Source organism: Bacillus sp. AF62 (genome assembly GCF_050312695.1).
Classification (GTDB): Bacteria; Bacillota; Bacilli; order Bacillales; family Bacillaceae_G; genus Bacillus_A; species Bacillus_A cereus.
The window spans coordinates 1-57,671 of the sequence record NZ_JBNPJZ010000046.1 but is presented as its reverse complement, the minus strand read 5'-3'; the positions used below and the strand labels follow the sequence as shown (position 1 = coordinate 57,671).

Genomic DNA, 57,671 nt, shown 5'->3' with positions numbered 1-57,671 from the left:
TTGAAAAGAAACCATATACAACTCCGCCAATAATCGGTCCTAAAATATTTGATAAAGAAGCCGCCGTTTGATTTAAAGCACTCGCTTTTTGAATACGTCCTTCATCTACTAAACTCGGAATAGACGAAGTTAATGCAACAGAATAAAAACTTGCACAAATTGATAATAATGCTGCTGAAATATAAATAAAAAGAAGTGATGGCCCAAATATAATAGCAAGAATAAACATACTAAGCATCGTTAAACTACTTAATAAATCAGTACCAATGACAAGCCATTTTCGATTCACACGGTCTGCTACAGCACCAGCAATTGGGCCACAGATCATCCTTGGAAGTGATCCGCAAACGAGCGTAATTGCAAAACCCATCCCTGAACCAGTAGTCTTTAATACATATAACCCCATTGCGAACGTATAAATACCTGCGCCTAATAAAGACGTCATTTTTCCAATCATCATTAAAATGATATTTCTAGTTGCAATCTTCATTCTTGAATCATGTTTTCCTATACTTATATCTCCCATTTTTGACTCTCTCCCCTTAAAAGTTAAATTGTGTTAAACTTATTATATAATCAACTTTCAAATTTTCACAACAAAAAGTTAAATACAATTAAACTTTTTAAATATAAAGGAGCAATAATATGGCAACTCTCGGTGAAAAAATTAAAGCATTACGAAAAGATAAAAAGCTTACGCAAACAGCACTGGCAGGTTCGGAACTGACAAAAAGTATGCTTAGTCAAATTGAAAATGGAAAAGCTACACCTTCTATGAAAACATTACAATATATTGCGGAAAAACTTGAATGTGAAACTAGCTTTTTATTAGAAGAAGATGAAGAAGAAATTGTGGAACTCATTCAAAAAATGGAGCCATTAATAAAATCAAATAAATGCGATGAAGTATACAAGACTTTACTACCTATCGTTCAAAAAGAACTACCCCTTACTTTAAACACAGCACGTTTATATAAACAGTTCATAACTGGAGCGGCCATTATGAACGATTATAATATTGAATATTACGTTGAAACAGCTGTTTCTATATTTGAAAAATATACTTTGTATCGTGAAAGTACTGAAACGAAACTACTGTTTTACTATATGCTCTACAAACGGAAAAAATATAAAGAATGTTTACAGTTGATTACCAAAATTCGCGATGAATATAAAACGAAGAATTTAGAAATGGATCTTATTACACATATACAATTATATTTAAAAGAAGCAATTATTTTACTCGCATATGGTAATTATGAAAAATGTGAAAAAATCATTTTAGATGCACTTGCATTTTCAAAAAAACATCAAGTGTATTATAAAACAGATGAATTTTACCGTATTTTATCTTATCAAAAAATCATTACAACCGATAAAGAACGATATTTATATTACATAAAAAAATCGGAGCAATTTGCCATTTTTACAGAAGATACTTTATCCGCTGCAAATATAGATATATTAAAAGCTTATTACTACAATACCGTTACAAACGAATATACAATTGCATTAGAACATTTAGAACAATTCCGAGAAAAACTAAAAGATGTACCGATTTTTCAAGAAGATGGATTGTATTATCTTGAAAAAGGAAAATCTCTGTATGGTTTAAAACGTTACGAGGAAGCTTTGGAAACATTAAAACGTGCTAATATTCCAGATTATATGAGTCATCCACTTGATCAGTCATGGTTATTAACAGCTGGCTCATATCGTGCCCTGTGTCATATAGAACTTCAAGATAAACCAGCTGCTCTGAAAGAAGCAAAAGAAGCAGTTCAAACGATAGATGGTTATCCTGATTCCATCTTTTCTTCATTTATTAAAGAAACATTACAAATAATACAAAAACTTTAAGAATGTCTCTAAATGGTATATTATTCCTCTTTTTTAGCAAAGATAATAATGATGGGAGGAATATAAATGAATATACAACGTGCAATAGAGCTTTCTGTGTCAGCGGAACAAGCCAATGTCAGTTTTCAAGGCATGCCTGTTATGATTCAACACGTCGATGAAAGCAATGAAACCGCCCGCATATATGAAGTAAAAAACCCAGAACGCGAATTAACTGTTCCAGTTAATAGCTTAGAGGAAATATAAGAAATGCCACTTCTCTTTTGAAGTGGCATTTTTCTTATGAATCAAAAATACAACTATTATTTCTTCTAATTTTTTAAGCTTATAATAAGAAAATGTAAAATTTATACTCTAAACCTATATTTTGTGATAATGTTTGACTTGGAAATAACTAAATCTTTATAGATGAATAATATAAAGTTTTTTCCTATTTCCCACTCTATTCATAAAGGAGGAATTGTATGAGCCTTTCTATATACGAAGGTTTAGGTATTATTTTTTTCGTAATCATTATGACTTACGCCCTTGCACACAAATATTTATGGTCAAAAAAATTACTTATTATTCTATTTCTCATTTGTAATGCTATTTATCTTATTTGGCGAACTTTTTATTCGTTACCAACTATTAATCTCATAAGTATTATCGCTGGTATTATATTGTTAATTACAGAATGGGCTGGTTACTTACAATCTATCGTTTTCAGCATTGTTTCATGGAAGCCATATAAACGGAAAGAAGTACCATTATCCACTTTCGAAAAACTACCTACTGTCGACATATTTATTGCAACTTACAATGAACCGATCGATTTGTTAAAACGTACTATAGCTGGTTGTACGTTGATTACTTATCCGAAAGAGTTACTAAACATTTATATTTGTGACGACGGGCGCCGTGAAAGTGTAAAGCAACTTGCGGCAGAGTTTTCTGTTCATCACATAACTCGCACCGAAAATAAGCATGCAAAAGCTGGAAATTTAAATCATGCGATGCCTCATTCAAAAGGTGATATTATCGTAACAATGGATGCTGATATGATACCACGAGCTAACTTTTTAGAGCGAACGATTGGTTATTTTTCTAAAAATAATATTGTATTCGTTCAAGCACCACAAGTTTTTTACAATGCTGATCCTTTCCAATATAATTTGTTTTTTGAAGATAACATCGCCAATGAACAAGATTTCTTTATGCGCCAGTTAGAAGAAGGAAAAGATCGCTTTAATGCTACGATGTATGTTGGTAGTAACGCTCTATTTCGCCGCACCGCTCTTGAAGAAATTGGAGGATTTGCGACTGGAGTTATTACTGAGGATATGGCAACTGGTATGCTACTACAAGCTAACAAATGGGAAACTATATTTGTCAATGAAACACTTGCTGTTGGATTATCCCCAGAAACATTTAGTGATTTATTAAAACAACGGGACCGCTGGTGTAGAGGGAATATTCAAGTCGTAAAAAAGTGGAATCCTTTCACTATAAAAGGATTATCTTTTATGCAGCGTCTTTTATATGCAGATGGAATTCATTATTGGTTTTTCGGTGTTTATAAAATGATATTTTTACTAGCACCGCTATTGTTTTTAATATTTGATATTTATAGTTTAGAAATTAATTTTATGCACTTATTTATGTTCTGGGCACCTGCTTTTTTAACATCACAGCTTATTTTCAAAGCTGTTTCTAATAAAAAACGAACAACTACGTGGAGTCATGTGTACGAAGTTGCTATGGCTCCTTATATGGGATTTGCTATTTTATCAGAAACTTTCTTACGTAAAAAATTTCAATTTCATGTGACAAGAAAGGGAGTTCAAAATAATACAAGGCATTTTTTATGGATTGCAAGCGTCCCTCACCTCGTATTACTCATTTTAACAATTATTGCACTGATTCGGGCAACACTTATGCTCTTATATCCTGAGCAATATCATATTGAAAGAGAGAGCTTATATATTAATATTTTCTGGGTACTATACAACGGGATAGCTATTGTCACTTCACTATTTGTAGCATTTGAAAGACCGCGTTTTCGAAATTCAGAACGTTTCGTAGTAAATTTACCAGGTACTTTATATGCCGAAGATATGATCATTTCTTGCCATGTCCTTGATATTAGTGAAACGGGGGCACGTTTTGAATTAGATCCCTCCATTCCATTTGAAACTTTATCAAGTCTATCTTCCTATACGCTATCTTTTGGCGAGGTAGAAAAGATTCATAGTACAAAAAAATGGATTCGGAGACAAGAAAATTCTGTACAAGTTGGTGTATCATTTGATGATGTATCCCATGAGCAATATTGTAAACTCATTCTTCATCTATTTAGTAAACCGGTTAATGACCGGGTGGAAAAGGTGTACGATAAAGCATTTCTTACACTAGCAATTGCATCTTTCATAAAAAACACCAAAAAAGCACCAAGACAATTTCGCAGGCAACATATACGTGAGCAACTGATGTCTTCTGGAACATTGCATATGAATGGGATGCCGATTGAAGCGACCATTGTCGACTATAGTACAGGTGGGTGCCAAGTACAAACGAACATCCCTCTTGTGATTGACCAAATTATACAAGTAACAATGGAAGAACGTAATATTCAAAAGAGAAATGCACAAGTATGTTGGATTCAAAAAAAGGGTCGTAAAATATATGCTGGATTAAAATTCACAGCGTAAAAAAAGAAAAGAAGCGTACTGCTTCTTTTCTTTTTTACATGCTAAAATACTTATTAAAGGGGGAATTTATATGGAAAATGCTTCACAAAAGGCGAATCATTATTATGCGGTGATATTCACTTCTAATTTATCAAATGATACAACAGACTATAATACCGTTGCCGGAAAAATGGAGGAACTTGCAAAGCAACAACCTGGATTTTTAAGTGTAGAAAGTGCACGAGGTAATTCTGGACTCGGAATAACAATTTCTTATTGGGAATCACTTGATGCGATTGAAAATTGGAAAAAGAACGCCTTACATAAAGAAGCGAAAAAAAGAGGTCGTGAGCAATGGTATGAAAACTTCCACCTGCGTATCTGCCTTGTTGAGAAAGAATTTAAGTTTCAAAGAGGCACAATATAACTATGAAGAAAAAAGTAGCTCTCGTTATTGTTCATGAAATATATGGTGTGAACGACCATATGCATCACGTTACCAACCACTTTACTTCATCTCATATAGACGTATTCTGTCCTAACCTTCTACAATCGCAACATGCATTTCATTATAGTGATGAAGAAAAAGCATATGAACATTTTGTAAATCATATTGGATTTGATTATGGAAAAAAGCAAATTGAAGAATTCATTTCTCATCTTTCTAGTAGTTATACACATATTGGACTTATCGGCTTTAGTGTTGGAGCTACCATCTCATGGCTATGTAGTAACAATCCGGAAATAGATTTTATTATCGGATGTTACGGTTCTCGTATACGTGACTATGTTCACATAAAGCCTACATGCGCTACACTACTTATATTTCCTGAAAAAGAAGCTAGTTTTTCAGTATCCTCTTTAATTCAAACATTGCAGCAACAAAATAATCCTTTATTAGAAATAAAACAACTACACGGTGAACATGGATTTCTAAATCCGTACACTAAAAAATATAACGGGCACTCTACAAAGCAAGCATACCATTTAATAGATTCATTTCTTGTAAAGTGAAACTTCAATCAGTTGGGGGTGTTCATCCCCACCTAATCTCTTTTCTTACGTTGAGTTTTAAGATGTGGGTCTTACTGCCCATGCGTGATAAAAACAATCTTATAAAGGAGACTCAAAATGACGCTGACATTACTCTTACTTGTTTTCATACTCATTGCCTTTATCTCAGCGCTAACTATCATTTTTAAAACCGTAAAAAAAGGATATTTTTCAACCGCCCCTACTTACAATCTATTATCATTTACATTTTATTTTTTACAAATTGGATTTTATATGTAACAACTTTTTATTCGTTACTCCCCGAGAAAGTTAGCGAGTTCATATTCCTGCCCATTTGGTTTTTCCTTTGTATTTTAGGATTTATCGCTTTTTGGCACGAATGGAGAAATAATCGTGTGTTCTCGATATGTATTGGTTTTCTTTCCTTTATTAGTTTTATATTTGGGCTGTTGTTGTTAGTTCTTTCGGGGATGTAATAGAAGAAGGAAGAAAAGCCAACTTTCAACTTTTCTTCCTTCTATGTTTACCTTTAGCTTTCACTGTCACTGATTCACAAGGTGTATAATATATTTGAGGCGTCGCCTTATCAACAAACATCATAAATGTAATAAAACCGAGAATAAAGAAAATAAACAACGTTAACAAAATTGCTCCTATCGTTAAAAGTATCATAACACCACCCCTATATTTTTCATGTTATTACACTTTTCGCTATTATATGAGCGTAATCCTTTTTAGAAAAAGAAACGTAACAAAATAATCACAACCACTCCCGTTAATACTGTACCTAATAAACTACGAGTATATATTGCTACAAGAAATGTTGGAATTGCTGCAATAAGATAATCCCACTGCATCGTCTCATGCATAAATAAAACTTGTGCTAAAAGCGCTGCTAATATCGCAATTGGTATGTAATTTAACCATTTTAAACCCCAGTCAGGAATTTGTAGTTTGCTAAATACGAGTAGAGGTAAAATACGTGGCACGAGTGTAACAGCTCCTGCTGCTAGTAAAAGTAATAATACATCTAATCTCATTTCCATTTTTCAATCACCACTCCAATCGTCGCAGCTAGTAATGTTGCAATAATAACCGCTATACTATCTGGCATAAATAGGTATGAAACGTATGCGATAATAATCGATACAATTGCAACACTTAAATGAATTACTAGTGTTGGTTTACTACTTATGAGCTGAAGAACAAATAATCCGATAAACATCGCTGGTAATGCATAATCCATCCCGTATGTATGTGGATCTGGTATCCACTCACCAAACAGCCCACCAATAATAGTAGCAAGAATCCAATTTAAATACGCTGTTACGTTAAGCCCAATCATCCACCTTTCACCTAAATATCCTTTTTGCGCTGCATGCTGCACTGCAACGCCGAAAGTTTCATCTGTAATTTGAGAACCGATAATGACGTTTTTTAATAGAGGTAGTTTCGTAAAGTACGGTGCGAGGGCAGCACTCATTAATAAATGGCGTAAATTAACAAAAAATACAGTAAAAATAATTGCGGAAGCAGGAGCACCGGCTGCATACATACCAGCTAATATAAATTGGGCAGAACCTGCATAAATTAAAGTGGACATAAATGCAATTTCAATGATAGAAAAACCTGCTGTTTTTGCAATTACACCAGCTGCTATACCGATGCTCAAGTAACCAAATACAGTTGGTAAACAATCTTTTACTCCTTGCTGAAATGTATCATCGCTCTGCAAAGCTACATGTGCCTCAGCTTTACTCATCTCTATCATCCTCCATTCCTTCTAAAGTTCGTTTTCCTGTTACGACATGAACTAAATCTATATTTTCACGCCATAACGTATCTAACTTATCAGCTCCAAATTCCTTTGTGATTTCTTCAACCATAATATCGTGCCGCACATACTCTGTCGCAACGAGAACTAGCGCTGGGTCATACGTTGTAACGGCCCATGAAGTGCTATCATTTGAGAAGTTCGCAATTAATACTTCCTCTCCATCACGAGCAATAACAGTTAAATGACCACCCATTCTCTTTTCAACAACGTGGGGCGTCATATAATTATGATGAAACGTGGCTCCTATTTTTGTTTCTGGAGCTCCAAATAAGATTGAAAATATATGTACGCCTTCCTCTTCCTTTTGATGAATGTATGGCTCAATTTCATGCACTTGATCTTCCCATACAGAAATCCATAATTCTTCCTTTGCCCTATTAATTATATTGCATATTTCTTTTAAAACACGATCATTTGAGCGAATATGCGAAATTACATCTATTTGTCGCTCTTGTTCTAAACAATTTAGTTTCTCATCTAAAAATTCAAAGGACTTTTCAAAGTCTTTTCGCATTCGATTCATTAATTCGGTAGCTGGTACTGGTACATATTTAACTGGTTCAGAAGGTACAATATGCACCGCTCCTTTATCCATTAACTTACCGAGTACCTCGTAAATCATAGAACGAGGTACTCCTGTTTGTTTACTCACTTCATAGCCTGTTACTGGGGAGTGTTTTAACAATCCAATATACGCTTTACATTCATACTGGGAAAATCCTAACTTTTGTAATTCCTTTATAATTTCATCCATCGGTAACCCCTCACAATCTAAATCGCCCTTACTTCAAAACGACGATTTTGCTTCCCTTTACTTTTTACTTTATCAATAACAAGTGTTCCTATTTCACTCGTATTTTTCACATGTGTGCCTCCACAAGCTTGTTCGTCTAAATTTTCAATTGTAACAATGCGGATTTCTTGGATAGTAGTTGGCAGGAGATTTATTGCTGTTTTAATCATTCCTACAGCATTTTCTGCTTCTTCGCGGCTCATATAGCGAGTGGAAATTTCTTTATTTTGCTCAATAAGTTTATTCACTTCCTCAACAATTTCTTCTACTTCCACGCTCGATAACTCTTGTAACTCATTAAAATCGATACGGGCTTTATCAGGATAAATTTGGTTTCCGGTGCATAGTGCTCCATACTTTTCATAAACAACAGCTCCGATAAGATGCAGTAAAGAGTGATGACGCATTAAATTATGACGTCTTTCCCAATTAATCTCTAATTTAACTGGACCTAATTTTACTTGAGCTTCATCTTTTATATAGTGAACTATTTCTCCCTGCTCCCTCTTTACTTTTTCAACTTCAAATACAGATCCGTCTTGTACAATGACACCCGTATCACATTCCTGCCCTCCACCAGTTGGATAAAAAACTGTTTCTTTTAGAAATACTTTATTCCCTTCTACTTTTATCACTTCTGTTTCGCAACTCGTTTTGTATGCATCTTCTAAATATAATGCCGTTGTCATACTCTCACCTCTTTAGTAGTTATAGTTATACCTACTAATATAAAAAATAACATTCATACAGTCAACTTATATTTCAGAATTTTTAATTTTAAACAAAAAAAGCCTTTTACAATAAGGCTTTTTTCTACATGCTATTATTTTAACTGTAAAGTATTTAATATGTTCCCCGCCAAATGCTCCCGTAAAGTAGAACCTGTATACTCTTCCCTAAATACACCCGCCTTCACAAATAAAGGGATGACTTCACTAAAGAATAGATTTAGTGACTTTGGAGGTCCTCCTGGAATAGCAATAAATCCATCTAACGCCCCTGCCTCAAACCTATCCATAATTTGCTTCGCAACGTCCTGTGGTGTACCAACCGCAACCCAATGAGCCGATCCAACAACTTCTGGTCGTTCTAGTATTTGTTCAACTGTTGGTTCATTTTTAATAATGAAGTTCCGTAATAACTCGGCATGAGTTTTACTACGTACAGTTTGATCCCGACTTGGCAGCATCTCTTCCGTAATTTTACTTTCTAGCGGAATCCCTCTCGCATCTAATCCGAGAACCATTTCAAGTAACGCATATCTCTTCTCTTTTGTGAGATGTTGATGAGCTTGCCTATGCATTTCTAACGCTTCTTCATATGTATCACCTATAAAGAAATATAATCCAGGTAATACGCGTATAACATCTTGCTTTCGGCCATGCTGTTCTGCTCTTCTTCTTAAATCTTGACGAACTTCAATTCCTGACTCTACATCTGGCGTTGCGGCAAAAATTGCATCAGCAACAGAAGCAGCAAAATTCCGACCAGACTCTGAAGCACCAGCTTGAAACAATGGCATTTCTCCTGATATATGCTGCGGAATATTAAGTGGACCTTTTACCTTAAAGTACTCACCATTATGCTCAATAGGCTTTACCATCTCTCTAATAACATCAGGATTATCTACTTTCAATACTTCATTAGGGTGACTCCTCCAAAGTTTTCTTACTAACTCTGTACATTCTGCCGCTTTCGCGTATCGTTCCTCAGATGATGGCATCCCTTCCTCACCAAAGTTTTCAGCACCGTCAATGGATGTAACAATATTCCACCCTACTCGGCCGTTACTAATCCAGTGTAACGATTGTAATTGCCTTGCTAATATATATGGTGGATAAAACGAAGTTGAAGCGGTCGTAACGACTCCAATTTTTTCTGTCGCATAAGCAATAGCAGTAAACAGTAACGTCGGGTCTAAAATGACATTCCCTTTATTACGAGCAATTAAATCTGGGTGCGCCACTAAATAATCGGCTTTAAAAACAAAATCTAACTTAGCCTTTTCTGCCTGTAGTGCCAACTCTACTTGTTCATCAATTCCGGAATTAAACTCATTTTCTTGTTCTTTCTTTCTAGAAATTAAACATAATCCAATGCAAAGTTGATTCTTTGTAGACATATATATACCATCCCCTTGTTTTTAATTCACTTAGTTAAACAAATGTTGCTGTCATTATGAAATTCTATTCTTATGAAAATAGATAAAATGATATTGATAATCATTATCATTTTATGATGTAACTGTAATAAAAGCAATAACAAAAAAGACTCCCACTTTTGGAAGTCCTTTATCTCAATATTTCATTCGCTTCTTTTTCATAAATTTTATCAAATGACGTCATAACGCGCTGTGATGCTTGAATCATCTTTTGATCTGTCATAAGATCTGCCATCTCTTTCGTCATATCTACATTTGAATTTTCTAGCATATGATTTTTTACTATTCCTGTTCCGTTCGGTAAATTAGCAATGTTTCCTTCTGCTAGTGTAAAGCTTTTATTTTCACGTTGCACGAGTCGAGCATTCGTTTCTGCATCTACTGTTTTTGTTTGTAAACGAGCAATATTATTTTGTGTTACTTCATCATATAATGTACCGTCTGCTTGTACAGCAACCTTTGCTCCTTCTGGAATACGAATACGCTCATTATTCTCTCCCATTACGAAAGCACCTGAAGAAGTTTGTAAATAACGATCACTATTTAATGTGAAACTACCATCTCTCGTTAAAAACGTTTCATCATTTTTAGAAGTAACGAAAAATGATGTTGTGCCGGCTGCGCCGTCATCTAAAAAGAAATCTGTAGCGCTATTTGTCATTTGTATATTTCCTTGTACTAAATTCACATGTGTTGCGGCTGGTACTACAGCATAATCGACCGAACCGATATTTGTTACCGCCCCATCTCCGCGGCGATATGTGTCTTGTACATCAAATACTTTAGACGTCATATTTTCTGCTTTAAATCCTGTCGTTTGAGCATTTGCAACGTTATTCGAATGAACATTAATTCGCTGCATGTAGTTCATCATACCCATAGAACCTATATAAAGACCGTTCATATTCGTTTGAATAAGGCAAGCGCCTTATTCTTCACCTCTTTTCTACGATGTTTGTAACATTTGTTTCGCTAAATGTTCAGCTGTAGCGATATGTATATTTTTCCTTATGTCTTGGCCGTCTGTCATTAATACGATAGGAGCTGATGATACTGCTGGAATTTTCAACAATTCACCACTACTTGCTGTTTCATCAAATTTTGTAAACACAATACCATCTATATGAATATCTTTAAAGTTTGTAATGATCTCAATCATATCTTTACTTTTCATCGAAGCTGATAACGTTAAACAAATATAATCTGGTTCTACTTGTCCCATCGTTTCAATCATTTCTTCCACTGTTTCTGTCGTACGATAATTTTTTCCGGCTGTATCAATTAAAATATAATCGACGCGCGCTTCTTCTTTAAAATACGTAAGCGCTCTTGTCATTGCAGCTTCATCACGCACAGCAATTACTTCCGATCCAATTGTCTTTACGTTATCTTGCAATTGCTGCACTGTCCCTATGCGTGAATGATCTGTCGTTATAAAACCAACTGTTTTGTTCTTACCGTGAAATTGCCATGCCATTTTTGCAAGCGTCGTCGTTTTACCAACGCCAGTTGGACCGATTAATGCAATTGTTTGTACTTCTTTTTCAAAGACGTTTTCCGTATTGAAATGAGATTTCATATCTTCCAATATGTACCTAATAACTTCTTCTTCCGTAATCATCGTTGCATTTTCAAACTTTATTTTTAACTTTTCAGCATATGCATAAATGAAATATTGTTCCACATCGTTTTGTTCTAGCATCCGAATTACCTTTTGAATAATAAACGGTACAGATTCTTGACTTTCTTTCTTTGGAACTACTTCTTCTTTCTTTACCGGAACGACTTGTTTCACAACTTTTTTCTTTTTCGGTACTTCCGTTTCTTTCGTCTGTTTCACCACGACAATTCCTTTTTCAAACAGCTTTAATAGTTTTTCTTTTTTTCTTGCCCATTCTTCACTATTTCCTGTTTGCATTGCCGCGTATGACATAGAAGTCGTTACGTTTTCTAAATTGTGCAGTACTGATTGAATTCCATTCGCCTTCACAATTTGTTCTGAAGGATCATTCACAACATCCATTAACTGTTCATGAAATTGAGCTGTACCTTCATTCACTTCTTCCTGTTTTTCTTCTGGAAAAGCAACTAACATTTCATAATCCTTTTTCCAGAAAAACGGTATATTTCGTTTTACACTTTCATCGACAACGTAATAATAATCTGTACCATATTGGTCAAATAACTTTCGATACAATTCATTTTTCGAAGCTGCTTTTATTCGCATTAACGCTTCTTTCTTTTCTGTACTTTCCATTACTTCACCCCCTACTATTCAATATAGGCAATTTGATCCACAACAATTTCTGGTGCTAATTCGCTAATACAAAGTACTTGTGCTTCCACTTGATAACGTTCTAGCAGTCTTACAATCGCAAATCTAAAATCTTTTCTACGTGTTAATAACACTGGTTCTCTTCCCATTAAACGTGCTTGCTTAAAGACGCGTTGCACTTGCTCAACGACACGTGTTTCTAAATCTAAATCCCAGTTTAATAAGTAACCTTGATATGAATTATTCACAACATCCGCATCTAACTCAATTGAATCAGAGAAGAGCGCTGCATATATTTTTCCGTCCGGATTTTTCGCATTTTCACAAATAACTTTTGAAATACATTCACGAACAAATGATGTCACACCATCAACGTGATTTTGATACACTTCTTTTCCGTCAATAATACCTTCAATAATTGTTGGTAAATCACGAATAGAAATACCTTCTTTTAGAAGTTGTTTAATAACATTTTGAACGAGTGATAAATCAATTTCTTTCTTCTTAATCTCTTCTAATAGAACGCCATTATCATTTTCAAGCGAGTTAATTAAGTCTTTTACATGTTGACGCTGAATTAATTCATGAAGATTACGTCTAACGATAACATCTAAATGTGTAATTAATATGCTAAGTGGCTCTAACACTTGATAGCCTTTCATTTGTGCATCTTGCACCATATGCTCTAATATCCAATATCCATCTTCACCGAAAATTGGATCTTTCGCTGGCTCTGCATCTAAATCAGCCATTACGTTCGGTGTTTTCAGTGCTAATAAATAACCTGATTTTAAAACACCTTCAGCCGCCTTCGCACCTTTAATACGAATAATGTAACGACCACGTGGTCTAAAACTCGTATTATCTTTAAAGTTAATTCCAGGAACGTTAATACCGAGGTCAGTAATAATTGACTTCCTCATAAGAACAACTTTATCACGAGCTGTTTCCCCGTTAATTTTCTGCTTTACAAGTGCTGCTAAATCTAAACCAAGCTCTACTATAATTGGATATTTATCCGTAAATACTCCGAATGAATCTTCCACTTGTTGTAATTGCTCATCTTCGCCTTGAATCATTTCTAATTCTTTTTGGAGCTCGTCTTCTTTTTCTTTCTTTATTCGATTTTTATTACGAATGCCTAAGAAGATAATCGTTCCACCAACGAGTGCGAATGGTAGAAACGGTAGCGGAGTAAAAATACCCATTGCGATAAATAAACCACCTAGTGCATATACAACGACTTCATGCGCTAATAACTCTTTAAAGATACCTTCTGTTACTGTATCCGGTGAGCCGTCAAATACACGCGTTACGATAATACCTGTTGAAATTGCAAGCATTAATGAACCGATTTGGTTTACGATTCCGTCACCGACAGTTAACTGTGTATAATGAAGAGCTGCATCTGCAAAGCTCATTCCTTGCTGCATCATTCCGACAATTAAACCGAAAATAATGTTTACGAATAAAATGACAATCCCGAAAATAACGTCCCCTTTAATGAACTTCCCGGCACCATCCATCGCTCCGTAAAACTCTGTTTCCATATTTAATTTTTTACGTTTTGCCTGTGCATCTTTTTCTGAAATAATACGCTGGTTTAAATCAGCATCGATAGACATTTGTTTCCCCGGTAAAGAATCAAGTGTAAAACGAGCTGCTACTTCAGCTGTACGAGATGCACCGTTTGCAACGATAAACTGGAATATGATTAATACTGTAAAAATAACGATACCAATTAATAAGTTTCCGCCAATTACGAACTGGCCGAACTCTTCAATAACATGACCGGCATTTCCGTCTGTCAAAATCGCTCGCGTCGTCGAAACGTTAATCGATACGCGGAAAATCCCGATTAATAACAACATCGTCGGAAATGACTTTAATTCATCCCACTCGTTAATACTTGTCGCTCGCATATAAATAAGTACTGACATACTTAGTAGAAAAACGATAATGATATCAAGTATAAATGGTGGAAGTGGAATTAAGAGCGCCACTACGAATGACGCTGCTAAAAAGATAGAAAAATAGGTTCTTGCAGAATCTATCTTAAACAAAGAGATCTCCTCCAAACGCGCTATTATACTTCAAGTTCATTCGTCTGAATTAAATAGCGCATAACTTCAATTACAGCTACATATAAATCTTCTGGAATCGTCTCATCTTCCTCGACTTGATAATATAAAGAACGAGCAAGCGGACGGTTTTCCACCATTGGTATTTCTTGTTCACGGGCAAGCGTTCGTATATATAATGCGAGCTCATCTTCCCCTTTTGCAACGACAATTGGTGCTGCATCAACGTGTTTATTGTACCTGAGTACAACTGAAATATGGGTCGGGTTGTTTACAATAAACGTTGCGCCATCCATCTTCTTCGCAATTGTTCCTTGCAAGATTGCATGCATAAAGTTTTTTCGTTTCCCTTTTACTTGGGGGTCCCCTTCATTATCTTTATGCTCCCTTTTTACTTCTTCTTTTTTCATCTTAATATCTTGTTCGTACTCCCATTTTTGATAAATGAAATCAATAATAGAAAGAATGATTAAAATAATTAAAATGGCTAAAAAGATAAATTTAATTTGGCTAATAATTTCAGTAAGTGACGCTGTCCAGTTAAATCCAATCATACTAACAATCTTCTCTAAATTCTTTTTAAAGAGAACGTACGAAACGTAACCGATTAATCCCATGTAAAACAGTGATTTCAAAATATCTACTAAACTTTTACGACTAAACAGTCTCGTAAAATAGTTTTTCGGATTAATACGTGACGCTTTCGGTTTAATGACTTTAGAAGAAAATAGGAAGCCGACTTGAATCATATAATTGAATAAATGAAAAGCATATACGAGTATTAATATCGGAGCCGATACTTTTAGTAATAAAATCCCCATTAAATAAAAATACTCGGTTGAATCTGTATTTTTCCCAATTTGATCAAACAGCACCGCTACGGAATTTGCAATCTCATAACCTAGCCAATCTCCGAAGAAATAAACGACAACTGCTAATACGAGAATGGAAAATAAATTATTTAAATCTTTACTCCGGGCAATATTCCCTTCTTCACGCGATTTTTTACGCTTCTGCGGGGTGGCCTTTTCTGTTTTATTATCCTTTGCCATGCGCGTCCCCCTACTTCGTTAAGAAAAAGTTAAATAGTTTCGTATATTCTTCAAGTAATACATCCGTCATATTTTTAAACACATAACCGAGCATCGGTACACTCATCGCAATAAACAAAATACCACATGTAATTTTAATTACGTATGCATTCATAAAAACGTTTAATTGCGGAGCGTTTTTTGCAATTAAAATTAGAACAAAATTAATGATGAATAAACTTCCCATAAGCGGCAGAGCAATTTCAACCGCTGATGTGATCGCAAATAATAGCGTTGCGAGTAGACTATCTAAAAAACTAGTCGTCAACAATTTTGAAATCGCCTCTGTATATTGAAACGACTTTAAAATCGTGGCACCGAAATAGTTAATGCCGCCCAGTGAAATAAAAATAATAAGAAAAAATATATCAAAAATTGTTGATAGCAAAGTGGACTGTGACCCTGCATTTACATCAAACAAACTTGCTTGTGATAAACCGATATCAAAGTCTAAAATATGCCCTGCCATTTTCGGAATGTTCCACAGCATTTCTACAATTTTTGAAAGTGATAATCCAATTACAATTTGCGTTCCTGCATAAGCTGCAACGTCCCAAACTGTCTTGATGTGAGAGACATCCACTTGATCGGCCACTGTAATTGAAAGAGCAAGTCCAAATGTAACCTTTGCCATCGCTGGAATGGATCGACCTGAGAAAAACGGTAAAAAATATAAAAATGAAGTAATGCGACAAAACGCAAAAAACGTCGCCGCCCATAATTCCATATTCATTTCAGTTCACCTATCTTAGTACGAACGCAATAGCGATGGGATTTTATCAAATAAATCTAAAATAAGCATCGTTAACTCTTGGAACATCCACGGACCTAAAATGATAATAACGAGCACAATACTCGCCATTTTCGGTAAAAACGTCAGCGTTTGCTCTTGAATTTGCATCATTGCCATAATAACCGCGATAATAATAACGACAATCAGACTTACAACGGCAATCGGCATTAAAATCATAACCCCTTTATAAAAAAAGGTTTGGAAAATATCTATAATTGGTGACGTATTCATTTATATGACTCCTATCACATAGCATCAAGCGCTTCAGGCGACCGTCTTAAACATAATATCGACGATTTTTGTATATCCACCTAAATATACGAAAACGAGTATTTTAAACGGTAAACTTAAAATCATCGGCGGTACCATCATCATCCCGAGGTACATTAAAAGTGTACTAATAATCAAATCTATAAATACAAACGCTAAATAAATGAACATCCCTGTTAGTAAACCTTTTTGAATTTGCGTTAACGTAAAGGATGGTACGAGTGTAAATAAGGAAAGATCTTTCAAATCTTTCGGCAACTCTTCTCCGCGTACTTTCAGCATCATTTTCAAATCATGCTTATACGTATGCTTTGACATATATTCTTTCATAATAGGAGCTGTCGTTTCCGCAGCTTGGCTTACTGTTATTTTCTCTTTCGTCATCGGATCCCACACATCGCTCTTCAGTTGCCCGAGTACAGGCTGCATCGTAAAGAGTGATAAAAATAATGCAAGTCCAACAAGCACTTGGTTTGGTGGTAAATTCATTACCCCAAGTCCTTGACGTGTAATCCCAAGAACGATCATAAAATAAGTAAAATGTGTAAATAATAGAACGATAGAAGAAGATAATGATAAAAGGGTAACGAGCGCAAATAGTTGTACACTTGAATTACTCGTAAACTCTTTTCCATTTTCGAAATTAATAAAACCGTTCGGGGCCGCATACGCTGGATTTACAAAAATAATTGAAAAAACGATAGAAAATACGAAAATAACGGCTAATAATGATAACTGTTTCTTTATTCTCATGATGGATCCTCTACTTTTTTCGTTTCAGTCTTCACCGCGTCTTCTAGTGCTTGTTGAAACTGATTTCCTGTTCCGGTTAATTGCACAGACTGCACACCGTTATTACTAATAACAGTGAACACTTGCTTTCCGTCCACTTCAAATAAAAAGGCACTCGTTTGATGATTTAAATACACGCCGTCTTTTACTTGAATATGGCCATTTTCACCCTGCTTAAAAAACTGCTGTTTGCGCGTCTTTTTCGTCATATAATATGCACCGTAACCGAGCGCACCAAACAGTAAAACGACTTGAAATAAGGTCGTCATATACGACATATGACTCCTCCTCTACTCTTTATCTTGCATTTGACTTTGCGCTTTCATAAGCGCCGCTTGTTTCTTATCAGCTTCAATTTCAGAAATGATAATACCGAATTTCTCGTCCATTACAATTGCTTCACCGATGCCGACTTTCATATTACTTAAATACACATCTACTTTATGTCCTAAGTTTTTCTCTACTTCCAGAACATCGCCAACTTTTAACTGCTTTACATCACCGAGCGTAATAGATGACTTTCCAAGCTTTACACCAAGTTCAATCGAAATATCTGAAACAGTATCAATATGTGCTTTACCTGCTTCATTTCGCTTTCCTGCAAAATCTTCTAATCCCATTAATGACACAGGAGATACTTCATGCTTCATATGGATCCTCCTACTCTACAAAACTTTTAAATAGGAGCGCCTTACGCGTTCCATCTTTTCCAATAAAACAATTAAATTTATGCTTTCCATCTACATAACCAAGTAATTCATCCGAAACTTTCGTATGAAGCGGAATAATATCGCCTTCTTCAATTTGTTCAATCTCACTCATTGTCATTTTCTGCTCACCAATCGCAACGTGAACAGGTTTGTACACTTGATTTACTTTCACTTCCACTTCAGACGTATACTTCCTACGTTTGTCCGAAGAATGTTCGACAATATTTTCAGACGTTAACTTATCCATAATTTCTTCAACAGATAAGAACGGAATCCCGATACGCACCGTCGTATTCCAAAAATCTGTTTTCATATTTACGTTAAGTAATGAAATGATATCGCTCGCTGTCGTAATCTTTAATGCATTCGGATCTGTTTCCGTCGTTACAAATTTTGGTTCAATCGCAACAACACTTTCAAATGATTGCTCTAAATTTTTACAAAGAAGCAAGAATATATTATCAAGCGTTAAAAACTCAAATGCTGTTAACGGTCTACGCATCGTAAAGTTACGCTTACTATCTCCGCCAAGCCAACATTCATGAATATAAATAACGAATGCTAAATCAATCTCAATAACAATTTCTCCAAGCTCTGGTAAACCGAGATCAATCACGCAATATAAATAATAATCTTTCGGCATTTTCTCCACATACTCACTCGTAAATGGAACTTGCTCAACTGTCGAAGGCTCTAGTTCAATTGGAATACGCATACGCGCTGATAACGTCTGTGACGTCTGTTTTCCAAACGTAGAAGCAATCGCTTGCAAACTACGTAAATGCTCAACACCGAACTTCTCTGGTCTATTAAAATCATACTCTTGAAATTTCTCTTGCTTTCCTGCTTCTTGTGCGAAAGCTGGCATTTCCTCGCCTTCATTTACCGCCTTCAGCAGGGCATCAATTTGCTCTTGGCTTAATTTTTCGCCACTCATGACAATCCCCTTCCCTACCTTTTCAATTCAACGATTTCAACGTACATCTTTCCATTCTTCGTCAAAATCTTTCCGGTTCCAATCTCTTCATTCTCAAGCATAAGACGCACCGTATTTTTCGTTGAATTTTCAAGACGATACAATGTACCTTTCGTAATATGAAGCAGATCTTCAATTTTCTTTTTCGTATTTCCGATTTCAAAATAAATTGTTAACGGAATATCATCTTGTAATTTCAAATCTAGCCAACTCCCATATCATGTTCACGAAAATTTCATGTTCTCTCTATATATGAAACTTCTTATTTTGAAACGTCGATATTTAATATTTTTTTAATATATCCTTGCGTTTCTTTAAATGGCGGTACGCCTCCGTACTTTCTCACATTACCAGGACCAGCATTGTAAGAAGCAAGTGCCAATACTAAGTCGCCGTTATTTTTCTTTAAATAACCGCTTAACTCTTTCACGCCACCTTCAATACTTTCAGCTGGTGAAAAGGGATTCTTCACACCCATCTCCTTCACATTCGCTGGCATAAGCTGCATAAGACCCATCGCACCTGCATGTGACACCGTTTTCGGATTAAAATTAGACTCTACTTCAATCATTTTTTGAATTAACGTTTTCGGAATTCCGTATGTACGACTTACGCGATCAATAATATCCTCATACTTCCCTTCATTGGAAGAACGTATTTTTTGAATATTATACTTCTTCGTTAATCCCCACGTATCAGCGGCCTCATTTTTCGTTTCTGGGAAACGTCGTTCAAACTCTTTTTGCGCAACTTGCACTTCATCTGCTTTCTTCGTTTCAGCCTTTTCTTCAGACTTACTCGCTTCCTCTACTTTATTAATAGTTTCTACCGGCTTATTAACAACCGCTTCTATTTTCGTAGATTGTACCGGCTGACTCATATCTTCTACTTTTGCCGGCTGCGTAGTTTCTTTCGTCTCCTTCGCAGGCTCACTCTGCAACTTCTCTTGAAAACGACTACTAACGAATGCTTGTGGACTACTTAGCTTTTGCTGAATTTGTCCTTTTTTATATGCAAGCACTTCTTTTACTATATTTCCAACTATCATAATATCACCTTTTCGGTAAACAAAGATAATCTAATATTAGAGTTTTTTTTTAAAGTTTGCAATAATCCTTTTAATAATTATGTAATAAAAAAATGAATATATTGTTAAACTGTTATTTTTTTATATTTATTAATTCGAATTTTTAGTTGACACCCGTTGTAGCAAGGATTACAATAAATCTCGAAATTGATTTTTTCGCATATTACCGTTTTTCAATTTGCAGAAAAGTCAATATAAAAAAATGGGGGTTTCTTAACATGAGAATTAATACAAACATTAACAGCATGCGTACTCAAGAGTACATGCGCCAAAACCAAGCTAAAATGAGCAACGCTATGGACCGTTTATCAAGCGGTAAACGTATCAACAACGCTTCTGACGATGCAGCAGGTCTTGCAATCGCAACTCGTATGCGTGCACGTGAAAGCGGATTAGGTGTTGCAGCTAACAACACACAAGACGGCATGTCTTTAATCCGTACAGCTGACTCAGCTTTAAACTCTGTATCTAACATCTTACTTCGTATGCGTGACCTTGCAAACCAATCTGCAAATGGTACTAACACTGGCGATAACCAAAAAGCATTAGATAAAGAATTTTCTGCCTTAAAAAATCAAATCGATTATATCTCTAAAAATACTGAATTTAATGACAAGAAGTTGTTAGATGGTAGCAATAAATCTATCGCTATCCAAACATTAGATTCTGCCGATACAGGTAAACAAATCGACATTAATTTAGCTAATGCTTCTACTGGTTCATTAAAAATTGACAACTTATCTATTTCTGGAGTAAGTACGACTGAAACTAAAACTATTAACATCTCAGCGGCAGATATTGCAGCTGCTAAACCTGAAATCGAAGCTTTTGAAAAAGCTCAAGCTGGTTTAGCTAAATTAACAGCAGGCACTCCAGCAGGTACTGGTGGTACTCCCGCAGCGGTTCCTGCTTCAACAGATGATCAAATCTTAGCAGCAGTTAACGAATTTAAAAGCGCGTTTGATAACGTTAAGAATCTTATGAGTGACAGTGATATTAAAACAGTTCAAGGTAAAATTGATGCATATGAAGGTGGTAAATCTTTAACTACTGCACAAGAGATCGGAACTGCTTTTACTCTAACTAAAACAGCACATGATATTACAAAAGGTGTACAAAACGCTTCTGGAGCTATCAAATCTATTGATGCTGCATTAGATACAATCGCTTCTAACCGTGCAACTCTAGGTGCTACATTAAACCGTTTAGACTTTAACGTAAACAACCTGAAGAGCCAATCTTCTTCTATGGCTTCAGCTGCTTCTCAAATCGAAGACGCTGACATGGCGAAAGAAATGTCTGAAATGACTAAGTTCAAAATCTTGAACGAAGCTGGAATCAGCATGCTTTCTCAAGCAAACCAAACTCCACAAATGGTTTCTAAATTATTACAATAAACCATTTGAGTTAGTTTCCTGAATAAACCTCTCTGCTTGCGGAGAGGTTTATTTTTTATAAAAACTTCCTTTTTTTGACGGAAGAGAGCATCTGCGGTGCATAGAAGCGGTTAGTGCTTATCTTGATCCCCTCTTATGCTAAAACACAAATAGCAAATAAGCATAAGCCTTTTTATCTTTTCATGACCTTTTATTAACTTTAGAACACTAACTATATCAATCTATAAGGGGTGTCTATTATGGGTATTGGTACGAATGTTTTAAGTATGAATGCTAGGCAGTCGTTGTATGAGAATGAGAGGCATATGAATGTTGCAGTGGAGCATTTGGCGACTGGTACGAAGTTGAACAACGCTTCGGATAATCCCGCTAATATTGCAATTGTGACTCGTATGCATGCGAGAGCGAGTGGTATGCGTGTGGCGATTCGTAATAATGAGGATGCGATATCGATGCTTCGCACGGCAGAAGCTGCCCTTCAAACTGTGACGAATATTTTACAGCGTATGCGTGATTTAGCCGTTCAATCTGCGAACGGTACAAATTCAAATAAAAACCGTCATTCGCTGAATAAAGAGTTTCAGTCTTTAACAGAACAAATTGGCTATATTGGCGAGACGACTGAATTTAATGATTTATCCGTATGACGGTCAAAACCGCCCTGTTACATTAGACGATATCGGTCATACAATAAATATGACGAAACATATTCCCCCTTCCCCTACACAACATGACATCAAGATTTCAACAGAACAAGAAGCAAGAGCGGCAATTCTTAAAATTGAAGAGGCTTTACAAAATGTATTACTTCACCGTGCCGACCTTGGCTCTATGATAAATCGTTTACAGTTCAATATTGAAAATTTAAATAGCCAAAGTATGGCGTTAACAGATGCTGCATCTCGAATTGAAGATGCAGATATGGCGCAGGAAATGAGTGATTTTTTAAAGTTTAAATTATTAACTGAAGTTGCGCTTAGTATGGTTTCACAAGCAAATCAAATTCCGCAAATGGTTTCTAAACTACTACAATCGTAAAAGTTCATTTTCCATCTTTGGAACGATTCCATACAAAACAAAAGGGAAATACATATAAACTATGTATTTCCCTTTTATTTTGTACCCAAATTTTTTTACTGTGTTACCGTCATAACTTGTCCACTACGATCAACCATAATTTTCATTTTACCGTCTTGTGCATTATATAGCCCTAGTTTATGTAATTCCATTTTACAATCTTGTACGAAAGTTGGTAATTTACGAATTTGATCGATATCAGAACTTGTAATGAAATGAATTAAAAGCTGCGTCATGCCCTTAATATCTTGTACAAGCTCTTCTTTCTCTCGTTTTAACCTTTCATTTTCTAGTTGTAACGACTGCAATTCACCTTCTAGGCTACGTGTATTCTTCGCTTCCCTAGAACGCCCTGCTGCCATGCTAGAAAGCTTATAAATACCTTCCATAAACTGATGTAGTTCGTCTTCTTTCCTTTCACTACACTGATTAATTGTTTCAAAGTTATCAACGATACCAGATATAACTGTTACAAGATTTTTTTCATCCTCTTTATGCTGGATTTCTTCTTTTAATTCGTACTCGTTTTCTTGTTTTCTTGCAACGATTGTCTCTTTTACAGGTATATATTTTCTCTTTCGTCCTGGTTTTTGTTTTTCAATATTTTCAAACGGTATTTCACGTTTTTTCAATTTATAATACGTATTTTGCAATTGACTTTCTGTTTTTGGAAAAAGATTTAGTTCATTTTTACTTACGTATTTTGAAATATTTAAAATGTTTAAACCGTGACGTTGACAAAATTGATACACTTCATACAGTAGCTCTAGTTCAGATTTCAGCCATGTAATTGCTGATTTTTCGTACGCTCGCATCCCGCCATTTTTTTCTATATCTATTTGAAATAATACCATTCTATTATGTAAATCAACTAATTCTTCATACTTTACTTGGAATTCTTTTTCTATTTTTTTAAATTCCACCTCTAGTTGCATATCGTTCATTTTATTATTTGACATGTTTTGTAAAAGATCTAATACATTAATTGCTGTGTGGTGATACATAATCTGTGCCACTCCCCCTCATCCTTTCACAATTCTCATCTGACTCCCATGTCTTTTAAGAAAATAGCAATTTTTACATATCCATATTATAACAGTTCGAAATTATCTGTCAAATAATTAACATACAAAAATGTATAGAAAGTATAAAAATTTGGAAAATGTTTTTTTATTAATATGTAAAATTGCATATTAATTACATTTAATTATATTATATGGTATTTTGAATATTTTTTCACCGAAAAAATTTGCGTTACCACGAAATATTACTAAAATAACCATCGAAAATACGTTTGCTTATATTTTCAAATCAAAAATCTTTATTTGAAGATTTTTTCATACATACAGCGCCAAACATCTCAGAAACCTTTCATTTTTCTGTCCGGTTAGAGTATAGAATACTAAAAAGGAATTAGCCAATGATACATATGGCTAATTCCTTCCTCTCTCTAACAGAATAGAGTTATAAACCCAATCTTCAAATCCTCAATCGAAGTCTCACTTCTTCTTACCTAAAACTACTTCATACCTCTGAACTCACATCGCATGAGACTCTATTAATCACTGAAAACTTCCTTACATAAGTAGTTTCCCCTATTCCTACTAAATAGAAAAATGTTATACGCCAGCTCTTCTACTTACCTATAACCACTCCATATCTCTGGTCTCAACATCGCATAGGGCTCTATTAAGCACTGACCGCTCAACACTTAGCTAGAGCTTCTATTCTGGCTAAAAAGAAGCTTTTAAAGCACTAACTTATCAACTAAACCAATTAGCTCTTGAATATCTGGCTTACTTACTTGAGCATTTGCTCCTACAGCTTCACCTTTATGGAATAATTCATTTGTAATTAATGAAGAGAAAATAATGACTGGTAAACGATTCATTACTTCACTATCCTTAACTACTTTTGTTAAATGATGTCCATCCATTTTTGGCATTTCAATATCCGTAATTAGCAGGTGAATATGTTCAAACATTTTTTCGCCTTGCTCTTTCGCTAATTTTTCAATTTGCGCTAACGCTTCTGCACCATTGCTGAAGAAGTTCATTTTTGTATATCCAGCTGATGATAATGTTTCTTCTAATATTTGGCGAAGCATCGCTGAATCTTCTGCAATATAAATTACTTTTTCAGCTCGATCTGTTTTTTGTTCTAACCCTGCAATTGATTTATTGTCATAACCAGTGCCGCTAATTTCACATACAATTTTTTCATAATCTAATAGTAAGATGATTTTGCCATCTAGTTTTACAATACCAGATGTCGTTTCTTCTAGTCCCATAGATAATGAAGCTGGTTCATCAATTTGTTCCCACGAAATACGTTGAATACGATGCACTTCATCAACGCGGAAAATAACTTTCATTTGGTTTAATTCTGAGATGATAAATTTCGTTTGATCAAGTGGCTTTGTTGACTTTAAATTAAGAGCCATTGCTAAGTTAATAACAGGTAAAATTTCACCACGTACTTGAACAACACCTTCAACTGCATGATGAGATTCTGGCACAGTTGTAACAGGGAATGGATTAATGATTTCACGTACTTTCATTACATTAATACTAAATAGGTTTTCACCAACAGTGTACGTAACAATCTCTAATTCATTTGTTCCGCTTTCTAATAAAATACTTTGTGCTTGTGACATAAAGGTGTCGCTCCCCTTCCATTAATTCCGTATATCTAATTATTAAGCTTTATAAAAGCGAAAAAGTCAACTACCTATATAAAAAATATAGATAGTCGAACGATTCATTTTATAAAAAACAATTAATCTTGTATAAACGAAGCAAGTGCCTCTAATAACACTTCTTGTGCTCCTACAACTTCCGTCGGCATTGCTTCCCATTTTTTCGAAAGCTCGGTCTCTACTCTTATTCTCAGCTCAGAATTCATTTCTGCTAGCACATATTCTTTCGTTGCTATATCAACATCAAGTAGCGCAAGTGCATATAATTCCGGGTCATTTATTTCTTCGAATAATCGTTTTAATACCACCGGTGCTATATGTTTTAATTTTTCAATATGAATTTCCTTATCCGAAAATAGTAACTCATATTGAATAAACGTAACATTTTCTTTAATCACTTTAAAATAGCAATTATTTTTTTTATCATTTACAAAATAACCGTTTGGATCTGCGATAATACTTTCTACTTTACGAATTAAATCTGGCAAACTATTCGCCGCCATTACAGTCCGCTGCTCAACCTCACTCGGCGAAATGAATGTAACGCGATACTTATTTTGCGCCATCCTCCTCACCTCTCCTTTTATAGAAATTCAGTCTAATTGTATACTACAACTACCTTAAATTAACTTAAAACTATTTTATATTACCACTTCTTACACTACCACACTACTCTAGTAACGCTACATATCTCTGGTCTTACACATCGGTCGGGACTCTATTAGGCACTAACCGCTCCAAAACATCGCCAGGTCCTCTCTCAAAACCTAAAAAGTGCTTTTAAGAACCTTTCAATAACTCTATGTTATTAAACCAAAACGCTATCTGCTGATCCGTAATATTTGGCAACATAACAAAAAACTCACGACACTTCATCTCATCCTTAAACAGTTGATACTTCCAAACGCTATCGCTACCAACACTTATGAAATAAAACTCATGGATACGGCCAATGATTGCTTGTTTTTCGCCAAATGAATACGGAGGCACTTGCTTAATTTCAAATTGATCTGGTAAATATACATGCTCTTCTCGTTCTATTTTTAATACTTGCTCGGCAAGTTCACGTTTATTTTCGAAAAAAGGCAATTGTAAAATTCGCTCTTGTCTTGTCATACGAATAAAAAACCCTTTCTACTCCATTACATTTTTTCTTTACGATATATTATCGAATTAAGTTTACAACTTCATTTAATACTTCATCTGAAACTTTAATAACTTTCGCATTTCCTTGGAATCCGCGTTGATATAACATTAAGTCAACGAATTCTACAGATAAATCTACGTTTGCACCTTCTTGTGCACCACCACGCACTTTACCCGCACCGTTTTGACCAGATGCACCAAGAGCTAAAATACCTGTTGTATTCGTCGCTGTATAGTTACCATTACCTGTTTTCATTAGTCCGCCTTCGTTCGGGAACATCGCAACAGCTAATTGACCTGCAGATTTCATACTTCCATCAGAATATTTTACCATCACATATCCACCGTCAGCAATGAAGCAATCTTTAACCGTCGCTGCAGCTCTACCATCTACGTCTGTTACTGATAATGTTTTATCTGTTGGATGGTTTGTTAAATGACTTAAGTCTAATTTTATAGAGCCGCCATCAAATGGAATATTGGCCCCTTGCTCTTTCGGATTTGGATTTCCAACAGCATCAAATGTCATATTACCACCTGCACCTGGAACATCCTTAAACTCTGTTTCTTTTTTCGAGTCATTACGCATTTGTACTTTATATGTATAATTATGTTCACTCGTTTGTTTAAACTCTACACGCATTGTCCATGTATTTCCCGCATTATCATATACAGGTAAATCTTGTGTAATTTGTTTTTCACCAGTTGGAATATTGCCTTTAATTGTCCCTTTCGATGTTCGAATACCACCAATTGCTGTTCCCATTGGAATTTGCAACGGTCCTGGAATTCCAGATAAATCAACTTCACCAGTTGCCTCATTTGCAGGGTATGCAAATACGTATTGACCTTCAGTATTCGTAATATAGTAATCTGAAGATATCCCAAACGTACCTTTACGAGTAAATTCCATATTTCCGCCTTTTGAATCACCTACAACGAAGAAACCATTACCTTCCATTGCGGCTTGTGTTTTGCCACCTGTTAACGTAATTGTACCATCACTATAATCCGTAACAGTACCACTCATTTTCACACCGTTACCAATACTTTTCGGATTCGTTCCTGCGTATTTACCGTCACCTTTTGCACCAATCGAATTGTTATATAGTAAATCATCAAACATTGCTTTTTGTTTTTTATAACCTACTGTTTGTGCATTGGCAATATTATTTGAAGTTACACTTAATGCATTTTGTGTTGCATTCATCCCTGTAATACTTGTATATAACGCTTTAATCATAACGTATGGACACTCCTTATGAATTTGTAGTTTTTACTTCTTCAGTTACTTTTTGATCGTCTTTCTTTGCGTCTTCTGGGTTCGTTTCCCCAATCGGTTTATCAGACACTCTCTCAACGAAACGAAGAGATACAACCTTATTATTAATAACGAGCTGTACATCGTTATTTTCCGCAAGGCGAACCGTTTCTACTTGACCGGTTACTTTGTTTCCGTCACCGTCAACACCTCTTACGTATTTACCTAAAAACTTCATTCCACCATCAAGTGCTGTTGAATACATCGTTGATTGTAGCTTATCTACTGCTTTCGTCATATTCTGTACTTGTTCCATAAGAGATAACTGTGCTGTCTGATTCATCATTTGATTCATATCCATCGCATTAAATGGATCTTGATGTTGGAAACTTGATAAAAACAATTTTAAGAAATCATCTTTCCCCATTACCCCAGGAGTCTTTTGCGCTCCTGCCGAAACTCCATTACTTTGTTGCACTGGCGATTGTACACCATTAACAGGTACATTACTTTTTTGCGCTCCTGCTTGTAACGGAATATGATTTGTACTCGTTGTATTTAATCCAACTGTTGGCACTCTTTATTCCTCCAATAATCCCGCAAATTCTGTTGATTGTTGTTTTTCATGATTTGTATTTGCTAATTTCTGTTTTTGCCTTTGCTCTTGTTCTCGCTGTTCTTTTCGATTTTCATCTTTATCTGAATAGCTAATTTGAATATTGATTTCTTTTTCTTTTAACTTTAATTTCAATTCATCAAAAATGATTTCAACACGTTTTTTCGCATCGTGTTTTTCCATTTCTACGTGAACGTCAATTTGATCTCCGTGTTTTTTCATAAACACTGTTAATGTACCAAGTTTTTCTGGATTTAACTGGAATAAAACACGTTCTTGTTTCACTACAAATTTTTGCAGCGCTTCTACTTGCGCTTCCATTTTCTTTCCTAAGTCAGGTAATGAAACTTTCTCAGCACCACTATTTGATTTCCCTATTTGTTCGGTACTCGTCGTTTTATTTAATAACTCTGCACCTGCAGAGCTCGAATCATTTAATGCATCAACCTCTGGCAACTCTACCTTTGCATCATCGCTCTCAAGTTTCGGAAGATCTACCTCTTTAGACTCTTCTTGTTCCTTTGCAATATTACAAGTTTCTGTTTCTACAACTTTCAATGCTTGCATCGTTTGCTCTGGCATCTTCATTTTGTCTAATACCATTTGCATTGTATCTTCTAAACATATAGCATTTTTGATATTCATATTTGAAAGAAGTTCTTGTAATTGTTGTAATTCAGCTGCAGGTAATTCATTAAGTTTAATATTGCCATATTCTTTATATAGCTCTTGTATTTTTTGTATGTATTGATATAACAATTCCGGCTGCACATGTAATTGCTCAATTGCAACCATTTGCTCAGATACAGCTAATAACAACTGTTCTGTCTCTTTTTTTTCTTCTTTCTTTACATTTGGTTCTTCTTTCGTTACCGATTTTTTAGAAAGAATATAATCTTTTTTCTCTTCTGTTGGTGCTTCTTCTCGTTTCGTTTTCTCCGTTTGCGGCTGTTTTTTATTTTCCATTCTCATCGTACGATCGAATGAAGAATCTTCATTTTTTGATTGTACTTCTAGCCCTTTTTCTTTTTGCGGAGGTAAACTTTGTTGCACCGGTAATACAGACTGTATCACTACATTCACCTCATCCATTCATACACATTTTCAAATCCAGAAGCATTTTTTCTTCCAGCTTTTCTTGTGCTTTCGCAAGCTTTTTACAATTTTCTTGATACATCTCATCAATGACACGTTCTTTTTCTTTTACTTGCTCTAAAAGGCTTTCATTTTTTTGAATAAAACCTTCCGTTTTTTTTATTTTTCGATTCCATTCTTCTATTCTTTCAGGTGAAAACGTATGTGAAGAAAGCATGCCCGCCATAATACGTTGCCCAGTTTGTACGACTTTACTACGCGATTTCACAACATATAAATCATATTCTTTTTTTTGTTCTATTTTTCTTTTTTCAGCTGTTAATTCATACACTTCTTTTAAAATATGTTCTTTTTCTTGATTTATTTGCAATTTTATTGTGTCGTACTGCTGTTTATCCACCTGTTTTCATAGCCCCTTCCTATTATAACGTTCTCTTTTTCTATTATATAGTTTTTTTCCAAAAAAATCTGTGAAATATTAAAAAACAAAAAAATAAGACCTCTTCGGCAGAGGCCTTATACTATATGGTGTATCGCTTCAACGATATCATCAAATTGGAAACTATCCGATCGACCTTGCTTTAAAAATGTATTTATGCCTTCTACTTTATTTTTACATTCAAAAATATAAGCATTTTCTTCATTTTCTTGAATCGTTCCTAACTTAAAATACAATTCATTTTCTTTATAAATTGATAAAATTTTTCTCATTTCATTTGCAAGTTGCCAATGATGTGGCGAAACAATTTCTTCCATAATCCTACTTACTGAATCTAATACTGAAATTGCAGGATAATGACTAAGCGTTGCAAGCTCACGCTTTAATACAATATGTCCATCTAAAATACCACGTGCTAAATCTGGTACGGGACCATTTAAATCGTCCCCATCAACAAGCACCGTATAAATACCTGTTATAGATCCCTTTTGTGTTTTCCCAGACCGCTCTAACAGCTTCTTCATATAACTTTCCATTAACAGTGTTTTACCACCAATCGGTAACTCTTTAACAGCAATATCAACACTTCTTCGTGCATCGGCGAAACGAGTAACAGAGTCCATCATAAGTAATACGTTATTGCCTTGATCACGGAAGTATTCAGCAATAGACGTTGCGAGTTTCGCGGCACGAAGTTGCATAAGGTGACTTTCATCTGACGTTGCTACAACAACGACGCTTTTTCGCATCCCTTCCTCGCCTAACTCTTTTCGAATAAAGTCTTTTACTTCCCGACCACGTTCTCCTACTAAACTAATAACGTTTATATCAGCTTTTGCATTTTTTGCTATCATTCCAAGTAAAGTAGATTTACCAACACCTGACCCAGCAAAAATACCAATCTTTTGACCGATACCAATTGTTAGCATAGAATCAATTGATTTTATTCCTGTTTCAAATACATCGGTAATCTCTTCACGTTCAAATGCATGTATAGGCGGTGCATCTAGTTTAATTTTCTGTAATGGAATGTTTTCAGCTTCCTCATTTAACACTTCACCATTTGCACTTAACACCTTTCCGAGCAAGTGATTACCACGTGGTACAACAACATCTTCTGAAACTAATGTCACTGAACCTCCATAACATACTTTTTCTGTCTGTTCAAATGGAAGTAGCATATTATTTTCTTTTTCAATGGCAATCACCTCACATAAGACGTTATGTTCTCCAACGAAGCAAACATCTCCGATCTTCGCTTTCGGCCCTTTTGCTACGAAAAACTGTTCTTGTACACTATGAACTTTGCCTACTTTCGTATACAGCGGTGTTTCAATGAACTTATTCCATTTTTCGTTCTCATTCATTAACAGGCGGCTCATACATTTTGCTCCTCAAATAACTTCTCTTCTTCCCATTTCTGACGAAGTTTCGCAAATATAGGTGCAAATTTAAATTCAAAGAACTCTTTCTCTTCTTCCAGAACAAATTCACCAAACTGCAGGGAGAAATCATATTTCCATTCTACTAATTGTAGTAACCAATATTCTTTCGTATTCTCCTTCTCTTCTTGAATACGTTCAAACGTTTCTGGATGTACTGTAATGATTAATTTTTCAAACGAAGTTGGCAATGTTTGCACGATGCCAGTTAAAATAGGTAACACATCAAGCGATCGTGAATCTACCGCTTGATTCACGATTTTTTCTGCTAGATGAAAAGATTGATCCCATAATAACTCTGTCCATTCATATGCTGTTTCTTGTTGTTCTTTTTGAAACTGCACACGCGCTGCTTCCATCTGTTCCATTTGTTCATGAATATGCATTTGAAATTGTTCTTTATCTTGTAATAACTGCTGCCGCTCTCGTTCTAGCATTTGTTGCTCTTGCCTTAGCTGATTCATTTCGATATGTAATGACTCTTGCTGGGCGCGAAGTTCTGCATGATCAGCTTGTAATTCTTCCTCTTCTATTTGAACTGAAGCTGGTTTTGGAAATTGTAATTCATACGTTTCTTCAGAAAAAGAAACAGAATTCTTCGGAATTCTGTTTTTAAATAAGGACATCCTCTTCACCTCTTTGAACGATAATTCTTCCTTCTTTTTCTAGCTTTTTCACTGTACCAGTGATCGTTTGCTGCGCTTTTTCAGCATCCGTCATCTTAAGCGGTCCTAAGCCATCTAATTCTTCTAGAATCATCTCTTTACGGTTTGAAGACATACATGTAAATAATTTCTCTTTAATTTCTTCTTTTGCAATTTTAAGTGCTTTCGCAAGAACACCGTTATCTGTAATTTCTTCTAATACACGGCGAAGCGCAAGATCTTCAAGACCAAGTAAGTCTTCAAAGACAAACATATTTTCTTTAATTTTCTCAGATAACTCATAATCGACTTCATCCAGCTTTTGGAAGACTGTTTTTTCAACACCACGTGAAACATTATTTAAAATGTTTACGATTGTTTTCAAGCCATCAGTTTTATTAATTGCACTGAATGCCATATTATTTAATTTCGATTTTAACAACTCACCAATTTGATTAATTAATTCACCATCAACTTGTTCTAACTTCGCAATACCCATTACCGTCTCTACTCGTTTATGATCTGGCAATCTCTCAATTAATTGAGACGCAAGTTGCGGTTTAATATAAGAAGCGATAATTGCAATTGTTTGTGGTGATTCATCATTAAGCACTGTAAGAAGTGGCTCTAAATCTGTAAGTGAATTTAAGAATTCAAATGGATTATCTTTGTTATACCAAAGGTCTTCCAATAATTTTTCCAGTTCGTCTTCTGGCATGTTTTTAAATATGCGACGAATGTATTCTTTATCTGGAGTGACTAAGTTCAATTCTTTTACATTTAGTTCATATAAGAACTCTCCTAGTACATTTTCTAACGTTTCTGGTTTGTATACACGAAACTTTGCGATTTCACGAAGTAATACTTCTTTTTCCTCAGCTGTCATATATTCAATGACTTTTGCTGCCACCCCTTCTTCTAATGTACGAATAAGGATGGCAGCTTTTTCTTTGGAGGAGATTTCATCTAACATCGTTGTTCCTCCCTTACTGTCCGTTTAACCATTTTTTAATTACTTTTGCAGTTCCTTCTACATGTTCTTTCGTAGCATCCTGCACTTGTTCATCTAACGTTGGTTCTTTCGGTTCTTCTGGTTCAGGTTTTGGCTCTGGCACTATTTTTTCTTCAGGAATTTCCAAGATACTTTCATTACTTGCAGCAATTTCGTCTTCTGCTAAGTATTCTTCATATTCCTCTTCTTCTTTCTTTCTCTTACGTCTTGCTAATAAGAACCATACTAGACCACCGATTGCTAATAAGCCAGCTGTAATTCCACCGAATAACCACCAGTTCATACCACTTTTTTCTGGCTCTTTCTCTTTTTCGGCTTTCGGCTGATCGAACTGAACAGTTACAACGTTAACTTGACCATTTATAAAGTTACCGTTCGGATCAGCTTGAAGTCCTGCCGCTGTTCCGATTGCTTCTTTAAAAGTTGTCATATCCATTCTACGTTTTACTAACGTATCATTATCTACCCATACAACAACATTTGTTTTCGTTAATTCTGGGTGTTTCTTAATTGTTTCAACTGTTTTATCTATTTCATAGTTTTCGATTTTGTTACCATTTTTATTATCATAGACAACTTTACCATTTTGATTATTGTTCGTACCGTAGTTTGGCACTTCACCGTTCGCTGTAATACCAGCACCTTGCTTCGTATCTGCCCCTTCTTGCGCAGTAGAGCTTTCCTCTTGCTCTTGTTTACTACGAAGTACACCTTTATCACCATACTTTTCTGACTGACGTGTAACTTCATCGTAGTTTACAGATACTTTCGTATTCACTTTATATTCATTCGGTTTAAACATCGTCATTAACGTTGCATCAATATCTTGCTTTAATTTACCTTCAAGTTGATGCTGCATCTCTACTTCTTTCTCATAAGAAGAAGAACTACTAGAATGTGCTTCATCTGTCCCTTTTGAGATAACACCTTTTTTACTATCAATAACGCTTACTTCTTCTGCCTTCACGCCAGGAACTGCTGCACTAATCATTTGCTGTATACCTGCAACTTGATCAGCTGTTAACAATTGGCCACGCTTCACTCCAACCGTAATCGCCGCTGTTCCTTTTGCTTTTTCTTCATCAAAAATTGTCTCTTTTTCAGGCAATGTAATTTGAACATTTGCCGTTTCAACTGTCGCAAAGTTTCTTACAATATCTTGCTCCAATTGCTTCTTCGTACCGACAATTTGCTTCATTTTTTTATCTTGCTCACTTGAACCGAGCGAGCTTTCTAATAAAATTTCCTCACCGCTTTTAGAATTAAACGGTAAGCCCATCCCATTCATTTCTTTTCGAACCCATGGAGCATCATTCTTTTGCACACGAATCGAACCATCGGCCGCTAATTGATAATCGACACCTAACTTCGATAATTCTGCTGTAATCTCTTGTTTATCTGTATCATTTAAATTTTGATATACAACAACATATTTATCTGGCAAGGTGAAGTATAAAAGTGCTCCTGTTACAATCGCTAAAAGCGCAGCACCAATTACTAACTTATGCCACGTTTTTAACGATTGGATAACATTTTTCATCTTTTCCATTTAAACACACCCGTCCACTTTCCTAAATTTGCATATTAATTAGTGACTTATAATTTTCAATAAGATTATCACGTACGAGAGCAGCCGTTTTCATTTGAGACTCAGCTTTCTTTTGCTGAATTAAAACGTCATGTGTTTCTCCTACCCCTTTAGTTAGTAAATCATATACTGCTGTTTGCGCATTGTTTTGCGTTTGATTCATATCTTCCAATAAATCAATAAACTTTTTCCCCTCAACTACAGATGTTTGAGAAGTTTTCGATGCACCAATTGACTGAATTGCTCCAAATGGTTGTGTATTTAACATTGGTTGGATTTTCATATTACTATCTTCCCCCTTATCCTCGGCCGATTTCTAAATCTTTATCAAGCATTTTTTTATTTGCATTTAATACACTCGTATTTGCTTCATACATTTTTTGAGCAACCATAACATTCGTCATTTCAGCAGTTACATCAATATTTGGATAACGTACATATCCTTCTTCATTTGCGTGCGGATGCGTCGGATCATACACTAAATTTTCCGTTTTGTCTGCTTCAATACTTTTTATCTTCACTCCGTTAGTAGGAGCCCCATCTAGCATACTTGCAAAACTATTGTTTGATTCTAGCACCACACTACGACGCTCATATAAATCTGCCCCCGGAGCCGCCGTCGTATTTGCATTTACAATATTGTTAGAAGTAACTTCCATCCACTTTCTCGCTGTCGTTAGTCCTGAGCCACTTGCATTAATTGCCTGAAACATCCGTTGTCTCTCCTTCTACTTTTAACGTCCGCGTGCCGCTTGGTTAATTGCATATTGTGTATTAATTGCGTTAACTGAAATACCGTATAACTGATTTGTTTTCATTAAATCTAGCATTTCTGTCGTTACATCCACACTATTTCCGTCTTTATTCGTTTGCATTGATTTTGTTTGAATCTTTGCATATGTATTTTTCGTATTTACTGTCGGCAAGTGCATTTCATTCGTTTGATATAAATCTGGATTGCTCTTTAAATCAGCCGCATTGTTTTTATATAATGCACTACTTTTATTCATCTGCTCAGCAAATGTTACATCTTGTGCTTTATAGCCAGGTGTATTCGCATTTGCAATATTACTAGAAACAGTATTTCGTTTCGTCACTAAATAATTCATATAATGGCTTACATCACTCACTAAATCTGGCATATTCCACACCCTTCCTTTTCTAACGTAATGATCCACTGATAGAAGTTTCACTTCATTATTTATTTTCTTATATGCGTTTATTAAAATATTTACTATTATGTACCCTTACATATTTTATTCCATTTTTTCATTATTGTCTTTAGAAAAATACAAAAATATAAAAAAGAATGCAAAAAAACTGTATACACATAGTAATCTATAGAACATTTCAATATATAAACTACAAACTAAAGTCCATTTTTCTATTATTTAGATTACTATTATTTTTTCATCACAGTCATAAAATGAAACCTCAATCAGCGGATTTCTTTATGTAAACGAAGGAATAGATCCCCTTTTAAAAGGGGGATCTGCTTCCAGACGTTATTATTAATATTTACCGTAAAATGAATTAGCCTTCATTCGCCCATCATTTGTCATAATCATTTCTTCCAAAATCTTTTGCTTATCTCGAATATGCTGAGCTGCCTTAATAATGAATGGGCTTACTTCTGCTGCAACTTGCGCACGCGTTTCTTCATCCAATGTCATCATCCAGCGATTTAACATCTCACTCTTCTCAGCAAACTCTCTGTCTGACACTTGCAATTCACCGATTTCATTAAAACAGCTGACAAACGTCCGATAAATATCATTGTTCATTTTCAAGTGCTCCGCGGTAACCGTCTATTAAATCTTGTAACACTTTCACAATTGCATCAATATCTTTCGCTTCACGCGTTACTTTCATCGTTTGAATTTGAATGCTAATCCAGTCATATAAACCATATAGACTATCATATAAATCTTTCGTAATCTCAGGATTTAATTGCAGCTTTAGTTCTTCAAAAATACGTTCTAATTTTTCAAGAAGTGCGTCCCCTTCTTGTAGTTTAAAAGTATGTAAAAGTTCTTCTAAATTACGAAACTCTACAATACATCTTTCATAAATAAAAATTGTATTTTTAATCGGATTACTCGTCATAATATCATTTTGCATATAACGTTGCCATGCTTGCATACGATCACTTCCTCAACTTTCATTAATCATCACTTTTTTGTTTTGTCATTGCTTTAATTGTTTTTAGTTGGCTATCAAGCGCCGCCAATGTACTTTCTAGCTTTTGATACTTCTTCACAATTTCATCTTGCTTTTGCAAGTTTTGCGTTTCAATATCTTTAATCTTTTTATCTAAATCACTTACACGTGAATCAATGTTTTTTACTCTCTCGCCGACTACACCTTTATCACCGAATAGTTTATCAAGCGGTTCTTCCATCATTTTTCCTAAACCGTTAGAACTAAAGAAAAATTGCTTCGCTGCATCTGGCTTCTCTTTTAATGCTTTCGTTAACTTTTCGTCATCAACTTCCATCGTTCCATCTTGCTTTAATTGAATACCAAATGTGAATAAATAATTACCATCTTGAGAAAATGTTACGACATTGTTCATCGCTTGACGTACACTTTGCATAATAGCTTGACCTTGGAAAGCTCCACCTTTTCCAGCAAAGATATCTACTGTAGAAACAGCTTTGTTATAATCAGCTACCATTTTTTTAATAACATTCGATGCATCTGTTACGTTTGAGTCATTTACTGTAAATTTCAGATCTATACCTTTTGTTTTTGGATCTGTTGTTGTACCAGCATCTGGCGCTCCTTCTACTTTCGGCTCAGTTACCTTTAATAATTCAATTTTCACACCTGGAAGAGCTTCAATTGTATTCGTAGAACTTTCATCTGTAATACCATTAATACTATATTTAGCATTTTGTGCTTCATTGATTGTATTAAGCGCTACGCCATCCGCATTAGCTAAACCAATATCTTGAAATAGTGTAGATGTGTTCCCCTCAAACTTAATTACTCCATCTGTTCCTTCTTTTTTCGAGGTCATGAAAATTTTATTTCCAAGTGTATAAGCTGATACGCCATAATCTCCATCATTAATCTTATTAATTAAATCTTTATATGTCATATCAGTTGTTACTTTTAGTTCTTTACCACCAAGTTTTAATGTTTCATCTTTAGGAAGCTTCGCATTTATATCTTTAATGTCATTTGAAGCTATTTGATGACGCTGTGCAAGCTGTGTAATCGTCATATTAAAAGTTCCTGCAATCGCACCACCATCAGCTTTTACATTAATATAACCGTCTTGTGTTGTCGTTACTTTTTTCTCATTTCCTTTAAAAGCCGCTAAGTTTTTAAAAGTTTGTGTAAAAGAACTAAATTCTGATTTTAAACTTGTATATAGTAGTTTATCATTTGTAAGGTCATTCTTTTCTTTCGTATATGGTGTTTTTCTCATATCTAAAGCATTCATTTCTAATTCGACGAAGTTAGAAGTATCGATCATATTATTTCCGAGGTTCCAAATTTGTTGTCTACCACCAATACCTGTCATCGTTGTTCCTGCCATTTTTCTCACTCCTTATAGATTACATGTAGTCTAAAATACTCGTTTTACTCATCGTACTAACCGCTTTAAGCGTCGCTTCATACGTTGCATTTATATATGCCAAGTCAGAAATTGCGACCGCTAAATCAACATCCTCAATTTCTTTACGGTTTTCTTGAAGCGCTAAATTTTGCTCACTTAAAATTGTTTTAAACGTCTCCATTGTGTTCATTGTTGAACCAACTTCAGTTGTACGGTTAATGATGCCATCTAAGTTTTTCTTATTTTCTCCTAATAACGGTTGTAACGCTTTTTGGTCACCTTTTTGCATCGCTTCGCTCATCTGTTTTAACGTTTTTATAACCGGTGATAATAATGCTTCTCCGTTACGAAATGCCTTTAATTCATAACCATCATTTAATTGCCAGTTCACATCATTTTTTCCGCCCTGGTACGTACCATCTTCTGTAAATGGTGGATTCTCTGCACTATCACCACCGAAAATATAACGGCCTTGCTCTTTCGTATTCGCTAAATATACAACTTGTTTTAAAATTTGATCAATCTCTGCACCAATGGCTTTCAATTCTTTTTCACCATTTGGCTCATTTAATGCCTGTACCGTTAATTGATCTGCTCTCGTTAAAGATTTAAAAATACCTTGTAAAGTATTTTCAGTTTGTGTTAATACATTTTTTGAGTCAGCTAAATCTTTCTGCATTTGTTCAATATTCGCCAATGAATGTTGAATCGCAAATGATTTACTCGCTGCTAGTGGATCTTCACTCATAAGAAGATTTTTCTTCCCTGAAGTTACTTGGTTTCTATGGTATTGTTGTTGCACATTCAAATCCATTAACTGATTCTTTGCCCAGTTTGCATTTTGAAATGTAGATACTCTCATTTCTATCTCCTCCTTATATATTTCCAATCAATTATTATCACTTATCGAATAATCGAAAATAGACTATCAAACACTTCATTCATTGTAGTAATAGCTTTAGAGTTTGCGACGAAATATTTTTGGAAGGCCATTAAATTTACCATTTCCTCTTCCATATTTACACCTTCAATGCTCATTTTTTCTTGTTGAATACCTTCTAGTAAGTCGCCATGAATTTTTTGATAACCATTTACTGCACTTTTATCAGATGCAACACGAACTATAAATTGATCTAATGCTTGTTTATAAGAAAGACCTTCTTTATAATCGTCCTCTGTAACTGCTGCTAGTTTATTTGCTGTTTCAGCAGATATTTTCATTTTCGAAATATCTTTTTGGAATTCTGGATTTAACTTCATATCTTTCGCATGATCTCCAACGAAGAAATCTTTTCCCATCACTGTATTCACTTGATTTTTCATCGAACTCATTAAGTCTTCAAGATTTTTTTTATAATCAACTATCTTCGCTTTCGTGTCAATCGCTGATTTTATCGCTCCGCTAGTTACATTGATTTCTGAACCGTAAATCTCAACTGACATTGGGTCTTTTTCTTTATTTAATTGAAGTGGATATGTATCTTGTCCATTTACTGTTAAAATACCATTCATTCTAACACTCGCGATATTAGGATTCATAGATTCATATGATACTTCTATATTTGCATACTTAGACATCTCTGTAACGATGCGATCTCGTTCGTCTAAAAGTTGATTTGGCACTTGTGTACCTGCTTGTCCAATTTTATGATTCGCTTCTGCTAAACTAGCAGCAAGACGATTAAATTCATTAACATGCGCTTCAATATCTTCTGCCGTCTGTGCCTCCACTGTATCTAAGTTTTTCGCAAGACGATTCACTTGACTTGTGAACTTCCCAGTTTCAGAAATTAATGTATCGTAGTAGTTTGGTTGTTCTGGATTTTTCGCCACTTCACGAAAGGCATTAAAGAAACCGTCCATTAAACTAGATAATGAATTCTTTCCTGTCGTTCCAACCATAGACTCTACACGTGATAAAGTCGAATTCATGTAGTTATAGTAAGAGAGCTGAGATAATTGATCATTAAACTGCTTCGTCTTTACCTCATCAGTAATACGGTCAACACCTAGCGTTTGTACACCGTAACCAATTCTCTGTTCTGGCGTATGACCATTGCTTGCTCCAACAGATCCGTAATTCACCATTTGACGCACATAACCCGGTGTATGAATGTTAGACAAGTTTTGTTTCGTTGTTTGTAACCCCATTTGAGCCGCTAACATGCCCGATAGCGGTGTATTATAATCAGATAATCTCATAAAGCTTCACTTCTCCTTTACAATAGTTCGTTCATAAAGATTTGCGAATTATTGTTTCGCTCTAAGTTATATTCAGAAACAGAATCCACAATACTTTCTGTAGTTTTTAATAGTACGTTTAAGTAATATTGATTTTTCAAAAGAATCATTTTTACATTCTCTTCTAATTCAGTTACGTTTTTTTGTAATTCTTCCATTTTTTCAATTTCTTCTTGAGAAAAATACGAAAATAACGCACTTACACGAAACGATTCAACTCCTTGTTCTTTACAGAACTGAACAACCATTTCTTCAAATGAGCTTGATAACCCTTTTAAACCATCAATGTACTGCAATTGCTCTACTTGCAACTTTTGAACTGCATTTACATTTTTATTTTTTAAATTCTCATATATTTGCTCTCCAAGCGCTTGAATATTTTCATACGCTTTTTGAATAATAACGAGTTTTTCATATAATTGTATGTACATATAGCTTCCTTCCTTTTACAAGACTAAATTCACAATTAAACCATGGATTTCTCCAATTTGATTTAACATTTCTAAATGTCCTGTTTTCGTATTAATTAAATTCATCACATCTTCTAATTCATTCAATCCCATTTCTGCCTGTTTCACAATCGTCATTTTCTGTGAATATCCGTAACGTGGGTGACGAGACATGACATCTTTATACTGCAATACATTATCAACGTAAAAATTCAAAAATGATTTTACTGTATTTTTGTATTCCATTACATTATCAAGCGTTAATTCCATTTCAATTTTCTCTTTAATTTCTCCAATATTATCGACAAACGCTTCCATTTGTTCTAGTAATTTATCTTTTTTCGGATCTGCATGCAAATTATCCGAAAATGCAAGTCCTGTCCTGACATTTGCTTCTTTCGGCATTTGAGTAGCAGGCGGTATATGCGATAAAATTGGATTATGCGAGATAGAACGTAGCATATATATCACCTATTTATTTTTTTATTTCTTCCTAAACTTAATCGTAAAATCCAGTTATTTATAATTATACTCTGAACAGTAATATTTTGCAGTTATTTTTTATAAAAGATATGTTACAATTTAGCATGAGGTGGCACAATTCTATGAATAGTTTCCTTTGTGGTTCAAATCAATTAACAGCATTAGATCAAGAAGAAATTAAAAAATTTTTAACTGACTATGCTCACAAACATAAAATTTACATATTATGTTATAAATCTATTGAAAATGAGGTTCTTCGTTTTTTCGTTGAGAATGAAAGACTCGCTCAAAATTTATGCCTTTACACGCTGCAACCATTGCAAGCAATAACAGATGAATTTCAAGAAGTCGTTGATTACTTAAAAAAACACGGAGCCGAATATGTTGCTTTTGATCATCCTTCTGACTCCATTTACCGATCAGATTATATGTTTTTTGTTAAACAAATTATTGAAGACACTGATTTAGTTCTCTGTTTTTATAATGGGGACAAACATACATCTGTCATCCCTGTCGATGTTGCAAAAGAAGCAGGTATTGATGCTGTCATTTATGATTTACCAGGATTACATGAAAAGCAAATGAAAAAAAGCTTTGAACAAAAAATTCGTATGATGTAAAGGGGGAGGCACAATATCATTATTGTGCCCATTGTAAATATGATAATTGAACAAGATTATGATCATTTTATCGCGAGTTTTAAACAACAATTCAATATGGATATCGCTTCTTATAAACAAGATAGAATGCGCCGTAGAATCGATGCTTTCATTTCGAGAAAAGGCTTCGAAAACTACACTAATTTTTTAAACAAATTACGCGCTGATCAAAATTTATTTTTAAATTTTATTGACTATATTACAATTAACGTTTCAGAGTTTTTTAGAAATAAAGAGCGCTGGCAAACTTTAGAGTCGAAAGCACTACCAAAATTACTCGAACAAAATAGCGGAAAATTAAAGGTATGGAGTGCCGCTTGCGCTGCTGGTGAAGAACCGTACACACTCTCTTTAATTTTATCAAAGCATCTAGCTCCATTTCGTTTTGAAATTCAAGCAACAGATCTTGATTTTCATATTTTAGAAACCGCAAAACGCGGTCAATATACAGAACGTTCTCTGAAGGAATTACCTAATGATTTGAAAGAACGTCATTTCACAAAAGAGAATGATATATATTCATTGCATCAAAACATTAAACAAAACGTTACGTTCAAACAGCACGACCTTTTAATGCAGTCGTTCGATACAAATTATGATTTGATTATTTGTCGTAACGTAATGATTTATTTTACAGAAGAAGCAAGAGTAAAACTTTATGAAAAATTTAGTCGTTCTTTACGAAAAGGCGGTGTACTATTTGTTGGTAGTACGGAACAAATTTTAACACCCGAACGTTATAATCTTCAGCGATTTGATACATTCTTCTACGAAAAAATATAAAAGAGGTCGTCACAATGGAGTGACGACCTTTTTACATAACTCGAATTAAAATAATACCGACAATCCATATAAATAGAAAAAGAAACGTCATAGACCATTTATGTTCTTGCACCGTATGTTTCAACGCCTGTGACAATTGTGTCATGTTCATTTCCGCAAGCGCTCTCCATACACTTACATCCCGATCTTTAGCAATACGGTCTGTAACGCTAATTAAAATTGTTTCGTTAGACAGTTTCGTTATATAAGCAGTAATAACCGTTACCATCAAATTTATATTTCCTTCTGAAGAATCACTTTCCACTCTAGAGATAAGTGCACTCACATCTAGTAACGGAATATGTACTTTTCTACCAAATGATAGTTGTACTTCAGCGAAATCATATGTTCCATCTAACAAAGGAAGTTCTTTTATATGCGCCTGCTTAACAAGCCCTTGTAGGCTTCTAATTACTTGTTCAAATATTTTTTCTGTTTGCTTACCTTCTCCAGATAACGTGTGTAACTTTTTAAAAAGTTGTAACACTGTATCCATCTCTTTAGAAAGCATTTCCTTCATAATCTTTCCATCACTTAAACTTGCAAGTAAAATACCTATTTCATTATTTTTCGAAATAATTTTAGACTGTCCAGTAAACACTAAATTGCTACGCTTTCGTTCTTTCTGGATTTCATGCTCCGAAATAGCTGCAGGCTGTTTTAATGGTTGTAACGCCTTATCTTCAATTGTCGTACGTTTAATCTCCATTTAAGCGCCTCCACTACTATGAAATAATTAGCCCCATTCTTTATTACTCTTTAAAACTAAAAACAGTACGAATAAACCTGACATGATAGTAAACACATCAGAAGCTTGCACTCCCTGTTCACCTTTTTCTTCTTTCTTGTCTTTCGGTTCTTCTTTTTGTTCTTTCTTTTTAGAGGCAACTTGATTGTTATTTTTCTCTTTTTGGTCCTTCCCCTTATGTACTTCCTTGTTGTCTTCGAACGGCTCTTTTATAACGTAAGTAAATTCCTCTTTCTCTTTCAACGGTTCTTTTATAAACTTATTTACTATCTCATCTTGCTTCGGAATTTGAACAACTGGCAAATTTTCTTCTGGAAGCGGGTTTTTGACTTTCGAATCTTCTTGTTTCTCATTTTCTTTCTTATCTTCTAATTCATTTTCTAGTTTATTATCTAATTTTTCTTCTTTTTCTTTCTCTTCTATCTTTTTATCATCTTCGTTTTTTGGCACCAAAACAGAGATGGTATATTCACTTTCCTCAACAAGTTTATTACCTGCTGCATCTATTATCTCTACAAGTAATTCGTATGGCCCAGCCGGCAATGCTTCTGTTATTTCAAATACTTTTTGCCAATCCATATCATGCTTGTTGTAGTCTAATAAAAACGAAAGCTCTTTATTTTCTTTCCCTTTTAATGTAACGCGCACTTCTTTTACAACCGATTCTATATCTGACGCTTTTACTCGTAGATGTATAGAATCTCCCTGTTTTCGTTCAACTAAGTTCTCTTTTACTTCATCAATAGTAACTTTCTGTAACTTTGGCAATTCTTTATCTATAGTTGGCGTTTCATTTTTAATCCGAATGAGTGGGACTTTTACTTCATTTTTTACGAGCTCTTCTTTCTCATTCTCTTTGTAACTTTGAACAAGCTGAAGATTCCAATCACCTTGCAAATCAAAATCCCCTGCTTTATAGTTAGCAACCCAGCTCTTCGTTTCTTCATCATACTCAAAAGATAACATTCTTTCTTGCGCATATTGCTCGCCATTTTTTTGTAACTGCAATATACCTTTCATACTTTGAATGTTTTTCCCATTTGGTTCTACAGCAATTCGCACCTCTTCGCCAACTTTAAGCTCCAGCTTATTTACTGTAATAATTCCCTGTTCTGTTTCTATCTTTCTTTCACTCAATTGTTTATTTGCTACTTCTTGTTGTTCTGCTTCTTTTTGTTTCTCTTCTTTTTGTTTCTCTTCATCTTGTTTCGTTTCCACTTGCTCTGGCGGTTCTTGAGATTCCTTATTTTCTTCTTGTACATTCACTTCATTTATTTTTTGATCTGGCTCAATTTGTTCCTCAGCCTGACTTTGCAAGGGGAAGAACAAGCACACATGTATGCATAGCCAACTCATTAGAAAAAACTTTACGTTTTTCATCTACTAGTTCAAACTCCTATTTCAATGCCTTATAGTGATTTCGTCACTTTTACTCCGAAAAATCCATCTACATTTACAAGTTCACCATACGCCACTAATACATCATTTACATAAATACGAATTGGTTCATCAATATCCTCATCTAGTACAACTGCTTCATTTTCTTGTAAACTTAATATATCTTGAATCGTTTTCACTGTACTTCCAAATACAAATTTCACGTTCATTTCTACATTTTGTAGAATGGACGTGTCCATATATACTGGTTCCATTTGTTTTACTTCTTTAAATTCAATAGGTTGCACAACTGGTTCTACAATTTTTTCTTCTTCAATTTCTTCTGTGGCAATCTCTTCTTCTTCCACCATTGGATACAGAAGTCGCCTTACCATTTCTTTCGCTTCAGAAATTGGCAAAATTTGATACATTTTCGATTGAAGCAGATCACCAATTTCAAGATTGAACGTAATTTGAACGAGTTCGTCCACTTCCATTGACTCTCCCAAATACTCCATTTCTTCTTTTAACGTTACAAATTTAACATTTGGCGGCGTCATGTCCATTTTTTCTTGGAACATTTCTGACATCGCCGTAGCAGCGTGACCCATCATTTGGTTCATTATTTCTTTAATACCGCTCAGTTCTAATTCAGTAAGCTCTTTTTCCGGATCAACTTCACCTGTTCCCATCATCATTAAATCTACCATTGTTAAGGCGACATCTTTCGTAAATACGAATACATTCTCATTCTTTAGCCCTTCAACAAAGTCAACATTTAAAATAACAAATGGCACTGGTACTCCATCATAATGACGAACATTGATTGCTTCCACATTTGGTGTACTAATTGTAACTGGCTGATTTAAAAGCGTTGACAATACTGTTGAAGCGGAACCAATTGAAATATTTGCAATTTCACCAAGCACATCTTTCTCTTCTTGTGTTAAATGCTCTTTTTCAACTTCTTCTACAATCTCAGTTTCCACTACTTCTGCTGGCTCATCTTTTTCTTCTACTCCACCAGATAATTGCATTAATTTATTTACCATTTGTTTCGCATGCTCAACTGAAACAATTTGTACAAGTTTAGAGTTTACAAGATTATCTATCTTTAAATCAAACGACACTTTAACAATCGTATGATTCCCATCGATTTCAGAGATTTTTTCCATTTCTTCTGATAACTTTACAACATTAATCGTCGGCGGAGACATATCTACTGTATCTTGGAAGAATTCCGACATAGATGTAGCTGCGAATCCCATCATTTGATTCATCGCTTCTTGTACAGCACTTAGTTCTAATTCACCAAGTTCTTTTCCATCCTCCACTTCACCTGTTCCCATCATCATTAAATCAGCAATGGACAATGCAACATCTTGTTTAAGAACAAGAAGATTTTCCATATCTAATCCTTTTGTAAAATGAATGTTTAATACAACATGTGGAACTTCGACATCTCTTGAATCATATAAATCTACCAACTCTATGCGAGGAGCAGTAATGCTTACTTGCCTATTTAAAATCGTTGATAATACAGTCGAAGCTGAACCAAATGATATATTTGCAATTTCGCCAAGAATATCGCATTCTTGAGGCGTTAAATGCTCATTTTCTTTTTCTAGCACAATCGTGCTCGTATCCCCTTTTGTGTGTTGCTCAGGCATTTTCCCTGCCTCCTCATTTCTGTTTTTCTATCAAATAATATAAACTCTCATTTGATTTTAGCAAACTTATTATATAAAACGTTAATATGTATGTATTCCCATTATTAGATTAGTAACGATTAGCCAAAAAGCTCCCCAATTGTATACAAGTGGGGAGCTTTCCTTCATTCCTATTATAAACCTTCTGGGTTTAAAATGAGGACCACTCGTCCATCACCGAGAATCGTCGCACCAGAGAAATAGTTAGAACTCTCTGCAAAGAAGTCACCTAATGACTTTAAGACTATTTCTCTTTGACCGATAATTGTGTTTACAATAAGTCCATAGCTGCGATGTGTATTACGAACAATTAACACAGGAACCATTTGACCATCATATGACGCAAACGCCTCATCTACTGTTTTTTCACCAAATACAGTACTTAAATGTTTCACTTCAATAATTTGATTACGATAATTTAACACATCTTTTCCTTGTAAGGATTGGATGTCTTCTCTCTTAATTCGAATTGCTTCAACGATATTTCCAAGAGGTAAAGCATAACGCTTATCATTCGTTTGAACAAGCATAGATTGAATAATAGATAACGTTAATGGAAGTTCAATTCTAAATGTACTTCCCTTTCCTTCCTCAGAATCAATAATTAAATGTCCACCTAAACTATGAATCGTATGTTTTACAACATCTAATCCAACACCGCGTCCAGAAAGATCTGATACAACTTCAGCTGTACTAAATCCCGGTTGGAAAATAAGATCAAACACTTCACGATCTGTTAATCTATTCGCATCCGCTTCAGTTACAACGCCATTTTTAATCGCTTTTTCTAATACTTTCCCTTTATTAATACCGTTTCCATCATCCGTAATTTGAATAACGACATGATTTCCACTATGAAAGGCTTCTAATTTAATCGTACCTGTCTCATTTTTACCTGCATCACGTCGTTTTTCAACAGTTTCAACACCGTGATCGATTGCATTTCGAATTAAATGAACGAGCGGATCGCCGATTTCATCAATAACAATTTTATCTACTTCAGTATCTTCACCTGTAATTTGTAAATCGATTTTTTTCCCTAAATCTTTCGCTAACATACGTACCATACGCGGGAAACGATTGAACACAGTTTCAATCGGCACCATACGCATATTTAATAGTACATTTTGAATATCTTTTGAAATATCGCCTAATCGATTTAAATGTTCAATTAGCTCCTTGTTTTGAATTATTTGAGCCAATTCATCAATGCGCCCACGTTCAATTACACTTTCTTCAAACATATTCATTAATCTTTCGATTTTCTCTAATTGAACACGAATTGAACGATTCTCCACTTTAGCATTTTTCGTTTTTGTAGTACTTTTAGCTGGCATAGTACTTGAAGGTTGATTCGTTGCCTCTATCGGTGATTTTACTTGCGTAACCACAGCAGGTTGTAGCTTTTCTTCTACTTGCACAACTTCTTTTGTCACGACTTTTTTAGAAGCAACTTCCTTCGATATAGGTTCTCCTTGCTTTACTTCCACTTTCTCAATTTCAGAAACATGAAGTACTACTTGTTTCAACTCTTCTATACTACAATCCGTATCCATAAATACTGTAAATTCAAATCCGAAAGCATCTGCTTCAATTTCTTCAATACTCGGAGCTGTTTTTTGTATATTCCCTACATTTTGCAATGCTTCAATACACATAATGGCACGTACTGCTTTTAAAATCGCTTGCTGTTCAACTGTTATATGCACTTCATGCGAAACTCCATCATCGGTGTCTATATGATTTTGCTCTATATGTTCCGTAGGAGTTTCTACATTACCGTTCAATAATGCTTCTAATTTCTGTTTAGTTGAGGCTACATCAATATTGCCCATTCCACCTTGTTGCACATCTGCAACCATCTTCTCCAAATTATCAATGCACTCAAAAATCACATCAATAATATCCGCATTTACAACTATATTTCCATGACGAATTTCATCTAACACATTTTCCATCTTATGCGTTAAATCAGCCATTTCCGTAAATTCCATGCTCGCAGACATACCTTTGAATGTATGAGCGGATCGGAATATTTCTCCTACAACATCCATATCAGCAGGATTTTGTTCTAACACTAGCACATTTTCATTTAGCGACTGTAAATGTTCTTCTGACTCTTCGAAAAATATATTTAATAGATCTGTTTGCATTTTTATCCCCTACCTGTCTAACAAACATTTCATTTATGTATAACAATTTAGTGTTTTACAATGAGAAAAAAGGGGGCCACACGTCGATCCGCTATCACTGTTTTGATTCCTTGTGGCACCCCTTCTATATTAACTATTTGCTACTTTTGTTAAAGCTTCAATTACACGATCCGCTTGGAATGGCTTTACAATAAAGTCTTTTGCCCCGCCCTTAATTGCATCTAATACCATACCTTGTTGTCCCATTGCAGAACAAATAACAACCTTTGCACTTGAATCAATTTTAATAATTTCTTTTAATGCTTCAAGCCCGTCCATTTCTGGCATAGTAATATCTAATGTTACAATATCAGGTTGAAGTTCTTTATACTTTTGAATTGCTTCTACCCCATTCTCTGCTTCGCCGATAACTTCAAATTCAGCATTACTTTTTAATAAGTTTTTAATCATCGTTCGCATAAACATCGCATCGTCTACTACTAAAATTTTATGTGCCATTCTTTTTAATTCTCTCCTTCTATGTATAAATATATCTTAATATTTCACCTTATCATTCTCACTCATTATACAAAATAAAATGATAAAATTTAATATTTTTTTAAAAGAATTTTCGTATTTTTATTATTTTATTATTAAAATAATAATATACTACTCTTTTATATAAATAACAACGCGACGGTTTTTTTCCCAGTTTTGCGGTGAATCATTTGGTACAATTGGCTTTGTGTCTGCATATCCTACTGCAGCTAGCCTTTTATCATCCACATTATACACTTCAATTAAATGGTGAATCATATTTGCCGCTCGTGCTGAAGATAACTCCCAATTAGAAGGGAATTTCTCGTTATGAATAGGTCTACTATCTGTATGTCCCTCTACAACAATTGGGTTAGGTACGGATTGAAAAAATCCAACTAATTGACTTATTATCCCTTTCGCTTCGGGCTTAACGTTCGCATCGCCTGTATCAAATATTAAATTATCTACTATAACGACGCTTACCCCTGTATCCTCTCGATATACATTCACTTGACTAATACCGTTATTATCTACATACGCTTTCAACTTCTTATATAATTCATCCATTCTCTTTTTTGAGATCATTTTTTCATCATTTTTTTCATGTGAAATATCTGGTATTGTATTTTCCATTACTTTTGCATCTACTTGCCCCGTATCACTAAACTTTTCAAGCATCTTTGACAATTTTACTGCATCTTGCTTTGATGTAGCAACTAGTAATACGAAGAAAGTTAATAATAACATCGTTAAATCTGTAAAAGTCGTCATCCAACGAGGCGATCCCTTTTGCGGTCCTTTACTCATCATACCACTCCTTGAAATATTAGGCTGCTCCTTTTACCTTTTTTACCTTTGTTTCGTATACGTATGTATCCAGTTTCAACTTTAATTTAGAAGGGATTTGTCCGCGATACAATTCTGAAATTGCTTCTATTACAAACTTCTTCTCTGTATATAAATCTTCAATACCACGGTATACTTTTTCCGACAGAGGGATTGCAATCATATTCGCAAGTACAGACCCATATAATGTCGTTAACATCGCAACTGCCATCCCTGTACCAATTTGCGATGTATCTTGTAAGTTTTGGAGCATAATGATAAGACCGATTAACGTACCAATCATTCCCCAAGCTGGAGCAAAATCACCAATTTTATCTAATAATGCCGCTCCTTTTCTTAACTCATACACTTCCGTTTCAATATCTTTCAATAACACTTCTTTTAATTCATCTTCATCGTAACCGCTTAACATTAATCGAATTCCTTTTTGAATAAAAGGATTGTCTACTTGCTCTCCATCAACCTCTAAAGAAAGCAAGCCGTTCTTTTTAGACTTTTTCGAAAAATCAACAAACAAATTCGTTAACTGTTCTAAATCTTCTTCTCTTCTATGTAAAACAGTGAAAATACTTTTCGTATATTTTTTTATTTCTCCAAATCGATATGCCACAACAATTGTCGCTGTTGTTCCCCCTATGACAATTAAAATAGATGAAATATCTAAAAAGTTTTTGAAAGCTTTTATTCCACCGCCGCCAAGCATAATCGCCGCTATCACTATGATGAAACCTACTATAATGCCCACTGGGCTAGAAATATCAAACTTCCTTTTTCTTCTTTGTGGTCTAGCTAATACTTGATTTTTTTCTCCCATATTTCTGCCCTTTCCTTTCCATTTTCATATAACATTTTTTTATTTTAATAATACGTTTTCACATATAACATGTATTATACGCTTATCATCTGTTTATCGCAATATACTCATGAAATTGACACATTTCATTTCTATATTAGAATTATGGTATAAAAACATGAGGAGGCTCACGATGGAACACAACATTTTACAAGTCATTGCATTAGCAGAAAAACTAAAATATGAAATGCGACATAGCTGGCTTTCCAACGGGCGTCAAGAAAGTGTTGCCGAACATACATGGCGTATGTCTCTAATGGCCATTTTAGTTGAACCTTATTTGGATCAAAAAGTAAATATTGAGAAATTACTTAAAATGGTTATTATTCACGACCTAGTCGAAGCCGAAGCTGGTGATATCCCTGCATTTGATACGATGAATAGTCACGAATTACAGCTACAAAAACAAAAAAATGAACTAGAAGCTATTTTAAATATTAAACAAACGTTAACAGGTTCTCTCGGTGAGGAATTATATGACTTATGGATGGAGTTTGAAGCAAAAGAAACGTACGAAGCAAAAGTTGCTAATGCACTCGATAAACTTGAGGTGAAAATCCAGCATAACGAAGCTGATATTGATACGTGGCTACCAATTGAACATAAAATGACATTCCAAGTAGCAAAGCATACAAACTTTGATTCTTTCCTATCTAAATTACAAAAAATTATTGAACAAGATGGAGAAAAGAAGTTAATTGCTGCCGGCATTGATGTTGGGGCATGCAAGCAATAATGAAATAAGACACTCAACAAGAGTGTCTTATTTCATTATTGTTGATATAGCCTGCTTATAAATAAGCTGTTGTTTTCCATCCACTAAAATTAAAACTGTAAATTTATCTACTCCAACAACTTCTCCTACTATTCTAACGCCACTCTTTAAGAAAATTGTAACTGTACCTTTTTCTTCTTTTATTTGTTTATACAATTCTTCCTGTAAATGTTCCAATTACTGTCCTCTCCTTTCTGTGAAACATCTTAATATAAAAAACTATAAATTTTTTATTTATGCACTTTGTCTTTTATATTCATAAACTTATTAATTAGTATATCTAAATCACGACTAAATAACAAAACTTTATCATGATCCAATCCGTGTCTCGCAACAAGTTGAATTAATTCTTTCTTTTTGTTTTCTATTTTATTTTGTAATTGTCCCATCTCCATCTCTATACTAAAACTCCCTTTTCCCATAATATTACTTGTAAAATTATAGTACATATTCTCTCATAAAAAAATAAAAAAATGGTTTTTTTTACAATTTTTTATTTTTCTATGCCTAAATTACGAATCATGTAAAGGTTTATTTACAAATCACTAACATACAATCCTAATGAATCTACAGGCATTTGTCTAATTATAAATGAGACTGGCTCGTTTTCTATACAAAAAACATACTGTATATAGTAGTCCATGAACCATATAGATTAACTTACTAAAAAGGAGGAAAACATATGAGTTATGGTGGAAGTTGCGCTGGTTTCGGCGGTGGATTTGCTTTGCTTATCGTACTATTCATCCTTCTAATCATCATCGGATGTAGCTGTTGGGGTGGCGGCGGATACGGATATTAATATATCCTATCCTTGACAAATGAACTAAAAACTATAGAAAAACAGCTCATATTTGAGCTGTTTTTTTCATACTTTCGTATAAATTTATATCCCTCTTATTTGCGATTTCAACTAGCAACATATTGTTTACTATGGAATAAGAAACATTTTTACTAAGGGGGATTACAATGATTAGAGGTCTTTACGAAGCACATTTACCTGTCCGCAACTTAAAAGTATCAATACCTTTTTATGAATCACTAGGGCTAAAATTATATAAACGAGGAGATAATATTGCTTTCTTTTGGATTAAAGAAAATGAGAGTTGGCTCGGCCTTTGGGAAGGCACAGAATACAAAGTGAATTATCACCCCTCTTTACGACATATCGCCTTTCAAGTAAGTTTACATGATTTAGAAAATGCGATTCATTGGCTAAATCAAAAAGGAATTTCAGCACGAAAAGACTTTGGAATGGAACCAATTGAACCGATTGTTTTTCCGGAATTAGCACATGCAGCCGTATACTTTAACGACCCTGATGGAAATAGTTTAGAATTGATTGCACAATTACCTGTTGGACTTCCTACAGCGGAAAAAGTGTATTTAAGTGAGTGGAAAGAACAAATTCAAACATCGTCATTACATAAGGAGTAATCTATTTATGTCGATTTCTTATTCCACACTTCTTAAAACAAATAAAAACTTCAATAAACTATTTTATGGGCAAACATTAAGTGTACTTGGGGATTGGTTCCATACGGTAGCTTTATTAACATTTGTCTACAGCATAACGGAATCGCCGTTTATGATCGCACTTACTTTTATAAGTAAAAGTTTACCACAGCTTCTTCTTAGTCCATTCATAGGCGGAATTGTAGATCGTTTCTCTAAAAAGAATATTATGATTTTTACCGATATTACACGGGGAATTCTAGTCCTTACATACTTACTCGCAGGCTATAAAATTGAGATTATTTTCATTGCTAATATATGTTTATCTGTACTTGCTTGTTTATTTGAACCGGCTAAACAAGCAACCCTAAAAAATATTGTACACCAAAATCATTTCGTAACTGCTAACTCTCTTTCTAGTACAATTAATGGTTTTATGTCTATTATGGGGGCTTCTTTGGGCGGAGTAATTGCACAATCTTTACATATTGAGTTCGCTTTTTTAGTAAATAGCCTATCATACTTTCTTTCAGCCTATTTTATTTATAATATGAGTATTCCTGCTCATGATACTTGTAACAAGAACAAAGCATTTTTCACTGATATAAAAGGTGGTTATACATACATATTACAAACAAAAATCATTTTAACATTAATTCTTGTCGGCATTTCATGGGGGATTATTGGAGGCGCTTATCAACTACTTCTAACGATCTATGCCGAAAAAATTTTCCATACGAACATTGGGATTTTATATACGGTTCAAGGGGCTGGGCTTATGATAGGAAGCCTTCTCGTTAATCTTTATATATCCCATAATAAAGAAAAAATGAAAAAAGTATTCGGTTGGTCCTACTTATTACAAGGAATTTTCTTTCTCGGATTCATTCTATCCGATCAACTTATTATCGGTATCATTACTTTATTCTGTATGCGTATAGCAGGAGGAATCATCGTTCCACTTGATACGACATTACTTCAAACTTACACACACGAAAATATGATAGGTAAAGTTTTTTCATTCCATTATTCTATTTACGGATCTCTTATTCAGTTATCGATGTTTTTTACAGGAGGGCTGTTAGAAATTCTTTCTCCTCAAATGATTGGCAGTTTATTAGCTATATGTTGTATTTTGTAAGTTTTATATGGCTGTTTTTATTTTATCGCGGGGAATTTAATGAAGAATCTCCTTCTACTTAATAGCATGTTTATAAACATGCTATTTTTATTTATGTCGAAATACAGAGGAAAAAGACGATTTATTTTCCTTACGTTCTAATTTTTTAGAATGTACAATAAATTTAGATTATAAGAAAAGGGGTGCCATAATGTTTGACGATAGACTTACTATTTCAGCTGAGCAGCAGAAGCTCATTTCCAATGCAACTCGCATTCAAATTCTTCACCTTTTAAAAGATGAAGCACTTACTGCAAAACAAGTTGCTACTAAACTAAATAAATCTGCTGGAAGCGTACATTATCACGTTCAAATTTTATATGATGGAGGGTTGCTTGAATTAGTAGAAACGAAGGAAAAACGAGGGATTATTGAAAAATATTATAAAGCAAAAGCTGCTCATTTCTATATTGAAGAAAGCGGCACAGAAGGAACGAATACAGGTAGTCATATTGTATCTCATTTATTTTTAACTCCAGAGGAATTACAACAGCTTACTTGGGAGATTACACAAGTTTTATTACGCTGGGAAAACAAAACCGCTCGTCAATCAAACTCTGAAGAGGAATACGCTATTTCCTGCAGGATTAAAAAACAATGAAAGAAAGGACCATTTATTCATGAAAAATAAATTATTATTATTGTCGGGAACAGGAATTTCTCGTTTAGGTGATTTTATGTATCTCATCGCTCTAAACTTAATGGTGTTAAATAGCACAAACTCACCTGCTGCTGTAGCAGGATTATGGATTGTTGGTCCAATCGCCACTGTTGTTACAAAAATATGGTCTGGTAGTATAGTAGATCGATTAAACAAACGGTCCATTATGCTCATCACAGATATAATTCGAGCAGCTCTCATTGGCTGTATTCCATTATTTGATTCTATTTGGGCCATTTATATGTTCATCTTTTTAACTCGCATCGCTACATCATTTTTCGATCCAGCTTCATTTACTTATAAAACAATGCTCATACGAGCTGAAGAGCGCGCTCAATTTAATGCATGGAATAGCCTATGTACAAACGGGGCTTTTATTATCGGTCCAGCTCTTGCTGGAATACTTCTCACCACGTACTCAGCAGCCTTTGTTATTTACTGCAACTCACTTTCATTTCTACTTTCTACCATTCTCATTTACTTCTTGCCAAACATTACATTACAAACAAAGCAAAACGAAGAAGTTGCAAATACTTTTGTACAAACATTACGAAGTGATTGGAAACAAGTTTTTTCGTTCGCTCGAACAGAAACGTACATTATTCTCATATTCGTTTTATTTCAAGCGACTATGCTTGTTTCTATGGCACTCGATTCACAAGAAGTTGTTTTTACGAGGCAAGTACTGTTTTTAACCGATATAGAATACAGTATGCTTGTTAGTATAACTGGCGCTGCTTACGTTTCCGGTTCATTTCTCGTCTCTCTCTTTGCCAAACGATTACCAATTCAACATTGTATCGGATTAGGTATGATTTTCACAGCAATAGGCTATATAATTTTCGCCTTTTCAAATTCATTTATAGTCGCAGCAGGTGGTTTCATTTTACTTGGTATTTCTTCATCATTTGCTGGTACTGGCTTTATAACATTTTATCAAAATAACATCCCTATATATATGATAGGACGTATCGATAGCGTGTTTGATTCCATAAAAAATTTCATCCAAATCTTTTTCGTTTTAGCAATTGGGGCATCCGCACAATTTCTTTCCGTTCAATTTACTGTAATAAGTAGCTCGTTACTCATTCTTTTCCTTTCCTGTTTATTAGCAATCCGGGTAATGACTCCTTCACGAGAAAAATACTTTAAAACTACAGAATCATCATTAGAATATTAAATGCAACATAAAAAGCGGCTATTTGCCGTGCAGTAAGCCTCCCACTGATTAAAGTTTCACTTTATGTTAAAATATTTATTAAATTTGATTATGTAGGGGGGCTATTTTGGAAATTATATTCATTTTCATATGTATTATATTAGTAGCTTCTATTTTACAAACAAGTACAGGTTTTGGCTTTTCTATTATGGCAACACCTTTCTTACTCATGTTATTTCTACCACAAGAAGCTATACAAATAAATATCATTTTATCATTAATTATTTCCATATCACTCATTTGGAAAATAAGAATAGATATTGATTTTATACTACTGAAAAGATTAATTTTCGGAAGTATAGTTGGTGTTCCTTTTGGCATTTTCATTTTCACTTCCATTAACATCAACACTTTTAAATTAGCAATTAGCATCCTGCTTTTACTATTAACGTTGATGCTAATATGCAACTTTAAGATTAAATCAACAAAATCTAGAGATTTCTTAGTGGGCGGATTATCCGGTCTTTTAACGACAAGTATCGGTATGCCAGGACCACCCCTGTTACTTTACTTTACAGGAACTGATACGAAAAAAGAGAAATTGAGAGCAACTACTTTAGCTTTTTATCTATTTATATATTTCATTAGCCTACTAACTCAAATACTCTTTACTGGCACAAACAAAACAATTTGGGAATCAAGTTTTTACGCTATTCCAATCGTATTTCTAGGTTTGTATATAGGGCAAATTATTTTCAAATGGCTTAATCAACGAATTTTCAAAATATTTACGTACATCCTTTTAAGTTGCACGGGTATGTATCTTCTTATTGAAAGTTTGCATTTATTATAAGTAAGTTTTTCAAAATACAAAATCATAAATAAAATACTAACCAAACGATAAAAAGCGGCTATTATGCCGCTTTTTATTTTCACATTAAATATTTTAAAACTAGAAGCCCAGCTATCGCTATTACAAACACATTGAAAAAAATCATCCAACTTTTTTCGAAATCTTTATATCTCTCTTCTTTCACTCCACATTGTTTTAGCTTTCCAATTAAAACTGTTAATTCTTGATTATACTCTTTACTTCCTAATTGTATATAATTGTTGAGGGTGTTGCAAAACTCATAAATATCCAAAAATGAATGCATAAAGAAACCCGTTTTCCTGGAAGAATGATAGTA

At 34.5% G+C, this 57,671-nt stretch carries 64 protein-coding genes and 4 pseudogenes (1 of these 68 running past the window's edge); 17 read left to right on the top strand and 51 right to left on the bottom strand.

The window, feature by feature from the left end; translation table 11 throughout:
* Window positions 1-526: the 5' portion of an MFS transporter gene (locus ACQRBL_RS08215; RefSeq protein WP_411996310.1), read on the bottom strand. It extends 743 nt beyond the left edge of the window; only the first 526 of its 1,269 coding nucleotides appear in the window; its start codon is at window positions 524-526; the stop codon falls past the left edge of the window.
* 119 nt (window positions 527-645) lie between these two features.
* Between ACQRBL_RS08215 and ACQRBL_RS08210 the strand changes: the two genes are divergently transcribed.
* The 6 genes and pseudogenes from ACQRBL_RS08210 (at window position 646) to ACQRBL_RS08185 (ending at window position 6,019) form a co-directional block, all read left to right on the top strand.
* A complete protein-coding gene (locus tag ACQRBL_RS08210; RefSeq protein WP_023521618.1) occupies window positions 646-1,860 on the top strand; it encodes a helix-turn-helix domain-containing protein in 1,215 nt (404 codons plus the stop codon).
* Window positions 1,861-1,926: 66 nt separating this feature from the next.
* On the top strand, window positions 1,927-2,106 hold the full coding sequence (locus ACQRBL_RS08205) for an H-type small acid-soluble spore protein (RefSeq protein WP_001025733.1): 180 nt from the start codon (window positions 1,927-1,929) through the stop codon (window positions 2,104-2,106).
* 218 nt (window positions 2,107-2,324) lie between these two features.
* Window positions 2,325-4,550: a glycosyltransferase gene (locus tag ACQRBL_RS08200; protein WP_411996311.1), complete on the top strand. Its 2,226-nt coding sequence runs from the start codon at window positions 2,325-2,327 to the stop codon at window positions 4,548-4,550.
* 70 nt (window positions 4,551-4,620) lie between these two features.
* A complete protein-coding gene (locus ACQRBL_RS08195; protein WP_000426496.1) occupies window positions 4,621-4,956 on the top strand; it encodes an antibiotic biosynthesis monooxygenase family protein in 336 nt (111 codons plus the stop codon).
* Between the two features lie 2 nt (window positions 4,957-4,958).
* A complete protein-coding gene (locus tag ACQRBL_RS08190; RefSeq protein WP_000730922.1) occupies window positions 4,959-5,543 on the top strand; it encodes a dienelactone hydrolase family protein in 585 nt (194 codons plus the stop codon).
* Window positions 5,544-5,660: 117 nt separating this feature from the next.
* Window positions 5,661-6,019, top strand: a pseudogene (locus ACQRBL_RS08185) (hypothetical protein).
* A gap of 25 nt (window positions 6,020-6,044) precedes the next feature.
* On the opposite strand, the gene ACQRBL_RS08180 reads toward ACQRBL_RS08185, so the two are convergent.
* From ACQRBL_RS08180 to ACQRBL_RS08095, 18 genes are all read right to left on the bottom strand, one after another.
* Window positions 6,045-6,215: a DUF3951 domain-containing protein gene (locus ACQRBL_RS08180; RefSeq protein WP_000602245.1), complete on the bottom strand. Its 171-nt coding sequence runs from the start codon at window positions 6,213-6,215 to the stop codon at window positions 6,045-6,047.
* A gap of 62 nt (window positions 6,216-6,277) precedes the next feature.
* Window positions 6,278-6,589 carry an AzlD domain-containing protein gene (locus ACQRBL_RS08175; RefSeq protein ID WP_000425944.1) on the bottom strand — a complete coding sequence of 104 codons (312 nt, stop codon included), beginning with the start codon at window positions 6,587-6,589 and terminating at the stop codon, window positions 6,278-6,280.
* A complete protein-coding gene (locus tag ACQRBL_RS08170; RefSeq protein WP_411996312.1) occupies window positions 6,580-7,305 on the bottom strand; it encodes an AzlC family ABC transporter permease in 726 nt (241 codons plus the stop codon). Before ACQRBL_RS08170 ends, ACQRBL_RS08175 begins: the two co-directional genes overlap by 10 nt.
* Window positions 7,298-8,134 carry a TrmB family transcriptional regulator gene (locus tag ACQRBL_RS08165; protein ID WP_016513054.1) on the bottom strand — a complete coding sequence of 279 codons (837 nt, stop codon included), beginning with the start codon at window positions 8,132-8,134 and terminating at the stop codon, window positions 7,298-7,300. The genes ACQRBL_RS08170 and ACQRBL_RS08165 overlap by 8 nt, the downstream gene beginning before the upstream one ends.
* Before the next feature lie 17 nt (window positions 8,135-8,151).
* A complete protein-coding gene (locus ACQRBL_RS08160; protein WP_000205375.1) occupies window positions 8,152-8,862 on the bottom strand; it encodes an alanyl-tRNA editing protein in 711 nt (236 codons plus the stop codon).
* Between the two features lie 134 nt (window positions 8,863-8,996).
* Window positions 8,997-10,295, bottom strand: a complete 1,299-nt coding sequence (locus ACQRBL_RS08155) for an NtaA/DmoA family FMN-dependent monooxygenase (RefSeq protein ID WP_023521612.1) — start codon at window positions 10,293-10,295, stop codon at window positions 8,997-8,999.
* A gap of 169 nt (window positions 10,296-10,464) precedes the next feature.
* A complete protein-coding gene (locus tag ACQRBL_RS08150) occupies window positions 10,465-11,238 on the bottom strand; it encodes a flagellar basal-body rod protein FlgG (RefSeq protein WP_001013934.1) in 774 nt (257 codons plus the stop codon).
* A 42-nt stretch (window positions 11,239-11,280) separates the two neighbouring features.
* Window positions 11,281-12,591, bottom strand: coding sequence for a flagellar biosynthesis protein FlhF (gene flhF / locus ACQRBL_RS08145; RefSeq protein WP_000446182.1), 1,311 nt, complete (start codon window positions 12,589-12,591; stop codon window positions 11,281-11,283).
* A gap of 14 nt (window positions 12,592-12,605) precedes the next feature.
* Window positions 12,606-14,672, bottom strand: a complete 2,067-nt coding sequence (gene flhA / locus ACQRBL_RS08140) for a flagellar biosynthesis protein FlhA (protein ID WP_000472535.1) — start codon at window positions 14,670-14,672, stop codon at window positions 12,606-12,608.
* Between the two features lie 23 nt (window positions 14,673-14,695).
* Complete coding sequence (flhB, locus tag ACQRBL_RS08135) at window positions 14,696-15,742, bottom strand: flagellar type III secretion system protein FlhB (protein ID WP_001040120.1); 1,047 nt, start codon at window positions 15,740-15,742, stop codon at window positions 14,696-14,698.
* 10 nt (window positions 15,743-15,752) lie between these two features.
* A complete protein-coding gene (locus tag ACQRBL_RS08130; RefSeq protein WP_411996313.1) occupies window positions 15,753-16,514 on the bottom strand; it encodes a flagellar biosynthetic protein FliR in 762 nt (253 codons plus the stop codon).
* A gap of 15 nt (window positions 16,515-16,529) precedes the next feature.
* The gene (locus ACQRBL_RS08125) at window positions 16,530-16,805 is read right to left on the bottom strand and encodes a flagellar biosynthetic protein FliQ (protein WP_001098080.1); all 276 of its coding nucleotides are present in this window, start codon (window positions 16,803-16,805) and stop codon (window positions 16,530-16,532) included.
* A 33-nt stretch (window positions 16,806-16,838) separates the two neighbouring features.
* Entirely contained in the window at window positions 16,839-17,597 is a 759-nt protein-coding gene (locus ACQRBL_RS08120; protein WP_001220582.1) for a flagellar type III secretion system pore protein FliP, read from the bottom strand.
* A complete protein-coding gene (locus tag ACQRBL_RS08115; RefSeq protein WP_000121178.1) occupies window positions 17,594-17,914 on the bottom strand; it encodes a hypothetical protein in 321 nt (106 codons plus the stop codon). The genes ACQRBL_RS08120 and ACQRBL_RS08115 overlap by 4 nt, the downstream gene beginning before the upstream one ends.
* 12 nt (window positions 17,915-17,926) lie before the next feature.
* Window positions 17,927-18,286 (bottom strand): flagellar motor switch protein FliN, encoded by a 360-nt coding sequence (gene fliN / locus ACQRBL_RS08110; protein ID WP_000680010.1) that lies wholly within the window; start codon window positions 18,284-18,286, stop codon window positions 17,927-17,929.
* A 10-nt stretch (window positions 18,287-18,296) separates the two neighbouring features.
* A complete protein-coding gene (fliM, locus tag ACQRBL_RS08105; RefSeq protein WP_000012361.1) occupies window positions 18,297-19,283 on the bottom strand; it encodes a flagellar motor switch protein FliM in 987 nt (328 codons plus the stop codon).
* A 14-nt stretch (window positions 19,284-19,297) separates the two neighbouring features.
* Window positions 19,298-19,522 carry a flagellar motor switch protein FliN gene (locus ACQRBL_RS08100; RefSeq protein ID WP_000775712.1) on the bottom strand — a complete coding sequence of 75 codons (225 nt, stop codon included), beginning with the start codon at window positions 19,520-19,522 and terminating at the stop codon, window positions 19,298-19,300.
* Window positions 19,523-19,584: 62 nt separating this feature from the next.
* Entirely contained in the window at window positions 19,585-20,370 is a 786-nt protein-coding gene (locus tag ACQRBL_RS08095) for a lytic transglycosylase domain-containing protein (RefSeq protein ID WP_053564831.1), read from the bottom strand.
* A gap of 257 nt (window positions 20,371-20,627) precedes the next feature.
* Here ACQRBL_RS08095 and ACQRBL_RS08090 point away from each other — a divergent pair, with 257 nt between their 5' ends.
* Both ACQRBL_RS08090 and ACQRBL_RS08085 read left to right on the top strand, forming a co-directional pair.
* Window positions 20,628-21,806 carry a flagellin gene (locus ACQRBL_RS08090; protein ID WP_411996314.1) on the top strand — a complete coding sequence of 393 codons (1,179 nt, stop codon included), beginning with the start codon at window positions 20,628-20,630 and terminating at the stop codon, window positions 21,804-21,806.
* A gap of 239 nt (window positions 21,807-22,045) precedes the next feature.
* Window positions 22,046-22,844 (top strand): annotated as a pseudogene (locus tag ACQRBL_RS08085) (flagellin).
* Between the two features lie 95 nt (window positions 22,845-22,939).
* Here the strand turns inward: ACQRBL_RS08085 and ACQRBL_RS08080 are convergent.
* From ACQRBL_RS08080 to ACQRBL_RS07975, 22 genes are all read right to left on the bottom strand, one after another.
* A complete protein-coding gene (locus tag ACQRBL_RS08080; RefSeq protein WP_142330836.1) occupies window positions 22,940-23,887 on the bottom strand; it encodes a DNA-binding domain-containing protein in 948 nt (315 codons plus the stop codon).
* A gap of 743 nt (window positions 23,888-24,630) precedes the next feature.
* Window positions 24,631-25,539, bottom strand: a complete 909-nt coding sequence (locus ACQRBL_RS08075; RefSeq protein WP_000075943.1) for a chemotaxis protein — start codon at window positions 25,537-25,539, stop codon at window positions 24,631-24,633.
* Between the two features lie 122 nt (window positions 25,540-25,661).
* A complete protein-coding gene (locus ACQRBL_RS08070; RefSeq protein ID WP_000068299.1) occupies window positions 25,662-26,147 on the bottom strand; it encodes a hypothetical protein in 486 nt (161 codons plus the stop codon).
* A gap of 214 nt (window positions 26,148-26,361) precedes the next feature.
* Complete coding sequence (locus ACQRBL_RS08065) at window positions 26,362-26,697, bottom strand: DUF3964 family protein (RefSeq protein ID WP_000198166.1); 336 nt, start codon at window positions 26,695-26,697, stop codon at window positions 26,362-26,364.
* Between the two features lie 49 nt (window positions 26,698-26,746).
* Entirely contained in the window at window positions 26,747-27,970 is a 1,224-nt protein-coding gene (locus ACQRBL_RS08060) for a flagellar hook protein FlgE (protein ID WP_000588320.1), read from the bottom strand.
* A gap of 16 nt (window positions 27,971-27,986) precedes the next feature.
* On the bottom strand, window positions 27,987-28,565 hold the full coding sequence (locus ACQRBL_RS08055; RefSeq protein WP_001143462.1) for a flagellar hook assembly protein FlgD: 579 nt from the start codon (window positions 28,563-28,565) through the stop codon (window positions 27,987-27,989).
* A 3-nt stretch (window positions 28,566-28,568) separates the two neighbouring features.
* Entirely contained in the window at window positions 28,569-29,678 is a 1,110-nt protein-coding gene (locus tag ACQRBL_RS08050) for a flagellar hook-length control protein FliK (RefSeq protein WP_000616458.1), read from the bottom strand.
* A gap of 10 nt (window positions 29,679-29,688) precedes the next feature.
* Window positions 29,689-30,099 carry a hypothetical protein gene (locus ACQRBL_RS08045; protein WP_000360860.1) on the bottom strand — a complete coding sequence of 137 codons (411 nt, stop codon included), beginning with the start codon at window positions 30,097-30,099 and terminating at the stop codon, window positions 29,689-29,691.
* 116 nt (window positions 30,100-30,215) lie between these two features.
* The gene (locus ACQRBL_RS08040) at window positions 30,216-31,520 is read right to left on the bottom strand and encodes a flagellar protein export ATPase FliI (protein WP_411996315.1); all 1,305 of its coding nucleotides are present in this window, start codon (window positions 31,518-31,520) and stop codon (window positions 30,216-30,218) included.
* On the bottom strand, window positions 31,517-32,206 hold the full coding sequence (locus tag ACQRBL_RS08035) for a FliH/SctL family protein (protein WP_097987181.1): 690 nt from the start codon (window positions 32,204-32,206) through the stop codon (window positions 31,517-31,519). Before ACQRBL_RS08035 ends, ACQRBL_RS08040 begins: the two co-directional genes overlap by 4 nt.
* The gene (gene fliG / locus ACQRBL_RS08030; protein WP_000883364.1) at window positions 32,193-33,197 is read right to left on the bottom strand and encodes a flagellar motor switch protein FliG; all 1,005 of its coding nucleotides are present in this window, start codon (window positions 33,195-33,197) and stop codon (window positions 32,193-32,195) included. Before fliG ends, ACQRBL_RS08035 begins: the two co-directional genes overlap by 14 nt.
* A gap of 13 nt (window positions 33,198-33,210) precedes the next feature.
* Window positions 33,211-34,785, bottom strand: coding sequence for a flagellar M-ring protein FliF C-terminal domain-containing protein (locus ACQRBL_RS08025; RefSeq protein WP_000413958.1), 1,575 nt, complete (start codon window positions 34,783-34,785; stop codon window positions 33,211-33,213).
* Window positions 34,786-34,807: 22 nt separating this feature from the next.
* On the bottom strand, window positions 34,808-35,107 hold the full coding sequence (gene fliE / locus ACQRBL_RS08020; RefSeq protein WP_000701684.1) for a flagellar hook-basal body complex protein FliE: 300 nt from the start codon (window positions 35,105-35,107) through the stop codon (window positions 34,808-34,810).
* A gap of 16 nt (window positions 35,108-35,123) precedes the next feature.
* Complete coding sequence (gene flgC / locus ACQRBL_RS08015) at window positions 35,124-35,537, bottom strand: flagellar basal body rod protein FlgC (RefSeq protein WP_000484680.1); 414 nt, start codon at window positions 35,535-35,537, stop codon at window positions 35,124-35,126.
* 21 nt (window positions 35,538-35,558) lie between these two features.
* Entirely contained in the window at window positions 35,559-36,017 is a 459-nt protein-coding gene (gene flgB, locus ACQRBL_RS08010; protein ID WP_074789290.1) for a flagellar basal body rod protein FlgB, read from the bottom strand.
* Between the two features lie 318 nt (window positions 36,018-36,335).
* Window positions 36,336-36,608, bottom strand: a complete 273-nt coding sequence (locus ACQRBL_RS08005) for a hypothetical protein (protein ID WP_001058088.1) — start codon at window positions 36,606-36,608, stop codon at window positions 36,336-36,338.
* On the bottom strand, window positions 36,598-36,966 hold the full coding sequence (gene fliS, locus ACQRBL_RS08000) for a flagellar export chaperone FliS (RefSeq protein WP_001149516.1): 369 nt from the start codon (window positions 36,964-36,966) through the stop codon (window positions 36,598-36,600). Before fliS ends, ACQRBL_RS08005 begins: the two co-directional genes overlap by 11 nt.
* Before the next feature lie 22 nt (window positions 36,967-36,988).
* Entirely contained in the window at window positions 36,989-38,371 is a 1,383-nt protein-coding gene (locus tag ACQRBL_RS07995) for a flagellar hook-associated protein 2 (protein ID WP_023521601.1), read from the bottom strand.
* A gap of 19 nt (window positions 38,372-38,390) precedes the next feature.
* Window positions 38,391-39,254: a flagellar hook-associated protein 3 gene (locus tag ACQRBL_RS07990; protein WP_023521600.1), complete on the bottom strand. Its 864-nt coding sequence runs from the start codon at window positions 39,252-39,254 to the stop codon at window positions 38,391-38,393.
* A gap of 41 nt (window positions 39,255-39,295) precedes the next feature.
* Window positions 39,296-40,594 (bottom strand): flagellar hook-associated protein FlgK, encoded by a 1,299-nt coding sequence (gene flgK, locus ACQRBL_RS07985; RefSeq protein ID WP_097919823.1) that lies wholly within the window; start codon window positions 40,592-40,594, stop codon window positions 39,296-39,298.
* A 17-nt stretch (window positions 40,595-40,611) separates the two neighbouring features.
* Window positions 40,612-41,064, bottom strand: coding sequence for a hypothetical protein (locus ACQRBL_RS07980; protein WP_000275878.1), 453 nt, complete (start codon window positions 41,062-41,064; stop codon window positions 40,612-40,614).
* A 15-nt stretch (window positions 41,065-41,079) separates the two neighbouring features.
* Window positions 41,080-41,544 carry a YaaR family protein gene (locus ACQRBL_RS07975; RefSeq protein ID WP_000946323.1) on the bottom strand — a complete coding sequence of 155 codons (465 nt, stop codon included), beginning with the start codon at window positions 41,542-41,544 and terminating at the stop codon, window positions 41,080-41,082.
* 143 nt (window positions 41,545-41,687) lie between these two features.
* Between ACQRBL_RS07975 and ACQRBL_RS07970 the strand changes: the two genes are divergently transcribed.
* Entirely contained in the window at window positions 41,688-42,185 is a 498-nt protein-coding gene (locus tag ACQRBL_RS07970) for a flagellar motor switch protein FliG (RefSeq protein WP_411996316.1), read from the top strand.
* Window positions 42,186-42,224: 39 nt separating this feature from the next.
* The gene (cheR, locus tag ACQRBL_RS07965) at window positions 42,225-43,007 is read left to right on the top strand and encodes a protein-glutamate O-methyltransferase CheR (protein ID WP_000582875.1); all 783 of its coding nucleotides are present in this window, start codon (window positions 42,225-42,227) and stop codon (window positions 43,005-43,007) included.
* A 31-nt stretch (window positions 43,008-43,038) separates the two neighbouring features.
* Here the strand turns inward: cheR and ACQRBL_RS07960 are convergent, their stop codons facing one another.
* The 7 genes from ACQRBL_RS07960 to ACQRBL_RS07930 form a co-directional block, all read right to left on the bottom strand.
* Window positions 43,039-43,755, bottom strand: coding sequence for a hypothetical protein (locus tag ACQRBL_RS07960; RefSeq protein WP_016082186.1), 717 nt, complete (start codon window positions 43,753-43,755; stop codon window positions 43,039-43,041).
* A 27-nt stretch (window positions 43,756-43,782) separates the two neighbouring features.
* A complete protein-coding gene (locus tag ACQRBL_RS07955; RefSeq protein ID WP_411996317.1) occupies window positions 43,783-45,174 on the bottom strand; it encodes a transglycosylase in 1,392 nt (463 codons plus the stop codon).
* 29 nt (window positions 45,175-45,203) lie between these two features.
* A complete protein-coding gene (locus ACQRBL_RS07950; protein WP_001115016.1) occupies window positions 45,204-46,841 on the bottom strand; it encodes a flagellar motor switch protein in 1,638 nt (545 codons plus the stop codon).
* A 173-nt stretch (window positions 46,842-47,014) separates the two neighbouring features.
* Window positions 47,015-49,033 carry a chemotaxis protein CheA gene (locus ACQRBL_RS07945; RefSeq protein ID WP_078994754.1) on the bottom strand — a complete coding sequence of 673 codons (2,019 nt, stop codon included), beginning with the start codon at window positions 49,031-49,033 and terminating at the stop codon, window positions 47,015-47,017.
* A gap of 129 nt (window positions 49,034-49,162) precedes the next feature.
* Window positions 49,163-49,531, bottom strand: coding sequence for a response regulator (locus ACQRBL_RS07940; RefSeq protein WP_000940568.1), 369 nt, complete (start codon window positions 49,529-49,531; stop codon window positions 49,163-49,165).
* A 150-nt stretch (window positions 49,532-49,681) separates the two neighbouring features.
* The gene (locus ACQRBL_RS07935; RefSeq protein ID WP_000033627.1) at window positions 49,682-50,359 is read right to left on the bottom strand and encodes an OmpA family protein; all 678 of its coding nucleotides are present in this window, start codon (window positions 50,357-50,359) and stop codon (window positions 49,682-49,684) included.
* Window positions 50,360-50,378: 19 nt separating this feature from the next.
* Window positions 50,379-51,212: a MotA/TolQ/ExbB proton channel family protein gene (locus ACQRBL_RS07930; protein ID WP_000504188.1), complete on the bottom strand. Its 834-nt coding sequence runs from the start codon at window positions 51,210-51,212 to the stop codon at window positions 50,379-50,381.
* A 172-nt stretch (window positions 51,213-51,384) separates the two neighbouring features.
* Here ACQRBL_RS07930 and ACQRBL_RS07925 point away from each other — a divergent pair, with 172 nt between their 5' ends.
* Complete coding sequence (locus tag ACQRBL_RS07925) at window positions 51,385-51,987, top strand: HD domain-containing protein (protein ID WP_000400767.1); 603 nt, start codon at window positions 51,385-51,387, stop codon at window positions 51,985-51,987.
* 27 nt (window positions 51,988-52,014) lie between these two features.
* On the opposite strand, the gene hfq is transcribed toward ACQRBL_RS07925, so the two are convergent.
* Together hfq and ACQRBL_RS07915 are read right to left on the bottom strand one after the other, a co-directional pair.
* On the bottom strand, window positions 52,015-52,203 hold the full coding sequence (gene hfq / locus ACQRBL_RS07920; protein ID WP_000400665.1) for an RNA chaperone Hfq: 189 nt from the start codon (window positions 52,201-52,203) through the stop codon (window positions 52,015-52,017).
* A gap of 53 nt (window positions 52,204-52,256) precedes the next feature.
* The gene (locus ACQRBL_RS07915) at window positions 52,257-52,475 is read right to left on the bottom strand and encodes an aspartyl-phosphate phosphatase Spo0E family protein (RefSeq protein WP_000291691.1); all 219 of its coding nucleotides are present in this window, start codon (window positions 52,473-52,475) and stop codon (window positions 52,257-52,259) included.
* A gap of 233 nt (window positions 52,476-52,708) precedes the next feature.
* On the opposite strand from ACQRBL_RS07915, the gene ACQRBL_RS07910 reads away from it, so the two are divergent.
* From ACQRBL_RS07910 to ACQRBL_RS07885, 6 genes and pseudogenes are all read left to right on the top strand, one after another.
* A complete protein-coding gene (locus ACQRBL_RS07910) occupies window positions 52,709-52,828 on the top strand; it encodes a YjcZ family sporulation protein (protein WP_000120179.1) in 120 nt (39 codons plus the stop codon).
* Window positions 52,829-52,995: 167 nt separating this feature from the next.
* Complete coding sequence (locus tag ACQRBL_RS07905) at window positions 52,996-53,463, top strand: VOC family protein (protein WP_033696135.1); 468 nt, start codon at window positions 52,996-52,998, stop codon at window positions 53,461-53,463.
* Window positions 53,464-53,470: 7 nt separating this feature from the next.
* Window positions 53,471-54,684: pseudogene (locus tag ACQRBL_RS07900) on the top strand (MFS transporter).
* A 128-nt stretch (window positions 54,685-54,812) separates the two neighbouring features.
* Window positions 54,813-55,262: an ArsR/SmtB family transcription factor gene (locus ACQRBL_RS07895; protein WP_000459089.1), complete on the top strand. Its 450-nt coding sequence runs from the start codon at window positions 54,813-54,815 to the stop codon at window positions 55,260-55,262.
* 19 nt (window positions 55,263-55,281) lie between these two features.
* Window positions 55,282-56,502: an MFS transporter gene (locus tag ACQRBL_RS07890; protein WP_071730822.1), complete on the top strand. Its 1,221-nt coding sequence runs from the start codon at window positions 55,282-55,284 to the stop codon at window positions 56,500-56,502.
* Window positions 56,503-56,608: 106 nt separating this feature from the next.
* Window positions 56,609-57,334, top strand: a complete 726-nt coding sequence (locus ACQRBL_RS07885; protein WP_000402526.1) for a sulfite exporter TauE/SafE family protein — start codon at window positions 56,609-56,611, stop codon at window positions 57,332-57,334.
* 79 nt (window positions 57,335-57,413) lie between these two features.
* Here ACQRBL_RS07885 and ACQRBL_RS07880 read toward each other — a convergent pair.
* Window positions 57,414-57,671: pseudogene (locus ACQRBL_RS07880) on the bottom strand (hypothetical protein); the annotation flags it as partial.

What these genes read in the sequence shown, in the direction of transcription:
- ACQRBL_RS08065 (WP_000198166.1), bottom strand. Translation starts at nt 26,697, where the DNA reads ATGACAAGACAAGAGCGAATTTTACAATTGCCTTTTTTCGAAAATAAA.
- flhB (WP_001040120.1), bottom strand. Translation starts at nt 15,742, where the DNA reads ATGGCAAAGGATAATAAAACAGAAAAGGCCACCCCGCAGAAGCGTAAA.
- ACQRBL_RS08115 (WP_000121178.1), bottom strand. Translation starts at nt 17,914, where the DNA reads ATGTCGTATATGACGACCTTATTTCAAGTCGTTTTACTGTTTGGTGCG.
- ACQRBL_RS08070 (WP_000068299.1), bottom strand. Translation starts at nt 26,147, where the DNA reads ATGGCGCAAAATAAGTATCGCGTTACATTCATTTCGCCGAGTGAGGTT.
- ACQRBL_RS08155 (WP_023521612.1), bottom strand. Translation starts at nt 10,295, where the DNA reads ATGTCTACAAAGAATCAACTTTGCATTGGATTATGTTTAATTTCTAGA.
- ACQRBL_RS07960 (WP_016082186.1), bottom strand. Translation starts at nt 43,755, where the DNA reads ATGGAGATTAAACGTACGACAATTGAAGATAAGGCGTTACAACCATTA.
- ACQRBL_RS07970 (WP_411996316.1), top strand. Translation starts at nt 41,688, where the DNA reads ATGAATAGTTTCCTTTGTGGTTCAAATCAATTAACAGCATTAGATCAA.
- ACQRBL_RS07930 (WP_000504188.1), bottom strand. Translation starts at nt 51,212, where the DNA reads ATGGGAGAAAAAAATCAAGTATTAGCTAGACCACAAAGAAGAAAAAGG.
- ACQRBL_RS08125 (WP_001098080.1), bottom strand. Translation starts at nt 16,805, where the DNA reads ATGAATACGTCACCAATTATAGATATTTTCCAAACCTTTTTTTATAAA.
- ACQRBL_RS07990 (WP_023521600.1), bottom strand. Translation starts at nt 39,254, where the DNA reads ATGAGAGTATCTACATTTCAAAATGCAAACTGGGCAAAGAATCAGTTA.
- ACQRBL_RS08075 (WP_000075943.1), bottom strand. Translation starts at nt 25,539, where the DNA reads ATGTCACAAGCACAAAGTATTTTATTAGAAAGCGGAACAAATGAATTA.
- fliS (WP_001149516.1), bottom strand. Translation starts at nt 36,966, where the DNA reads ATGCAAGCATGGCAACGTTATATGCAAAATGATATTATGACGAGTAAT.
- ACQRBL_RS07925 (WP_000400767.1), top strand. Translation starts at nt 51,385, where the DNA reads ATGGAACACAACATTTTACAAGTCATTGCATTAGCAGAAAAACTAAAA.
- ACQRBL_RS08095 (WP_053564831.1), bottom strand. Translation starts at nt 20,370, where the DNA reads ATGATAGTTGGAAATATAGTAAAAGAAGTGCTTGCATATAAAAAAGGA.
- ACQRBL_RS08090 (WP_411996314.1), top strand. Translation starts at nt 20,628, where the DNA reads ATGAGAATTAATACAAACATTAACAGCATGCGTACTCAAGAGTACATG.
- cheR (WP_000582875.1), top strand. Translation starts at nt 42,225, where the DNA reads ATGATAATTGAACAAGATTATGATCATTTTATCGCGAGTTTTAAACAA.
- ACQRBL_RS07975 (WP_000946323.1), bottom strand. Translation starts at nt 41,544, where the DNA reads ATGCTACGTTCTATCTCGCATAATCCAATTTTATCGCATATACCGCCT.
- ACQRBL_RS08165 (WP_016513054.1), bottom strand. Translation starts at nt 8,134, where the DNA reads ATGGATGAAATTATAAAGGAATTACAAAAGTTAGGATTTTCCCAGTAT.
- ACQRBL_RS08190 (WP_000730922.1), top strand. Translation starts at nt 4,959, where the DNA reads ATGAAGAAAAAAGTAGCTCTCGTTATTGTTCATGAAATATATGGTGTG.
- fliN (WP_000680010.1), bottom strand. Translation starts at nt 18,286, where the DNA reads ATGAAGCATGAAGTATCTCCTGTGTCATTAATGGGATTAGAAGATTTT.
- flhF (WP_000446182.1), bottom strand. Translation starts at nt 12,591, where the DNA reads ATGGAAAGTACAGAAAAGAAAGAAGCGTTAATGCGAATAAAAGCAGCT.
- ACQRBL_RS08005 (WP_001058088.1), bottom strand. Translation starts at nt 36,608, where the DNA reads ATGAACAATGATATTTATCGGACGTTTGTCAGCTGTTTTAATGAAATC.
- ACQRBL_RS08060 (WP_000588320.1), bottom strand. Translation starts at nt 27,970, where the DNA reads ATGATTAAAGCGTTATATACAAGTATTACAGGGATGAATGCAACACAA.
- ACQRBL_RS08080 (WP_142330836.1), bottom strand. Translation starts at nt 23,887, where the DNA reads ATGTATCACCACACAGCAATTAATGTATTAGATCTTTTACAAAACATG.
- ACQRBL_RS08120 (WP_001220582.1), bottom strand. Translation starts at nt 17,597, where the DNA reads ATGAGAATAAAGAAACAGTTATCATTATTAGCCGTTATTTTCGTATTT.
- ACQRBL_RS08040 (WP_411996315.1), bottom strand. Translation starts at nt 31,520, where the DNA reads ATGAGCCGCCTGTTAATGAATGAGAACGAAAAATGGAATAAGTTCATT.
- ACQRBL_RS07980 (WP_000275878.1), bottom strand. Translation starts at nt 41,064, where the DNA reads ATGTACATACAATTATATGAAAAACTCGTTATTATTCAAAAAGCGTAT.
- ACQRBL_RS08180 (WP_000602245.1), bottom strand. Translation starts at nt 6,215, where the DNA reads ATGATACTTTTAACGATAGGAGCAATTTTGTTAACGTTGTTTATTTTC.
- ACQRBL_RS08025 (WP_000413958.1), bottom strand. Translation starts at nt 34,785, where the DNA reads ATGGAAAAGATGAAAAATGTTATCCAATCGTTAAAAACGTGGCATAAG.
- fliG (WP_000883364.1), bottom strand. Translation starts at nt 33,197, where the DNA reads ATGTTAGATGAAATCTCCTCCAAAGAAAAAGCTGCCATCCTTATTCGT.
- ACQRBL_RS07955 (WP_411996317.1), bottom strand. Translation starts at nt 45,174, where the DNA reads ATGAAAAACGTAAAGTTTTTTCTAATGAGTTGGCTATGCATACATGTG.
- ACQRBL_RS07910 (WP_000120179.1), top strand. Translation starts at nt 52,709, where the DNA reads ATGAGTTATGGTGGAAGTTGCGCTGGTTTCGGCGGTGGATTTGCTTTG.
- ACQRBL_RS08160 (WP_000205375.1), bottom strand. Translation starts at nt 8,862, where the DNA reads ATGACAACGGCATTATATTTAGAAGATGCATACAAAACGAGTTGCGAA.
- ACQRBL_RS07935 (WP_000033627.1), bottom strand. Translation starts at nt 50,359, where the DNA reads ATGAGTAAAGGACCGCAAAAGGGATCGCCTCGTTGGATGACGACTTTT.
- ACQRBL_RS08205 (WP_001025733.1), top strand. Translation starts at nt 1,927, where the DNA reads ATGAATATACAACGTGCAATAGAGCTTTCTGTGTCAGCGGAACAAGCC.
- ACQRBL_RS08200 (WP_411996311.1), top strand. Translation starts at nt 2,325, where the DNA reads ATGAGCCTTTCTATATACGAAGGTTTAGGTATTATTTTTTTCGTAATC.
- ACQRBL_RS07905 (WP_033696135.1), top strand. Translation starts at nt 52,996, where the DNA reads ATGATTAGAGGTCTTTACGAAGCACATTTACCTGTCCGCAACTTAAAA.
- ACQRBL_RS08150 (WP_001013934.1), bottom strand. Translation starts at nt 11,238, where the DNA reads ATGAACGGTCTTTATATAGGTTCTATGGGTATGATGAACTACATGCAG.
- ACQRBL_RS08130 (WP_411996313.1), bottom strand. Translation starts at nt 16,514, where the DNA reads ATGAATATGGAATTATGGGCGGCGACGTTTTTTGCGTTTTGTCGCATT.
- flgK (WP_097919823.1), bottom strand. Translation starts at nt 40,594, where the DNA reads ATGAGATTATCTGATTATAATACACCGCTATCGGGCATGTTAGCGGCT.
- ACQRBL_RS07945 (WP_078994754.1), bottom strand. Translation starts at nt 49,033, where the DNA reads ATGCAAACAGATCTATTAAATATATTTTTCGAAGAGTCAGAAGAACAT.
- ACQRBL_RS07895 (WP_000459089.1), top strand. Translation starts at nt 54,813, where the DNA reads ATGTTTGACGATAGACTTACTATTTCAGCTGAGCAGCAGAAGCTCATT.
- flgC (WP_000484680.1), bottom strand. Translation starts at nt 35,537, where the DNA reads ATGTTTCAGGCAATTAATGCAAGTGGCTCAGGACTAACGACAGCGAGA.
- ACQRBL_RS08175 (WP_000425944.1), bottom strand. Translation starts at nt 6,589, where the DNA reads ATGGAAATGAGATTAGATGTATTATTACTTTTACTAGCAGCAGGAGCT.
- ACQRBL_RS08210 (WP_023521618.1), top strand. Translation starts at nt 646, where the DNA reads ATGGCAACTCTCGGTGAAAAAATTAAAGCATTACGAAAAGATAAAAAG.
- ACQRBL_RS08035 (WP_097987181.1), bottom strand. Translation starts at nt 32,206, where the DNA reads ATGTCCTTATTTAAAAACAGAATTCCGAAGAATTCTGTTTCTTTTTCT.
- ACQRBL_RS08170 (WP_411996312.1), bottom strand. Translation starts at nt 7,305, where the DNA reads ATGAGTAAAGCTGAGGCACATGTAGCTTTGCAGAGCGATGATACATTT.
- ACQRBL_RS07995 (WP_023521601.1), bottom strand. Translation starts at nt 38,371, where the DNA reads ATGGCAGGAACAACGATGACAGGTATTGGTGGTAGACAACAAATTTGG.
- fliM (WP_000012361.1), bottom strand. Translation starts at nt 19,283, where the DNA reads ATGAGTGGCGAAAAATTAAGCCAAGAGCAAATTGATGCCCTGCTGAAG.
- ACQRBL_RS07890 (WP_071730822.1), top strand. Translation starts at nt 55,282, where the DNA reads ATGAAAAATAAATTATTATTATTGTCGGGAACAGGAATTTCTCGTTTA.
- ACQRBL_RS07950 (WP_001115016.1), bottom strand. Translation starts at nt 46,841, where the DNA reads ATGCCTGAGCAACACACAAAAGGGGATACGAGCACGATTGTGCTAGAA.
- ACQRBL_RS07940 (WP_000940568.1), bottom strand. Translation starts at nt 49,531, where the DNA reads ATGGCACATAAAATTTTAGTAGTAGACGATGCGATGTTTATGCGAACG.
- ACQRBL_RS07915 (WP_000291691.1), bottom strand. Translation starts at nt 52,475, where the DNA reads ATGTACTATAATTTTACAAGTAATATTATGGGAAAAGGGAGTTTTAGT.
- fliE (WP_000701684.1), bottom strand. Translation starts at nt 35,107, where the DNA reads ATGAAAATCCAACCAATGTTAAATACACAACCATTTGGAGCAATTCAG.
- ACQRBL_RS08195 (WP_000426496.1), top strand. Translation starts at nt 4,621, where the DNA reads ATGGAAAATGCTTCACAAAAGGCGAATCATTATTATGCGGTGATATTC.